The 55,701-nt window shown below is 67.9% G+C and carries 54 protein-coding genes and 1 tRNA gene (2 of these 55 running past the window's edge); 21 read left to right on the top strand and 34 right to left on the bottom strand.

Features of this window, described 5'->3' with window-relative positions:
- A protein-coding gene (locus ACQ859_RS11555) for a hypothetical protein (RefSeq protein ID WP_431265900.1) crosses the window boundary here: on the top strand, positions 1–124 show its end. It extends 416 nt beyond the left edge of the window; the window shows 124 of its 540 coding nt (coding positions 417–540); its start codon lies beyond the left edge, outside the window; its stop codon occupies positions 122–124.
- A gap of 94 nt (positions 125–218) precedes the next feature.
- Here the strand turns inward: ACQ859_RS11555 and ACQ859_RS11550 are convergent, their stop codons facing one another.
- Positions 219–737: a hypothetical protein gene (locus ACQ859_RS11550; RefSeq protein ID WP_431265899.1), complete on the bottom strand. Its 519-nt coding sequence runs from the start codon at positions 735–737 to the stop codon at positions 219–221.
- 110 nt (positions 738–847) lie between these two features.
- Positions 848–2,089 (bottom strand): MFS transporter, encoded by a 1,242-nt coding sequence (locus tag ACQ859_RS11545; protein ID WP_431265898.1) that lies wholly within the window; start codon positions 2,087–2,089, stop codon positions 848–850.
- A gap of 91 nt (positions 2,090–2,180) precedes the next feature.
- Here ACQ859_RS11545 and ACQ859_RS11540 point away from each other — a divergent pair, with 91 nt between their 5' ends.
- Entirely contained in the window at positions 2,181–2,627 is a 447-nt protein-coding gene (locus tag ACQ859_RS11540) for a winged helix-turn-helix transcriptional regulator (protein ID WP_431265897.1), read from the top strand.
- A gap of 83 nt (positions 2,628–2,710) precedes the next feature.
- Here ACQ859_RS11540 and ACQ859_RS11535 read toward each other — a convergent pair whose 3' ends face one another.
- Complete coding sequence (locus ACQ859_RS11535; protein ID WP_431265896.1) at positions 2,711–3,349, bottom strand: nitroreductase family protein; 639 nt, start codon at positions 3,347–3,349, stop codon at positions 2,711–2,713.
- 20 nt (positions 3,350–3,369) lie between these two features.
- Between ACQ859_RS11535 and ACQ859_RS11530 the strand changes: the two genes are divergently transcribed.
- Positions 3,370–3,810, top strand: a complete 441-nt coding sequence (locus ACQ859_RS11530; protein WP_431265895.1) for a MerR family transcriptional regulator — start codon at positions 3,370–3,372, stop codon at positions 3,808–3,810.
- Between the two features lie 6 nt (positions 3,811–3,816).
- Here ACQ859_RS11530 and ACQ859_RS11525 read toward each other — a convergent pair whose 3' ends face one another.
- The 3 genes from ACQ859_RS11525 to ACQ859_RS11515 form a co-directional block, all read right to left on the bottom strand.
- Complete coding sequence (locus ACQ859_RS11525) at positions 3,817–4,668, bottom strand: helix-turn-helix transcriptional regulator (RefSeq protein ID WP_431265894.1); 852 nt, start codon at positions 4,666–4,668, stop codon at positions 3,817–3,819.
- 34 nt (positions 4,669–4,702) lie between these two features.
- Entirely contained in the window at positions 4,703–5,764 is a 1,062-nt protein-coding gene (locus ACQ859_RS11520) for a YbhB/YbcL family Raf kinase inhibitor-like protein (protein WP_431265893.1), read from the bottom strand.
- A 306-nt stretch (positions 5,765–6,070) separates the two neighbouring features.
- Positions 6,071–9,436, bottom strand: coding sequence for a di-heme oxidoredictase family protein (locus tag ACQ859_RS11515; protein ID WP_431265892.1), 3,366 nt, complete (start codon positions 9,434–9,436; stop codon positions 6,071–6,073).
- A 341-nt stretch (positions 9,437–9,777) separates the two neighbouring features.
- Here ACQ859_RS11515 and ACQ859_RS11510 point away from each other — a divergent pair, with 341 nt between their 5' ends.
- The 4 genes from ACQ859_RS11510 to ACQ859_RS11495 all read left to right on the top strand — a co-directional run bounded on the left by ACQ859_RS11510 (position 9,778) and on the right by ACQ859_RS11495 (position 12,988).
- Positions 9,778–10,515 (top strand): TetR/AcrR family transcriptional regulator, encoded by a 738-nt coding sequence (locus ACQ859_RS11510; protein WP_431265891.1) that lies wholly within the window; start codon positions 9,778–9,780, stop codon positions 10,513–10,515.
- Between the two features lie 92 nt (positions 10,516–10,607).
- On the top strand, positions 10,608–12,038 hold the full coding sequence (locus tag ACQ859_RS11505) for a TolB family protein (protein ID WP_431265890.1): 1,431 nt from the start codon (positions 10,608–10,610) through the stop codon (positions 12,036–12,038).
- 87 nt (positions 12,039–12,125) lie between these two features.
- Positions 12,126–12,539 (top strand): ester cyclase, encoded by a 414-nt coding sequence (locus ACQ859_RS11500; RefSeq protein ID WP_431265889.1) that lies wholly within the window; start codon positions 12,126–12,128, stop codon positions 12,537–12,539.
- Complete coding sequence (locus ACQ859_RS11495; RefSeq protein WP_431265888.1) at positions 12,536–12,988, top strand: MarR family winged helix-turn-helix transcriptional regulator; 453 nt, start codon at positions 12,536–12,538, stop codon at positions 12,986–12,988. The genes ACQ859_RS11500 and ACQ859_RS11495 overlap by 4 nt, the downstream gene beginning before the upstream one ends.
- Before the next feature lie 175 nt (positions 12,989–13,163).
- On the opposite strand, the gene ACQ859_RS11490 is transcribed toward ACQ859_RS11495, so the two are convergent.
- The 4 genes from ACQ859_RS11490 to ACQ859_RS11475 all read right to left on the bottom strand — a co-directional run bounded on the left by ACQ859_RS11490 (position 13,164) and on the right by ACQ859_RS11475 (position 17,037).
- Complete coding sequence (locus ACQ859_RS11490; RefSeq protein WP_431265887.1) at positions 13,164–13,631, bottom strand: hypothetical protein; 468 nt, start codon at positions 13,629–13,631, stop codon at positions 13,164–13,166.
- A 3-nt stretch (positions 13,632–13,634) separates the two neighbouring features.
- Positions 13,635–14,054: an acyl-CoA thioesterase gene (locus ACQ859_RS11485; protein WP_431265886.1), complete on the bottom strand. Its 420-nt coding sequence runs from the start codon at positions 14,052–14,054 to the stop codon at positions 13,635–13,637.
- Between the two features lie 5 nt (positions 14,055–14,059).
- Positions 14,060–15,229 carry an epoxide hydrolase family protein gene (locus tag ACQ859_RS11480; RefSeq protein WP_431265885.1) on the bottom strand — a complete coding sequence of 390 codons (1,170 nt, stop codon included), beginning with the start codon at positions 15,227–15,229 and terminating at the stop codon, positions 14,060–14,062.
- Between the two features lie 74 nt (positions 15,230–15,303).
- Entirely contained in the window at positions 15,304–17,037 is a 1,734-nt protein-coding gene (locus ACQ859_RS11475) for a cellulase family glycosylhydrolase (protein WP_431265884.1), read from the bottom strand.
- 141 nt (positions 17,038–17,178) lie between these two features.
- Between ACQ859_RS11475 and ACQ859_RS11470 the strand changes: the two genes are divergently transcribed.
- The 6 genes from ACQ859_RS11470 to ACQ859_RS11445 all read left to right on the top strand — a co-directional run bounded on the left by ACQ859_RS11470 (position 17,179) and on the right by ACQ859_RS11445 (position 23,627).
- Positions 17,179–18,594 carry a M20/M25/M40 family metallo-hydrolase gene (locus ACQ859_RS11470; protein ID WP_431265883.1) on the top strand — a complete coding sequence of 472 codons (1,416 nt, stop codon included), beginning with the start codon at positions 17,179–17,181 and terminating at the stop codon, positions 18,592–18,594.
- The gene (locus ACQ859_RS11465) at positions 18,591–19,526 is read left to right on the top strand and encodes a LysR family transcriptional regulator (protein ID WP_431265882.1); all 936 of its coding nucleotides are present in this window, start codon (positions 18,591–18,593) and stop codon (positions 19,524–19,526) included. The genes ACQ859_RS11470 and ACQ859_RS11465 overlap by 4 nt, the downstream gene beginning before the upstream one ends.
- 69 nt (positions 19,527–19,595) lie before the next feature.
- On the top strand, positions 19,596–20,585 hold the full coding sequence (locus ACQ859_RS11460; RefSeq protein ID WP_431265881.1) for a Bug family tripartite tricarboxylate transporter substrate binding protein: 990 nt from the start codon (positions 19,596–19,598) through the stop codon (positions 20,583–20,585).
- A gap of 11 nt (positions 20,586–20,596) precedes the next feature.
- The gene (locus ACQ859_RS11455; RefSeq protein WP_431265880.1) at positions 20,597–21,862 is read left to right on the top strand and encodes a CaiB/BaiF CoA transferase family protein; all 1,266 of its coding nucleotides are present in this window, start codon (positions 20,597–20,599) and stop codon (positions 21,860–21,862) included.
- Positions 21,859–22,683: an enoyl-CoA hydratase/isomerase family protein gene (locus ACQ859_RS11450; protein ID WP_431265879.1), complete on the top strand. Its 825-nt coding sequence runs from the start codon at positions 21,859–21,861 to the stop codon at positions 22,681–22,683. Before ACQ859_RS11455 ends, ACQ859_RS11450 begins: the two co-directional genes overlap by 4 nt.
- A 170-nt stretch (positions 22,684–22,853) precedes the next feature.
- Entirely contained in the window at positions 22,854–23,627 is a 774-nt protein-coding gene (locus tag ACQ859_RS11445; RefSeq protein WP_431265878.1) for an SDR family NAD(P)-dependent oxidoreductase, read from the top strand.
- A gap of 19 nt (positions 23,628–23,646) precedes the next feature.
- Here ACQ859_RS11445 and ACQ859_RS11440 read toward each other — a convergent pair whose 3' ends face one another.
- The 3 genes from ACQ859_RS11440 to ACQ859_RS11430 form a co-directional block, all read right to left on the bottom strand.
- Positions 23,647–24,300 carry a YceH family protein gene (locus ACQ859_RS11440; protein ID WP_431265877.1) on the bottom strand — a complete coding sequence of 218 codons (654 nt, stop codon included), beginning with the start codon at positions 24,298–24,300 and terminating at the stop codon, positions 23,647–23,649.
- Between the two features lie 16 nt (positions 24,301–24,316).
- Positions 24,317–25,099: an SDR family oxidoreductase gene (locus ACQ859_RS11435; RefSeq protein ID WP_431258445.1), complete on the bottom strand. Its 783-nt coding sequence runs from the start codon at positions 25,097–25,099 to the stop codon at positions 24,317–24,319.
- 108 nt (positions 25,100–25,207) lie between these two features.
- Positions 25,208–25,609, bottom strand: a complete 402-nt coding sequence (locus ACQ859_RS11430) for an OsmC family protein (RefSeq protein ID WP_431265876.1) — start codon at positions 25,607–25,609, stop codon at positions 25,208–25,210.
- Between the two features lie 278 nt (positions 25,610–25,887).
- On the opposite strand from ACQ859_RS11430, the gene ACQ859_RS11425 reads away from it, so the two are divergent.
- Positions 25,888–27,573: an electron transfer flavoprotein-ubiquinone oxidoreductase gene (locus ACQ859_RS11425; protein ID WP_431258447.1), complete on the top strand. Its 1,686-nt coding sequence runs from the start codon at positions 25,888–25,890 to the stop codon at positions 27,571–27,573.
- 495 nt (positions 27,574–28,068) lie between these two features.
- On the opposite strand, the gene ACQ859_RS11420 is transcribed toward ACQ859_RS11425, so the two are convergent.
- The 8 genes from ACQ859_RS11420 to cysS all read right to left on the bottom strand — a co-directional run bounded on the left by ACQ859_RS11420 (position 28,069) and on the right by cysS (position 34,846).
- A complete protein-coding gene (locus ACQ859_RS11420) occupies positions 28,069–28,710 on the bottom strand; it encodes an FMN-binding negative transcriptional regulator (RefSeq protein ID WP_431265875.1) in 642 nt (213 codons plus the stop codon).
- A 131-nt stretch (positions 28,711–28,841) separates the two neighbouring features.
- Positions 28,842–28,934, bottom strand: a tRNA-Ser gene (locus tag ACQ859_RS11415).
- Positions 28,935–29,043: 109 nt separating this feature from the next.
- Positions 29,044–30,315 carry an aspartate kinase gene (locus tag ACQ859_RS11410; RefSeq protein WP_431265874.1) on the bottom strand — a complete coding sequence of 424 codons (1,272 nt, stop codon included), beginning with the start codon at positions 30,313–30,315 and terminating at the stop codon, positions 29,044–29,046.
- A 39-nt stretch (positions 30,316–30,354) separates the two neighbouring features.
- Positions 30,355–30,627 (bottom strand): TilS substrate C-terminal domain-containing protein, encoded by a 273-nt coding sequence (locus ACQ859_RS11405; protein WP_431265873.1) that lies wholly within the window; start codon positions 30,625–30,627, stop codon positions 30,355–30,357.
- Complete coding sequence (gene tilS, locus ACQ859_RS11400) at positions 30,510–31,754, bottom strand: tRNA lysidine(34) synthetase TilS (RefSeq protein ID WP_431265872.1); 1,245 nt, start codon at positions 31,752–31,754, stop codon at positions 30,510–30,512. Before tilS ends, ACQ859_RS11405 begins: the two co-directional genes overlap by 118 nt.
- Positions 31,755–31,818: 64 nt before the next feature.
- Positions 31,819–32,790: an acetyl-CoA carboxylase carboxyltransferase subunit alpha gene (locus tag ACQ859_RS11395; protein ID WP_431265871.1), complete on the bottom strand. Its 972-nt coding sequence runs from the start codon at positions 32,788–32,790 to the stop codon at positions 31,819–31,821.
- A 2-nt stretch (positions 32,791–32,792) separates the two neighbouring features.
- Positions 32,793–33,446 (bottom strand): DNA-3-methyladenine glycosylase family protein, encoded by a 654-nt coding sequence (locus ACQ859_RS11390; protein WP_431258452.1) that lies wholly within the window; start codon positions 33,444–33,446, stop codon positions 32,793–32,795.
- On the bottom strand, positions 33,446–34,846 hold the full coding sequence (cysS, locus tag ACQ859_RS11385) for a cysteine--tRNA ligase (protein WP_431265870.1): 1,401 nt from the start codon (positions 34,844–34,846) through the stop codon (positions 33,446–33,448). Before cysS ends, ACQ859_RS11390 begins: the two co-directional genes overlap by 1 nt.
- A 144-nt stretch (positions 34,847–34,990) precedes the next feature.
- Here cysS and ACQ859_RS11380 point away from each other — a divergent pair, with 144 nt between their 5' ends.
- From ACQ859_RS11380 to ACQ859_RS11360, 5 genes are all read left to right on the top strand, one after another.
- Positions 34,991–35,533, top strand: coding sequence for a tetratricopeptide repeat protein (locus ACQ859_RS11380; RefSeq protein WP_431265869.1), 543 nt, complete (start codon positions 34,991–34,993; stop codon positions 35,531–35,533).
- 93 nt (positions 35,534–35,626) lie between these two features.
- Positions 35,627–36,202 (top strand): peptidylprolyl isomerase, encoded by a 576-nt coding sequence (locus tag ACQ859_RS11375; protein WP_431265868.1) that lies wholly within the window; start codon positions 35,627–35,629, stop codon positions 36,200–36,202.
- Positions 36,203–36,214: 12 nt separating this feature from the next.
- A complete protein-coding gene (locus tag ACQ859_RS11370) occupies positions 36,215–36,718 on the top strand; it encodes a peptidylprolyl isomerase (RefSeq protein ID WP_431265867.1) in 504 nt (167 codons plus the stop codon).
- Positions 36,715–37,545 carry a UDP-2,3-diacylglucosamine diphosphatase gene (locus ACQ859_RS11365; protein WP_431265866.1) on the top strand — a complete coding sequence of 277 codons (831 nt, stop codon included), beginning with the start codon at positions 36,715–36,717 and terminating at the stop codon, positions 37,543–37,545. The genes ACQ859_RS11370 and ACQ859_RS11365 overlap by 4 nt, the downstream gene beginning before the upstream one ends.
- Entirely contained in the window at positions 37,542–38,333 is a 792-nt protein-coding gene (locus ACQ859_RS11360) for a zinc-dependent peptidase (protein ID WP_431265865.1), read from the top strand. Before ACQ859_RS11365 ends, ACQ859_RS11360 begins: the two co-directional genes overlap by 4 nt.
- Positions 38,334–38,351: 18 nt before the next feature.
- Here ACQ859_RS11360 and ACQ859_RS11355 read toward each other — a convergent pair whose 3' ends face one another.
- From ACQ859_RS11355 to clpS, 5 genes are all read right to left on the bottom strand, one after another.
- Positions 38,352–39,878, bottom strand: coding sequence for a CapA family protein (locus ACQ859_RS11355; protein ID WP_431265864.1), 1,527 nt, complete (start codon positions 39,876–39,878; stop codon positions 38,352–38,354).
- Positions 39,875–40,756, bottom strand: a complete 882-nt coding sequence (locus ACQ859_RS11350; RefSeq protein WP_431266515.1) for a DUF3160 domain-containing protein — start codon at positions 40,754–40,756, stop codon at positions 39,875–39,877. Before ACQ859_RS11350 ends, ACQ859_RS11355 begins: the two co-directional genes overlap by 4 nt.
- A complete protein-coding gene (locus ACQ859_RS11345; protein ID WP_431265863.1) occupies positions 40,723–42,792 on the bottom strand; it encodes a hypothetical protein in 2,070 nt (689 codons plus the stop codon). The genes ACQ859_RS11350 and ACQ859_RS11345 overlap by 34 nt, the downstream gene beginning before the upstream one ends.
- A 125-nt stretch (positions 42,793–42,917) precedes the next feature.
- Positions 42,918–45,242 (bottom strand): ATP-dependent Clp protease ATP-binding subunit ClpA, encoded by a 2,325-nt coding sequence (gene clpA / locus ACQ859_RS11340; RefSeq protein WP_431265862.1) that lies wholly within the window; start codon positions 45,240–45,242, stop codon positions 42,918–42,920.
- Positions 45,239–45,607 carry an ATP-dependent Clp protease adapter ClpS gene (gene clpS / locus ACQ859_RS11335; protein WP_088405224.1) on the bottom strand — a complete coding sequence of 123 codons (369 nt, stop codon included), beginning with the start codon at positions 45,605–45,607 and terminating at the stop codon, positions 45,239–45,241. The genes clpA and clpS overlap by 4 nt, the downstream gene beginning before the upstream one ends.
- A gap of 165 nt (positions 45,608–45,772) precedes the next feature.
- On the opposite strand from clpS, the gene ACQ859_RS11330 reads away from it, so the two are divergent.
- Positions 45,773–46,090: a cold-shock protein gene (locus ACQ859_RS11330; protein WP_431265861.1), complete on the top strand. Its 318-nt coding sequence runs from the start codon at positions 45,773–45,775 to the stop codon at positions 46,088–46,090.
- 227 nt (positions 46,091–46,317) lie between these two features.
- Here ACQ859_RS11330 and ACQ859_RS11325 read toward each other — a convergent pair whose 3' ends face one another.
- Positions 46,318–47,166 carry an OmpA family protein gene (locus ACQ859_RS11325; RefSeq protein ID WP_431265860.1) on the bottom strand — a complete coding sequence of 283 codons (849 nt, stop codon included), beginning with the start codon at positions 47,164–47,166 and terminating at the stop codon, positions 46,318–46,320.
- A gap of 32 nt (positions 47,167–47,198) precedes the next feature.
- Positions 47,199–47,597 carry a hypothetical protein gene (locus ACQ859_RS11320; protein WP_431265859.1) on the bottom strand — a complete coding sequence of 133 codons (399 nt, stop codon included), beginning with the start codon at positions 47,595–47,597 and terminating at the stop codon, positions 47,199–47,201.
- Between the two features lie 223 nt (positions 47,598–47,820).
- Here ACQ859_RS11320 and ACQ859_RS11315 point away from each other — a divergent pair, with 223 nt between their 5' ends.
- Complete coding sequence (locus tag ACQ859_RS11315; protein WP_431265858.1) at positions 47,821–49,422, top strand: carbohydrate-binding protein; 1,602 nt, start codon at positions 47,821–47,823, stop codon at positions 49,420–49,422.
- A 58-nt stretch (positions 49,423–49,480) separates the two neighbouring features.
- Here ACQ859_RS11315 and ACQ859_RS11310 read toward each other — a convergent pair whose 3' ends face one another.
- The 6 genes from ACQ859_RS11310 to hemN form a co-directional block, all read right to left on the bottom strand.
- Positions 49,481–51,436: an Ig-like domain-containing protein gene (locus tag ACQ859_RS11310; RefSeq protein ID WP_431265857.1), complete on the bottom strand. Its 1,956-nt coding sequence runs from the start codon at positions 51,434–51,436 to the stop codon at positions 49,481–49,483.
- 102 nt (positions 51,437–51,538) lie between these two features.
- Positions 51,539–52,528: a hypothetical protein gene (locus ACQ859_RS11305; protein WP_431265856.1), complete on the bottom strand. Its 990-nt coding sequence runs from the start codon at positions 52,526–52,528 to the stop codon at positions 51,539–51,541.
- A 171-nt stretch (positions 52,529–52,699) separates the two neighbouring features.
- On the bottom strand, positions 52,700–53,953 hold the full coding sequence (gene icd / locus ACQ859_RS11300; protein WP_431265855.1) for an NADP-dependent isocitrate dehydrogenase: 1,254 nt from the start codon (positions 53,951–53,953) through the stop codon (positions 52,700–52,702).
- Positions 53,954–54,063: 110 nt separating this feature from the next.
- On the bottom strand, positions 54,064–54,273 hold the full coding sequence (locus tag ACQ859_RS11295) for a hypothetical protein (protein ID WP_431265854.1): 210 nt from the start codon (positions 54,271–54,273) through the stop codon (positions 54,064–54,066).
- Positions 54,273–54,785, bottom strand: coding sequence for a sulfite exporter TauE/SafE family protein (locus ACQ859_RS11290; protein ID WP_431265853.1), 513 nt, complete (start codon positions 54,783–54,785; stop codon positions 54,273–54,275). The genes ACQ859_RS11295 and ACQ859_RS11290 overlap by 1 nt, the downstream gene beginning before the upstream one ends.
- A gap of 19 nt (positions 54,786–54,804) precedes the next feature.
- Positions 54,805–55,701, bottom strand: partial view of an oxygen-independent coproporphyrinogen III oxidase gene (hemN, locus tag ACQ859_RS11285; RefSeq protein ID WP_431265852.1) — the 3' portion only. Its footprint extends 591 nt past the window's final position; 897 of the gene's 1,488 nt are visible here — the last part of the coding sequence; its start codon lies off the right edge, out of view — the gene reads right to left on this strand; the stop codon is at positions 54,805–54,807.

Below are 55,701 nucleotides of genomic sequence, written 5' to 3'. Positions count from 1 at the left end.
GCCGCATTACCGGCGTGTCGCGGAACGCTACCCCGAAGAGCGCGACTATGTGCTTATCAACCTGGACCACCGACTCAAAGAGTTGGGCCTCTCGCGTGCAGCGTTGCTTTGGGCTCAGGCCTAGGCGAGCCGCTCAAAACGCATGGGTTTCTCGACCGCCTGTCATCTCCCCACCAGCTTGAAGTCGAAGTCGATCGACAGCTTGTTGTCACCCGCCTTCACGGCGTCGATCTTGAGCGCCTGCACTTCCCCTGCAGGCGACTCCCTGATCCCTTGAGCATCTCCTCGACCGCCTTCTTCACATCGAACTCGACGGCACCGGGCAACGCCGGCGCAAGGCCGAGGTTCAGGAGGTTGCGCGTGTTGGGATCCTCCACCTCGTCCACGCGGATCTCGGTCAAGCGCACGACGTGACCCTGCGCGACCGGAGCCGCTGACACGGTCGCCCAGCTCGCCAACGCGACACCAAGGCAGTCCCGTCCCGAGGGAACACCCAGCTTGCTGCTGAGATGGACCCGGATGACCACGCGCCCGTTCTGGAGCGACACCTTGGGATCCTCGAGATAGGCGTAGCAGGCGCCCTTCTGCAGATAGAGCTTCCCCTCCTCCTTGAACAGTCCTTCGATCAGCAGCGACTGGACCGCGGACTGCTCAAGGACGATCTCCGCGCACCGACCCATGCCGGGCAAGCCGAGCAAGGTGGCAGCGAGAGTCCCACAGATGACGAGGTTCTTCATGGTCTCCACCATCGGATGGCCAGCGACGATGGCCGGCGGAATCGGGCGCGGATGACGGCGCCCGGCTCGGATCTGCCATGGGAGGCAGGAATGGCTCCCGCTGCGGACTGTCAGGTCGTCGCAGTCGTTGATGCGGCATTTGCAGTCGGACAGTCGCCGCGCCTGCTGGGTTCTGTCGCGGCCCAGAACGCGAGAGCCAGCAAGCTGATCCCGGCACCGAGCAAGCACACCGCCATCCATCCACTCCACGCGTAGACCATCGTCGACGCCATCGCCCCTGCCCCACTGCCGACCGCATAGAACAGCATATAACCAGCGATGAGTCGACCGTGCGATTCGGCGGGTCCTCGCAGGATCAGCGACTGGTTGGTGACGTGCAATGTCTGGCAGCCCAGGTCGAGCACGACGACGCCGACGATCAGCCACCACAGCGACAACTGCATGCCGGCCAGCAGCACCCACGCGAGCACCATCAGCAACAGCGCGGCAGCGCTCGCCTGCCGGCTCCAGCCGCGATCGACCCAGCGCCCTGCCCTTCCTGCGGCCAATGCGCCTACCGCGCCCAGCAATCCGAACGCCCCCACCGCCGAATGCGAGAGCGAGTACGGCACCGCCGTCAGGGGCAACGACAGCGCACTCCAGAAGACATTGAACACGGCGAAGAGCAGCAGGCCAAGGAGGCCTCGGCGCAGGAGCACGCGGTCGGTGCGCAGCAGCGCCAATGTGGAGACGACCAACTTCGGATAGCTCAAGCTCGACCGCATCGTGGGCAACACGGGGAACCGCCGCCAAGCCACGACACCGACAACCGTCACCACGACCGCGGATGCGAGATACACGCCTCGCCATCCCAGCAGGTCCGCAACACCACCAGCCCAGACGCGCGCCAGCAGGAGTCCGATGACCACGCCGCCTTGCGTGGCCCCCACGACGCGCCCGCGCTCGCGGGCCGCCGCAGCGTTGGCCGCATACGCCAGGATGCCTTGCGTCATCGCCGTGCCGAGCGCACCGACCAGCACCATTGCGCCCATCAGCAGGAGGTAGTGGTAGTTCCCGGCCATCGCAACCGCGAGAAGCGCCAACAGGAGGCCGATCAACTGCACCTGCATCAGACGGCCTCTCGCAAACCGGTCGCCCAGCGGCACGATCAGCAACAGCGCCAGCACCGACCCGACCTGCGTCGCCGTCACGATCGAGCCGATCGCAGCGGGCCGCACGTTGAAGTCGGCGGCCAGGCTGTCGAGCAATGGCTGGGCGAGATAGACATTGGCGACGCAGACGGCGCCCATGACAGCAAACAGCAAGAGCTGAGAAGCGGGCATCGACGAGCCCGGTGATGAAGATTCCGGCATGGCGCGACTGGTTTTGTTTTGAAACCATCTCAGCATATCAGGTAGTTTTAAAATGCAACCCGATGGCACGAACGCCGATGGGGAGATCGAGATGGCTGAGCGCAAGCGCATGAACGACGCGACGTGCCCCGTGGCCCGGGCAGTGGACATCGTGGGCGATCGCTGGTCCCTGCTCATCGTGCGGGACGCCTTCGACGGCATCACTCGTTTCGGCGACTTCCAGAGCAACCTGGGCGTCGCGAAGAACATCCTCGCGACCCGGTTGAAGGCGCTGGTCGCTGAAGGCCTGCTGGAGGTGCAGCCCGCGACGGATGGCTCGGCCTATCAACAGTACGTGCTGACGGCCAAGGGAGAGACGCTGTTCCCGATCGTCGTGGCCCTGCGCCAATGGGGCGAAGACCATCTGTTCCGCCGAGGCGAACGTCATTCGCGCCTGGTGGAGAAGCAGACGGGACAACCGGTCGGCAGGCTGACGGTCACGAACAAGCGCGGCGACGCGGCGGGCTTCGACGACTTCGAGGTCGTGGGCAAGACCTGACCCGCCGCCGACATCCTATCGCCCGTCCTGAACGGAAAAGACCGTGGCATTGCGCCACGGCCCTCGCGCCGACGAGACGGTGCCTATGCGATCTCGCTGATCAGGGCATCGCGGCTGCGTCTGACCTTCTTGAGACCCACCAGCCAGTCGCCCGCTTCGTCGCGGTATCCCACCGGCAGGATCACGACGCTGCGCAGGCCGCGTTGTCGCAGTTGGAGGATCTCGTCCAACGCCTCGGGATCGAAGCCTTCCATCGGCGTGGCATCGACTTCTTCTGCCGCCGCGGCGACGAGCGCCACGCCGAGCGCGATGTAGGCCTGGCGGGCGGCGAACTGGAAGTTGACCTCATCGCCCCGCGCCGCCACGATGTCGAGCAGCATCTGACGATAGTTCTCCAACCCTTCGTGGGCCGTCTGCCGGATGTCCTTGGCCAGGTCGAACATCATGTTGATGCGCTCCGGCGTGGTCTGGTCCCACGCGGCGAAGACGAGCAGATGGGAGCAGTCGACGATCTGCTGCTGCTGATACCCGATCGCCTTGATCTTCTCCCGGATCTCCGGGTTCGACACGACGATGAGCTCGAAGGGTTGCAGTCCACTGGAAGTCGGCGCGAGCCGGATCGCCTCCAGGATGCGGTCGAGCTTGTCGGCGGGCACCTTCCGGGACGGGTCGTATTTCTTCGTGGCGTAGCGCCAGTTCAGTTGATCGAGAAGCGAGGTCATGAAGCGCTTTCCAGCGTGAAGTGGATGACGACGCCTACACTAAGTTTGAAGTCAACTTCAAGGTCAAGCGGAACATGCGCATCGGGGAACTCGCGGAGAAAAGCGGCTTGGCGGCATCGGCCATCCGCTACTACGAGCGGCAGGGACTGCTGCCCGCCCCGCTACGCGCCGACAACGGCTATCGCCACTACCCCTCCAGCGCGGTCGAGCGCCTGCGGCTGATCCGTCTCAGCCAGAAGCTGGGCTTCACGCTCGAGGTGATCCGGGGCCTGTTCTCCGAGACAGGCGAATGCTCGTACAGCCAGACCTACGCCGAGGTCAATGTCCGACTCGAGGAAGTGGAGCGTTTGCAAGCCACGCTCGCTGAGCAGCATCAGAACCTGCTGGATCTGCGCAAGCTGCTGAGTCATCGCATCGAGACTGGCGAAACCTTGCCCTGCACGTCGTCGCAAGCGCAGTGACCCCGGTCACGCGGGTGTACACGGATCGCGCTGGTGCACACGGATCGCGCTCGGCGTGAACCCGAAACGCTGGCGGAAGCGCGCGCTGAAGTGCGAGGGCGTCTGGAAGCCGCAGCCGAGTGCGATTTCCGTGATCGGCCTCATCGAGGACTGCAGCATGCGCAGCGCATGCGACATCTGCGTGTCCAGCAGGATGTCGCTGAACGACGTCGCTTCCTGCGCCAGTTTGCGACGCAATGTCGCCTCGCTGGTCGCGAGCTCCCGCGCGACGTCCGGCGCGCTCCAGGATCGGCCGATGTCGCGGCTCAGCGTCGTGCGCACGCGAGTGCTCATTGAGCTGAACTCACGCTCGTTGAAGCGCACGCCGCTCAGTCCCAACCAGACCAGGACCTCTTGCAGGCGAAGGCGGCAGATCTCTTGGGGAATGGTGTCGTCGCCCAGGCTTGCTCTCGCCCGGGTGAAGGCGTCGACGAGGTCAGGCTTCAGCGTCCCGATGAACTGCGCACCGCGGACCGGGGCCTGTTCGGAGTGGCGTGCCGCATGCTCGTCCAGGAGGCTTCGGTCCCACATCAGCCAGTAGGCGCAGTAGTCGACCGCGTCGGTGTGATTCGTGATGTCGACGGCCTGACCGCCTGCCACCGCCACCGCCTGCCCGGGCAGCACCCGGCATTCGCCGCCATCCCACCGCACCTGTTTCGCCCCCCGAGCCACGACGATCAGGATCGGCTGTTCGATGTACAGGCGCTTGATCTCGACACTCGAGTGCTGGCGGATGGCCGCTGTGATCCCCAGCTCCGCACGCCATGCAAGGTGTGGCTCCATGAAGGACAGGGGACTGGTGGGGGCGAGGATGGACATGCGCAAGGGGGATGGTGGCACAGCAGGCGTGAGGTCAGCGGCTGCCGGTCACGATGAGCGTGGCCTTGCCGAGGCTGTTACCCCGGATCACGAAGCCCACGAGGGCCGGGCTCGGCTGAGGGGGCAACATCTGGGCGAGGTTGTCGACCGCGATGGCGTGGACCGTCAGTTCATAGCGGTGGCTGGTGCCGCTGGGCGGGCAAATTCCACCATAGCCGGTCATGCCAGCATCGTTTCGAACCGACAACACGCCGGCAGGGGGTACGGCTGCCGCGTTGGTGGCTAGCGATTGCACGCTCGCCGGCAGATCCGCCATCACCCAGTGCCAGAAGCCCGAGCCTGTCGGCGCGTCGAGATCCAGCATCGTGATCGCATAGCTTCGGGTGCCGGCCGGCGCCCCGCTCCATGCGAGTTGCGGCGACAGGTTCCCGCCATCGCAGCCAAACCCGGCGGCCGCCGGCGCGAACTGGGCATTGCCGAATTTCCCGCCCGGCGCATCGCCGCTGGTCAGCACGAAGCCGGCGGGCTCGGGTTCGTCAGGACCGCTGCCAAGCGTGCCCTTCCCAGCCAGTGCGGTCAGCGTGGCCTGGCCCAGACTGTTGCCCGCGATGACCAAACCGACCAGCGCCGGGCTCGCGTCAGGCGGCAGCATGCTGGCCAGCTTGGGGACCCTCAGTGCATGCACCGTGATGTCGTAGCGATGGATCTGACCGTCAGGCGGGCAGGCGCCGCTGTAGCCGGCCGCGCCGGCATCGTTCCTGAACGGCGCGCCGCTGGCGGGCTGCAGCGCGCCTTCGTCCAGCCCGGTGAGCGCCGGAGGCAGGTCTGCGACAACGGCATGCCAGAAGCCCGAACCGGTCGGGGCATCCCGGTCGTGGATCGTCAAGGCCAGGCTCTGCGTGCCGGTGGGGACGTTCCGCCAGGACAGCTGCGGTGACCGGTCCTGACCGGCGCAACGTGACGAGTACTGCGCAGGCTGCATCGCACCGTCGACCAGGCTGGTGCTGCTCACCGAAAAACCCGCATCTGCCGGTGCCCCGATCGCGTCGTCATCGGAGCCGCAGGCCGAGACGAGCAGAGGCAGCAGCAAGGTCACGGCATGCAGCGGCCGACGTCTGCGACTTGGCCCCGCAGGCTGATGGGACGTGGAACGGAACAGGTCGAGAGCTGGAATCGGCATGGAAATCACCTTGTGAAGACACCGGGCGAATGCTCCGGGCGACACGGGATCGATGCCGTTGAGTGCCGATCAGAAAATGTCGGAATTCGATCAATTGCAGGCGCGGTCTCCCCCTGCCCTGGGCGGCAGGAACGGCCTCAGAACGAAAAAAGGCCGTGGCATGAGCCACGGCCTTGTGCTTGATGAACGGGCGCGCGGGGCGCCCGTTCCTTCAAGGTCTGATTACAGCGTCTTCAGCCACGCCAGCAGCGCGTCGCGGTCCGCCTTGGACAGCTGCTCGAAGCGCTGACGCGACTTCTCGCCTTCGCCGCCGTGCCACAGGATGGCTTCGGTCAGGTTGCGGGCGCGGCCGTCATGCAGGTAGCCGACCGGTTGACCCTGGGCGACCTTCTCCGTGTAGCCGATGCCCCACAGAGCCGTCGTACGCCACATCGCGCCTTGCGCCTGGCCTTCCGGCAGGTTGTCCGCCAGGGCCGGGCCCATATCGTGCAGCAGCAGGTCGGTGAACGGACGGATCGTCTGGTCGCGCAGTTCCGCGAACGGATGGTTCTTGCCCGTCTTCATCTCCGCCGTGTGGCACGCCGCGCACTTCAGCGCGTCGAACACCTTGCGGCCGTTGGCCACCAGGACCGCGTCCACGCGATGCTCGTCCGTCGGGGCCACACCCTTCGGGAATCCGCTCGGGATGCTCCGTTGGGCAGGCACCGCCAGCAGCTGCATGTACTGCGTCAGCGCGGTCAGGTCGGCTTCCTGGATGCCCTTCTGCGCCGGCGCCGTGCGGCAACCCTGCGGGTCGGTCGCGCAGCTGCGGTTCGGGTACACCGGCGAGGTCACCGACATGTCGTTCAGCAGCGCGTTGGCCACCTGGTGACGGATGCTGGCCTTGGACGCCTTCCAGCCGAAGCGGCCCAGACGCGTGGCGCCGGTTTCCGGATCGAACGTGAAGTTGGCCTTGCCCACCACGCCGTCAGCATCCGGCGTCGTGCGCGCACGGGCCAGGATGTCCGCTTCAGGCACCGCTTCCAGCAGACCGACACCCAGCAGCGGCAGGGCGGCGCGAGCCGACCACAGCTGCGGCGTGGGACCGTCGAAGGCGAACTTCGGCTTGCGCAGCTCGACCTTCGAGCCGTCCGCCAGCGTGACGCTGCTGGTCTCGAAGCCCGCGACCTTCACCGCGTTGCCCCAATCCTGCGGCGCGCCGGTGGGCGAGGTCGAGTTCATCTGGATCGCCGAGCCGTAGCGCGGGTCCGGACGGATCGAACCGTCAGCCGCCTTCACCGCAACGTGGAAGGCCATCTTGTCCAGACGCTGGTCCACCGTGAACGGCGCGGGGCTGCGACCGTTGTTGGTGTGGCACTGCACGCAGGCCGTGGCGTTGAAACGGGTGCCCGCCAGGTTCTGGATCGAGGTCATCGGATCGTTGCCCGGCTCGATGTGCTGCCCGGTCACGAAGCTGCTGTGCACCGCACGGCGGCCTTCAACGAATCGCTGCAGGTTCTGCATGCCGATGTTGTTGAACGGCTGCTGGAACATGCGCCAGCCTTCGTCCGAGTAGTTGTACGAGACGGAACCCAGACCGCCCGACAGGACGGCATCCGGCAGCGGCACGCTGTTCAGGCGCGGCTGGACGCCGTACCACGGACGCAGGCCGGTACCCATGACGTAGATGACTTCGCTGGTGTAGTAGCGGATGTCACCCTTGTCGCCGATCGCGTCCATCGCGGCGCGGCTGGAGAAGAACGAGCCCGTGAACTCGATCGCCTCGCCCAGCTGCAGCGGACGTGCCGGGATGTTGACGCCGTTGGGCACCAGCACGCCGTTCGCGTTGGCCGACAGGTCCTGGTGGCCCGGCATGTTGTCCAGCACCACGGAGCAGCCGTCGTTCGCGCCGATGATGCCCTTGTAGCCCGAGTCGGGCTTGGCCAGGGCATTCTGCGGCGGCTTCGGCACCACCGGGCAGGACGTCTTGTCGACGAACCCGTCCGTGTAGGTGGTCGGATCCAGCAGCTGGCCCGGCGACATCCAGCCGTAGCCGGTGACGCCCGGGTCGTCGATGCGGCGGAAGAACGAGTGGCCGCCGCCGCGCTGCGCCTGCGGGAAGTACTGGTTGACGATCAGACGCGGCTTGGTCACGCCAGCGACGCGGCTGTTGTCGATGAACTCCACGCCCCACGTGCGATTCTTGAAGTAGTTCGCAACGAAGTTCATGTAGTTGCCCGGACCCTTGTCCTGCGGATTGCCGTTGGCATCCACGGTGTCGTTGGGTCCGAAGCCGATCTCGTTCCAGTCCTCGCCGCGCTCGCGGCCGTGACGGCCGACGCCGCGCTGACCGAAACGCGTCACCAGCGTGCCGTCCGGCAGCGAGAACTGGATCTGCTCGATCGGGGCCTGCGGGTTGAACAGCGGACCCGCGCCCGCGCCGTTCACCGGGAAGGAGAACGGCGTCGTCGTCGTGGTCGGGATGCTGTTGTCGCTGCCGACGGTCTTGAACTCGACCTCGAACAGCGAATAGCCGTAGTTGGTTGCACGGGTCACGCCCTGGATACGGACGAAACGCGTGTTCACGCCGAGGTTGAAGTACTCCTCGGTGCCGCCCTTGCCGGCCGGCTGGTTGCGCAGACGCGTCCAGGCCTTGCCGTCGTTGGAGACCTGGATCTCGTAGGCCTTGCCGTAGGCGTTCTCCCAGACGAGCTTCATGTAGCCCAGCGGCTGCGCCGTGCCGAAGTCGTACTGGATCCAGGCGCCGTCTTCAGGCTTGGAGGCCCAGCGCGTGGCCAGGTTGCCGTCGATCGAGTTCTTCGCGGACAGGCCGTCGTTCTCCGGGGCCGACGAGATCGCCGCCACGGGCTTGATCGCCACGCCCGGCTTGCTCGTGTCACCGACAGGGGTCGTCGGCTGCGTGGGCGTCGTCGGATCGGTCGGCGTGGTCGGGTTCGTCGGGTTCGTCGGCGTCGTCGGATCCGTGGGATTCGTCGGCGTGGTCGGGTCCGTCGGGGTGGTCGGCGGGACCGCCGTGCCGGTGAAGGCCTGGATCTCGAAGATCGAGTAGCCGTACTGCGTCGAGCGGGTCACGCCCTGCACGCGCAGGTAGCGGCCCTGGCCGCCGAGGTTCTTCAGGTCCTCGACGCCGCCCGGGCTGTTCTCGACCGTCTTGATCGTCGTCCAGGTCTTGTTGTCCTCGGACGTCTGCAGCAGGTACTTCTTCGCGTGGGCGTTTTCCCAGTTGATGCGGACCCGCGTGATCGTGACGCTGCTGCCGTAGTCCAGCGTCAGCCACTCGTTGTCGGTGAACGCGGAGCCCCAGCGGCTGTTGTCGTCCTTGTCGATGGCCTTGGCGCCGTTCAGGTCGCCGCGCTCCATCGAGCTGCCGGTGGCGGAGACGGGCGTCAGCGCCGTTTCGGTGCCGTTGTCGCCGGCCATGCGCTTGGCGCGTGCCGCGGAATCGGCGCTGCCGCCGTCGTCGGATGCGATCTGGACGCCGCCGTCCTGCTGACCGTTGCCGCCGCCGCATGCGGCGAGCAGCGCACTACCCAGCAGGGCAGGGACAAATGCCCTGCCCATCAAGATGCCGAGTTGCTTGAACTCCATGGTGGTTCCCTCCCGTGCCTGTGGGTGCGATTGGTGTCGCGGGGGGTGGTGCCCGCAACCGCTTCGATGGACCTGACCTGGTCCGGTGCACGCGCCGCCCATCGACACGCAACACCACATGTCCCCCGTGAGAGGGGCAAGCGGCGCGAGTGTCCGCGTTTGTTTTGCCAGACGGCAAGTTTTAATGTGTGTCGAATTGATGCCCCTTCCGGGGCGGTTGCGGCGGTATCGATACCAACGCACCAACTAAGGAAACATGGGCGATACGCAATCGGAATACCAGGGCATCCGATACCTCCGGCGAGGTAGTTGGCATGCGTGACGAAGGCATGATGTCGGGCATGAGCACTCCGGATACTTCCACGCCCCGCCGGCGCGAGCAGCAGCGGTCGGCCGACACGAAGCAGGCGATCCTGAAGACCGCGCTGAAGGAATTCGCCGAGCGCGGCTTCGAGGCGGCGAGCATGCGTGCGATCGCGGAGCAGAGCGGGCTGACGCATCAGCTGATCACCTACCACTTCCAATCGAAGGAGGTACTGTGGCAGGCGGTGGCGACGCTGGTCTATGAGGAGCTTGCACGGGCACGCGAAGGATTGATCCGGCAAGCGAAGCCGGCGACCGCGATCGAGCAGCTGCGGCAGGAGTTCATCGCGTATTTCCAGTTCACGCTGGACCAGCCGCACCTGCACCGCTTCATGATGCAGCGGCGCGAGGGCGCGCACAGCGAGGACCGGCAGGAGTGGCTGGCGCAGCATTTCCTGCGGCCGCACTTCGACCTGGCCCGGCCGCTGATCAAGGCGGCGCAGAAGGCCGGCGACCTGCCCAAGGGCGAGCCGGTGCTGCTGTATTACGCGATGGTCTCGCTGGCCAACACGCTGTCGGTGATGGGGCCGGACATCGCGGCCACGACCGGCGTCCAGGTCACGGACGCGAAGACGGCCAAGGGCTACATGAAGGTGATGGATGCCTTGCTGTTCAGCCGGGGGCCGACGCGGGGACGCCGTGATCGGCGCCGCCTGACACGTGGGCCGGCGGCCGGCGCGCTCACGCGGCATCCCATCCGCCGCCGGCCGTCTTGAAGGCGTGTTTCGCTGGCTTCATCACATGGCGGGGGTCCGGTCCTCGCGACGCTTCTAGCATCCGCGCATCCCGGACTTCCAGCCCGATCGCCATGCTTGCACGCGCACTGACTCCCGTGGTCCTGCTTCTCCTCCAGGCCGTTCACGGGCCAGCGCTGGCGGCGACGGCGGCGCCAGCGGTCGCAACGGCCGGACTGGTCGTCGAACGGGTCGAGCTGTCCGGCGCGGATCCGCAGACGCAGACCTACAACCTGCAGGAAACCGCCACCCTGCGCGTCTTCGCGCGCTCCGCGGCCGGCTTCAAGCAATCGCAGATCTTCTGGCAGCGGCGGGATCCGAGCGGCGCCTGGCGCGCACCGGAGCCCCTGCCCTTCTCCGATCCACGCTGGCGCGACTCGGACCCGCATCTGTCCGGGGACGGCAAGACATTGACCTTCGTCTCCAGCCGGCCCGGTGAGGAGGCCGCCGCTCGAGAGGACGATCTCGATCTGTTCGAAACCAGGCTTCTGGATCTCGACACCGGGTCATGGACGCCGCCCCGGCGGCTGGCTGATGCGCTGCAGAGCACGCAACAGGAACTCGGTCCCGAGCGTTATGGCCAACAGCTCTACTTCGCGTCCACGCGCATCGGAGGACCGGGCAAGCTCTCCATCTACCGGGTGGACGACGGCGAGAACAGCCCTCCCCGCCTCCTTCCGCCTCCCATCAACGAGGGAACGGCCAACAACGATTTCACCCTCAGCCCCGACGGACGTTTTGCCGTGTGGTGGAGCAACCGTGCCGGCAGCGAAGGCGGAGCAGACCTCTATCTGGCCGAGCGCGTCGGCGAGCAGTTCGGCCCCGCGCTGCGACTGCCGGCGCCGATCAATGGCGCCGGTTTCGAGTTCACGCCGTCGATCGCCGTCGACGGGCGGTGGTTGCTGTTTGCGTCAACGCGTCCGGTGCCGGGTTTTGCGCCTGGTCTCTCGCAGGTGTATCGCGTGAGCTGGCCGGCGCTGCTCGACGCGCTCGGCCCCGAGGCGCAGGCATTCAGTCGCTCTGCGCTGGAGGCGCAGGTCACCGCGCTGTGGCAGTCCTTCAGCCATGCGGCGGGACAACCCGCGGACGCGGCACGCCTGAGCGCGTTGATGCATCCGCAAGCGCGGGTCTGGGGCCAGCAGCTCGATGCCCAGGTCAGCCAGCTGCAAGTGCGCAGTTGGTCTGCCGAGGCCTTCGTCGCCGCCGTCGGCAAGCCGACTGCACGGGCACTGCATGAATGTGAGATCCACCGGGAACTGCGCCGCTATGCGGGGCATGCCGAGGTCTACAGCGTGGTCGAGTCACGCCGCGATCCCGCGCAGGCAGCGCCGGACTATGTGGGCGTGAACAGCACGCAGTGGCAATTGGGGCCGCAGGGGTGGCAGCTGCTGTCGCTGCACTATGCGATCGAGTTGCCAGGAGCGCCGCTGCCGGAGCACGACGGACGGAGTGGGAACTGCGCGGGTAGCGACAGCGAGTCGCTCCAGCGCGCGCAAGAAGTGTGAAGCTCCGGCCTCGATGCTTTTATACAGCTTGACTGTATATACTGAAGATGTTCGGCGCCTTCGCCGACAAGCTTCATCGGAGTAGACATGGACAGCACATCCCGCAAACAGGTCGTGCAGCGCTTCAATCGCGAAGTGATCGAACAAGGCCGTCGCGACGCATTCGAGGAACTGATGGCTCCGGATTTCGTCAACTGGTCGGCACCGGCCGGCGCTCCGCGCGATGCGAGTGGCATGTGGAATACCTTTGAGCATCTGCTTCGTCCGGCCTTGAGCGACTTGCGCGTCGACATCCATGAGCAGCTGTGCGAAGGCGAGAAGGTCACTACCCGGAAGACCTTGAGCGGTGTGCACACCGGGCCGCTAATGAGCGTCGCGGCGACGGGGCGCGCGGTGCGCATTGACGTCATCGACATCGTCGCTGTGCGCGATGGACGCTACGCCGAGCATTGGGGCGTCAATACGCTGGGGGCCGTCCTGGCGCAGTTGAGGTCGGCATGACGGGCGAGACCCGGACGGCACCGGTCGCTGCCCCCTCAGAGGCGCTGGCGGAATCCCTGCGGGGCGCCGTCGGACGTTTCGTCCGCGCCGTCAGGAGCCAGAGCGGCACGCCGCGCGACGCACAAGCCGATGCCTTGGCCGAACTCGCCCATGCCGGCCCGATGAGCATCGCAGGCCTGGCCGAGAGCCGCGGCGTGACCCATCAGTCGATGCGGCTGGTCGTCATGCGCCTCGAGACGGTAGGACTGCTGAAGCGCCAACCGGATCCTGCGGATGGCAGAGGCTGGTTGATGAGTCTGACGGCCGCGGGTCGCCGCACCGTCGAGAAGGATCGTCAGGTCCGCGCCAACTGGCTGGCGCAAGCGATCGACGAGAAGCTGTCCCCTCTTGAACGGGAGGAATTGAGCCGGGCCGTTCCGCTGCTGCTACGGCTGATCGACGCCGAGTGAGGGCATGAAAAGCCGGTCTTTGCAAGCCGACGCTAGAGAGTGACGAAGTCTTCCGAAGGGTGGTCGAAGTCCATCTGATACTCATCGCCCCCTCAACGCAGCCGCGGCCTGAAGCGATCGGCGGTGGGCACGTCTGAACTTCGCGCCATCGTGACCCTGCGACAACGACGCAGCGCTACGACCGGTCGTCGATCAGCGCTATGCGCGTCTCCGCCGTCAGGACGGTCCGCAGTTGATTGGACACAAGGACTACCTGCTGGTCGAGACTCTCTCGACTCAGCAACCTCCGCCAAAAAAATGACGTCCAGGCAGGGACATCGGTCCCCACGTAGCAAGTCCAATCGACATCGCGCCCGTCTGGCGCGACGGAATTCGTGCCCTCGTGCCTCGCGTCGTCGTAGAACACCGAGCGATCATTGCCGCATCCGATCCAAAGCATGAACGGGTCACGACTGAGCATCACGCACCAGCCCCAGTCTTCCGCAATGATTGGCTCGACTCGATACCCGAGCTCAACAAACCTCGCGCGGATCCACTTCGCCAGCGAGCGCCCGTAGCAGAACGGGTTGGTCTCCTCATCTTCCTGAGGGTCGATCTCAAAGAGATCGCTGCGAAATCTGAAGATCGTTGATCTGGTGCCCATCGTTCAATCCAGATGCTGCCGCAGCCACTCCGGCAACGGCACCGACTTCTTGATCGTCGCGTCCTGCCACACCGTCGTGGCACCACCCGACGCGTAGATGACACCCGGCTCGTCGAGCCGCTCCAGCGTGATCCACGTGTCGAAGCTCGATCGTCCCGGATTCGACACGTAGTGCCTCGCCAGGATCTCGCCCGGATACGCGAGCTGCTTGTGGAAGTTGCAGAACGCGTTGACGATCACCGGGCCCTGTCCATCGGGACTGGGTGGATGGCCGAGGCTGTCCAGCCACTCCACGCGAACGATCTCGAGATATCTGAAGTAGACCGTGTTGTTGACGTGGCCCATCGCGTCCATGTCCCCCCAGCGGATCTGGATGCGGGTTTCGTGGACGAGCTTCTTGTCCTCGGGCAATTCGAATCGCATGCCGATCATCCCCGCTTCAGTTGCGCGCGCAGCGGACGGAAGAACTCGCGGATCTCAGTCGCGAGCAACTCGGGTTGCTCCAGCGCCGCGAAGTGCCCACCGCGCGGCATCACTTCCCATCGCTGCACGTCGTAGGCGCGCGCCACCCATGAGCGCGGCGGCGTCGGCAGCTCCTTGGGGAACAGCGCCATGCCCATCGGCGGCGTCACGCGCTCGCCGGGCTCGAAGACATGCGGTCGCGCGCGGTTCTCCTTGTAGAGCCGCAGCGAGGCCGTGATGCTGTCGTTGAACCAGTACAGCGAGATGTCGGTGAGCAGCTCGTCCATCGAGACCACGCGCTCGATGTCACCACCGCAATCGCTCCAAGAGCGGAACTTCTCTGCGATCCACGCCGCCAGCCCCACCGGCGAGTCCGCCAGCGAATAGGCCAGCGTCTGCGGCTTGGTGCCTTGCAGCGCGGCGTAGGCGCCCTCCTCCGCATACCAGCCGGCGGCCAGGGTCTGGAAGGCACGTTCCTCGTCGGTGACGGGCGCGTGCTGCTCGTCGACATGCGGCTTGAAGCCGCCCGGGATGTAGTTCAAGTGGATGCCGACGACGTACTGCGGAAAGCGCCGCGCGAGCCACGTCGAGACGCCTGCCCCGATGTCGCCGCCCTGCGCGCCGAAACGGTCGTAGCCCAGGCCTTGCATCAGGCCGTGCCACAGGCCCGCGATCTCGCGCGCGCCCACGCCCGTCGTCTTCGGCGCGGGAGAGAAGCCATAGCCCGGCAGCGACGGCACGACCACGTCGAACGCATCGTCGGGATCGCCGCCGTGCGCGGCCGGATCGGTGAGCAGATCGATGATGTGCGTCATCTCGACGACCGAGCCCGGCCAGCCGTGCGTGAGCACCAGCGGGAACGCGTGCGGCGACGCGCTCTTCTGATGGATGAAGTGCACGTCCGCGCCGTCGACGGTCGCCATGAAATGGCTGAAGGCGTTCAGCCTCGCCTCATGCTGCCGCCAGTCGAAGCGGTCCCGCCAATGCACCACGAGGCGTTGCATGAACGCCAGCGAGGTGCCGTCCGCCCAACCGGCCTCGTCCAGCGACGCGGGCCAACGGACGCGCGACAAGCGCTCACGCAGGTCGGTCAGCCGCTCTTCGGGCACATGGATCTTGAAGGGGACGACGCGCATGGGATCTCCGGGCCGTCACACCGACAGCCTCGGACCATTGTGGCGTCAAGCCTTGACCCTTGCGCCTGCCTCGACTACTTGCAGACGTTGGCGTCGACCGCCGAGCCGTCCCACAGGCGCTTGAGGTTGTTGTACTTGTCCTGCGACACGCTCTGCCAGTCATCCAGCAGGATGCCGCCGGTGTCGCCCGAGTTGGGATTCCAGGACCAGTAGAAGAAGTTGCGCACGCCCTTGCACTTCAGCCAGTCCACGAACTTGACCTGCCACTGACGGTCCTTGTCCGTGAAGCGGCCGCCGAACTCGCCGAGCACCACAGCGTTCTTCCCCATGAAGCGGCCGAGCTGGTTCTGCCAGATGGCCGGCATGTTGTTCGGGAAGCCCGTGCCGTCGTTGAAGTAGGGCTGCGCACTCACCGACGGGCCGTAGATGTGCGGCGACAGCACCAGACGGTTGCGCGGGATCTTGGTCTCGTCGATCGGATAGCAGGCCACCGGCTCGATGTTGCCGCCCCACCAGTGCGGGTCGGGATTCTCGCAACGGCCCTGGTTGTCGGACACGCCTTCGACGAACACCAGCAGCTTGCTGTTGCTGCCCAGCACCGCGCTGCCGGCACGTTCGGCGGCGAGCTTCCAGTCGTTGCTGATGTTGCCCGTGCCCCAGAAGGCGCCCGTGCCGCCGGTGCTGTGCGGCTCGTTCTTCAGGTCGATCGCGAAGACGTTGGGCACGTTGCGGTAGCGGTCGGCCACGAACTGCAGATCGGCCACCCACTGGTCCAGCGTGTAGCCGGGGATCTGTGGCGTCGTGGAAATCGCGTTGCAATCCGGCCGGTGGTGGTCGAGCAGGACGTAGAAGCCGCGTGTCGCGAACTCGGCCACGATGCGGTCCAGCACCTGCAGCGGCGTCTTGTTGGCCAGGTCGGGATTCACGCTGGTGTTCAGCGCGCCGCTCGGACGGCCCGTGGAACGCAGCGTCGCCGGGCAGAAGGGCAGCCGCACGGCGTTGAATCCCAGATCCTTCATCTGGGCAATCATGTCCTTGTAGTTGCGCTGCCAGAGGCCGTGCGCCACCAGGTCCGGCGTCTCGAAGCCGAACCAGTTGACGCCGCGGATCGAGACCGCCGTCCCTTGGCTGTCCAGGATGCGGCCATCCGTCGCGACGCTGAACGGCAGCTTGAATTGCCCCGTCGCAGGAACGGAGAGATCGCCAGCCGGCGACGGTGCAGGTGCAGGTGCAGGTGCTGGCGACGGTGCAGGGGCTGGCGACGGCGCAGGGGCTGGCGACGGTGCGGGCGCTGGCGACGGTGCGGGCGCGGGTGAAGGTGCGGGCGCACCAGCCTCGGCGATGCGGAAGGAGGTCGGGCTGGGCGCCGTGCCGGTGCCGCAGAAGCCGACTTCGAAGCTCTGTCCCGGGGCCGTCGGCGAGTTCCAGCTGGTGCCGGTGACGGCCACCGTGGTGGCCGATTCGTTCTTGAACTGGCCGTTCCAGGTGCCGTTCAGTTGTCCCTGGGGCAGCTCGAAGCGCAAGGTCCACGCGCCGCTGGCCGCGCTGCCCGGATTGCGGATGGTGGCCCGCGAGCAGAAGCCCCCGACCAGACGTCCTGGGCGATCGTCAGGCTGAGTGCCGCGTGGGCGGGCGCGATCGCGCCGCAGGCCAGGGCAACGAGACTGGCACGTTGGACGAATCGGCGTGGAATCGGATGCATGGCGGCTCGCGAAGGAAAGTGGGGAGACGCGAGCAGTGTCGAAGCTCTTCGGCGCGAGCCTCGTGAGAATGGGTAACCCCACGACACAGTCCTGCGACACCGTCATGCGACCGGCGGGCGCGCGGCTCGATGCGTCCCACGTCCAAGGCTCAGGGTTTGCCGCTAGCGCCCCGCCCTCGCATTCGTAGGAGCATCCTTCCGCGCCGCGCTCGGCCAGCGCAGGCGCCTGTTCCAAAGGGAGGCCGCCATGACCCGTGCCTGGTCGACGCTTGCCGTCGCGCTTTCGATCCTGAGTCCTCACGCGTCGACGCACGCCGCCGACGCCACGCCGCCGCGCGAGTTGCGCCGCTTCCACGAGATCTTCAAGGAGCTCGTCGAGACCAACACGACGAACTCCTCCGGCAGTTGCACCGTCGCGGCCGAGGCGATGGCGAAGCGCCTCAGGCAGGCCGGCTACGCGGCCGGCGACATGCAGGTCATCGTCCCGCCCGACGCGCCGACGAAGGGCAACCTCGTCGTGCGCCTGAAGGGCAGCGGCGAGAAGCGACCGCTGCTGCTGGTCGCGCACCTCGACGTCGTCGAGGCCAAGCGCGAGGACTGGACCCGCGACCCGTTCAAGCTCATCGAGGAGAACGGCGTCTACTACGGCCGCGGCACCTCCGACGACAAGTCGCAGGTCGCCACGCATGTGAGCAACCTGATCCGCTACAAGGAAGAGAAGCTCGTCCCGAAGCGCGACATCATCATGGCGCTCACCTGCGACGAGGAGATCATCCCGTCCCAGTGGGACGGCCTGGACTACCTGCTCAAGCACCACCGCCCGCTGATCGACGCCGAGCTCGCGCTCAACGAGGGCGGCGGCGGGACGCTCGACAAGGACGAACGGCCGGTCTCTTACAGCCTGCAGATCGGCGAGAAGGTCTTCGTCGGCTACGAGCTCGAGGTGACCAACCCCGGCGGCCACAGCGCCGTGCCCGTCCGGGACAACGCCATCTACCGGCTCGCCGAAGGCCTCGCGCGGCTCTCGAAGTTCGACTTCCCGATCCAGTTCAACGACACGACGCGCGCCTACTTCGACAGCGTCGCCAGGCTCGACGGCAACAAGGACATCGCGGCGGACCTGCGCGCCCTGCTCGCGAAGCCGACGGACACCGCCGCGCTCGAACGTCTGTGGGCGAAGTCGCCGGTCTACAACTCGAGCGTGCGCACGACCTGCGTGGCCACGATGGTCGAGGCGGGCCACGCGACCAACGCGCTGCCGCAGCGCGCCCGCGCGACGGTGAACTGCCGCATCCTGCCGGGCCAGCCGGCCGACGAGGTTCAGAAGACGCTCGTGAAGGTGATGGCCGACGAACGCATCACCGTCCGCGCGACCAACGAGGCGCTGGCCTCGCCCCAGCCGCCGATGTCACCGCTGGTGATCCAGGCGGTCGAAAGCACCGCGGCCGAGTTCTGGCCCGGCGTGCCGGTGATCCCGACGATGCTGGTCGCCACCACCGACGGCCGCTTCCTCAACAATGCGGGCATCTGGACCTACGGCGTCGGCACCTTCTCCGGCGTCGAGCCGAGCGGCGTGCACGGGCTCAACGAGCACATCCGGGTGAAATCGCTGAACGACTTCCAGGAATTCATGTACCGATTGGGGAAGAAACTCGCCTCATGACGCTGAAGCTCCCCGCCCGCCCGCACTTCGACCTCACGACGGTGCACCTGTTCATCGCCACCGCCGAGCTCGGCAGCGTCACGCGCGCGGCGGAGCGCCTGCACATCGCACCGGCCGCGGCCTCGCGGCGCATCGCCGAACTCGAAGCGCAATTCGGGCTCCCGCTCTTCCTGCGACGCCCGCACGGCATGGCGCTGACCGACGCGGGCCGCGCCATGCTGGCCCACGCGCGCAACATCACCCACACCGTGCTGCGCATGCAGGACGACGCCGCGTCCTTCGTCGGCGGCGCGCAGGGCGTGGTGCGGCTCGCGGCGCCGAAGTCGGCCGTGCTGCAGTTCGTCCCCGCCGACATCGAGCGCTGCGCCGCTGCCTGCCCCGGCGTGAGCATCGACCTGCAGGAGATGAACAGCCTCAACGTCCAGCAGGCGCTCACGCGTGGCACCGCGGACATCGGCATCTTCGAAGCCTCGCTCGGTGCCGTCGACCTGCCGACGATGCCGTATCGCGGCGACGAACTCGTGCTGGTCGCGCCGCGCGGTCATGCGCTGTTCTCGCACGCGCCCGCGACGCTCGACAACATCCTCGCCTGCGACGTCATCGGACTCGGCGAGGGCTCCGCCATCTCGGCCCTGCTGGAGAAGCTGGCCAACGAGTCCGGCCGCCTGCTGCGCATGCGGATGCGGGTCGGCGGCTTCGACAGCATCGCGGCGCTGATCGCGCAGGGGCTCGGTGTCGGCGTGATGCCCAAGGCCGTCGCGAAGACGGTCGCGGGCGGCGCGCGCTTCCTGCGCGTGGAGATCCCCGAGCCCTGGGCACAGCGCCAGTTCGTCCTGTGCAGCCGGCCCGCGGCCAGCCTGTCGCCGGCGGCCGTCAGCGTCGCCGAGGTCTTCGCGCGTACGAATTTCGCGAAACCTGCTCCGCCGAATTAGCGATGGCCGACGGCCCCCTCGTTGCTCAATAGTCGCCCCCACAGACCAACGACAACGACGGAGACAACGATGCGCCGCAGAACCTTCACCAGTGCCGGCCTAGGCGCCCTCGCCCTGCCCGGGCTGACACTCGCGCCCAGCCTGCTGCGCGCGGCCACGCAGCCCACCTCGCCCGTGCGGATCATCGTCGGCTTCGCCGCCGGCGGCGGCACCGACGTGCTGGCGCGCGTGCTCGCGCAGAAGCTCAGCGTCATGTGGGGCACGCAGGTGCTCGTCGAGAACAAGCCCGGCGCCACCGGCGTCATCGCCGCCGACTACGTCGCCAAGCAGCCCGCCGACGGCACCACCTTGCTGATGGCCCACGTCAACAGCAATGCGATCGCGCCGGCGCTGATGCCCAACGTCAAGTACGACCCGCGCCGCGATTTCTCCCCCATCGTCATGGTCGGCGTCACGCCCAACGTGCTCACCTGCGTGGACACGCAGAAGGTGCGCACCGTGCCGGAGATCATCGAGCTCTGCCGCAGCAAGCCCGGACAGGTGTCGTTCGGGTCGTCGGGCATCGGCTCGGCGCAACATCTGGCGCTGGAGATGTTCATGCTCGCCACCAAGGTCAAGGCCACGCATGTGCCCTACAAGGGCTCGTCCGCGCTGCTGGTCGACCTGATGGGCGGCCAGATCGACTTCGCCTTCGACACCATGACCGCGGCCACGCCCTTCATCAAGCAGGGCAAGGTCACCGCGATCGCGCAGACCCGCGTCAAGCGCGCGAAGAGCTATCCCAATGTGCCGACGCTGGCGGAGTCCGGCTGCCCCGGCCTGGACGCCGCGTCGTGGTACGGACTCGTCGGACCGAAGGGAATGCCCGCCGAGATGGTCCAGCGCATGAACCAGGACGTGAACAAGGTGCTCGCCCTGCCCGAGATCGCCGCGAAGCTCGATGAATTCGGCGCGGAAGACGCCGGCGGCTCGAGCGAGAAGTTCGGCGCCTACATCCAGGCCGAATGCACCAAGTGGGCGAAGGTCGTGAAAGACGCGAACGTCCGCGTCGAAGCCTGAAGGGAGTACCGATGACCGCATTCGCTGAATCGACCGCATCGACTGGATCGACTGGATCCACCCGTCCGCTGCCGCTCAAGGGCGTACGCGTCCTCGACATCACCCAGGTCATGGCCGGCCCCTACGCTTGCATGCTGCTGGCCGACCTCGGCGCCGACGTCGTGAAGATCGAGCCGCCCGAAGGCGACCAGACCCGCGGCGCGATGGGATTCAAGATGAAGGGACCCGACAGCATGGGCTTCCTGAACATGAACCGCAACAAGCGCAGCGTGACGCTGGACCTGAAGTCCGAGGCCGGCAAGGAGGTGCTGCGCCGCATGGTCAAGGACGCCGACATCCTGCTGGAGAACTACCGCCCCGGCGCGATGAAGCGGCTGGGCATGGACTACGAGACGCTCAGCGCGATCAATCCCGCGCTGGTGTACGTGAGCATCTCCGGCTTCGGGCAATCCGGGCCGTGGTCGGAACGGCCCGGCTTCGACCTGATGGCGCAGGCGATGTCCGGCGTGATGAGCGTGACCGGCTATGCCGACGGGCCGCCGGTCAAGGCGGGCGTGCCGGTGGCGGACATCGGCTGCGCGCTGTTCGCCGTCTACGGCGCGCTGTCCGCCTACATCGGCGCGAAGGCCACCGGCCGCGGGCAGTACGTGGACGCGTCGCTGTTCGACTCGGCGCTGGCGTTCTCCATCTGGGACACCTGCGAGTACTGGGGCACCGGCCGCGAGCCGACACCGCTGGGCACGTCCAACCGCATGAGCGCGCCGTACCAGGCGGTGAAGGCGTCGGACGGGTACTTCGTCATGGGTGCGACGAATCAGAAGCTGTGGACGAAGCTCTGCACCCTGCTGGAGCGGTCCGACCTGCTGGCGGAGGAACGTTTCGGCTCCGTGGCGTTGCGGCTCGCGAATCGCGAGGAGTTGATCGAGTCGCTGGAACGCAGCTTCGCAGCGGACACCACCGAGCATTGGATCGACCGGATGCTGGCCGCCGGCATTCCGGCGGGGCCGATCCTGACCTATCCGCAGGCCTTCAACAGCGAGCATGGCCAGCATCGCAAGATGCGCATCGAGATCGAGCACCCGATCGAAGGCAGCGTGCCCAACATCGGCTTCGCGGTGAAGCTGCTGGGCACGCCGCAGGAGGTGCGGCATCCGCCGCCGCTGCTGGGGCAGCACATCGACGAGGTGATGGCGGAGTACGGCATCGGCGCGACGGAGCTGCGCGCGCTGGCAGAGGCCGGCGCGTTCGGCGAGAAGCGCGCAAAGGCGAACGCATGAGCGAGGGTTCGAAACAATCGCCTGGCGAAAGCGCCAGTCAAGGCACCACCCGTCTGAGCCGCGAGGGCGCGATCGCGACGATCACCTTCGATCGGCCCGAAGCCCGCAACGCGATGACCTGGGAGATGTACGGGCAACTCGCCGCGCACTGCGAGGCGCTCGCGCGCGATCGCGAGATCCGCGTCGTGGTGTTCCGCGGCGCGGGTGGCCAGGCGTTCGTCGCGGGCACGGACATCGCGCAGTTCCTCGCCTTCCGGGACGGCGAGCTCGGCGGCGACGACGGCGTCGCCTACGAGCGGCGCATCGACCACGGCATCCAGCTCATCGAGCAACTGCCGATGCCCACGATCGCGGTGATCGAAGGCTGGGCGGTCGGCGGCGGGCTGGCGATCGCCACGGCCTGCGACTTCCGCATCGCGACGACGGATGCGAAGTTCGCCGTGCCCATCGCGCGCACGCTGGGCAACACCTTGTCGGCAGCCAACATCGCGCGACTGCAGGCCGCGTGGGGAACCCAGCGCGTGCGGCGCATGCTGCTGCTGGCCGAGTCGATGCTCGCGGATGAGGCGCTCGCGTGCGGCTATCTGCATGCGGTCTGCGCCGCCGCGGATCTGGACGCCGCGAGGGACGCGCTCTGCGAGCGCTTGAGCCCGCTCGCACCGGTGACGCAGGCCGTCAGCAAGGAGATCCTGCGACGCCTCACGTCGAGCAACCTGCCCGATGTCGACGACCTGATCCGGCAGTGCTATGGCAGCGCCGACTTCCGCGAAGGCGTCGCGGCGTTCACGGAACGCAGGAAGCCGACGTGGCGGGGACACTAGCGCTCCAGCCGTTCGCCGCGTCGGCATAGTTTTTCTATCTCACCAGGACACATTAACTGATTTGTCGCTCATGCCCTGTCTCTGAAGAATCCGTCTCCGGCGCAGACAGGAAAGGTTTTCTCTCCGTCTGCATTCCTCACATGAGCCCGCGACGCGGGCGGAGAGACTTCATGAGCCAAGCATTCAAGGGCAGGACGCTGCTGGTCGTCGGCGGCACGAGCGGCATGGGACTGGAGACGGCGCGCCTCGTGCTCGTCGGCGGCGGCAGCGCCGTGATCGTGGGCCATCGGCCCGACAAGACGGAGGCCGCGCGCCAGGACCTCGCCGCCGTGGGCCCGGTCACCGCGCTGACCGCCGACCTGAGCAGCGACGACGGCCGCGCCGCGCTGATCGCGGCGCTCGACGCCCGGCATCGCGACATCGACCTGCTCGTCAACGCCGCGGGCGTGTTCTTCCCCAAGCCCTTCCTCGAGCACGGTGACGCCGACTACGAGCAGTACATGGCGCTGAACAAGGCTTTCTTCTTCATCACGCAGAAGGTCGCCGCCAACATGATCGCCGCCGGCCGTTCAGGTGCGATCGTCAACATCGGCTCGATGTGGGCGAAGCAGGCCATCGCGGCGACGCCGTCGTCGGCGTACTCGATGGCCAAGGCGGGCCTGCATGCGCTCACGCAGCATCTGGCGATGGAACTCGCGCCCAAGGGCATCCGGGTCAATGCGGTGTCTCCGGCCGTCGTGCAGACGCCGATCTATGAAGGCTTCATCCCGAAGGACGAGGTCCACGGCGCGCTGCAGGGCTTCAACGGCTTCCACCCGATCGGACGCATCGGAACACCGCAGGATGTGGCCGAGACCGTCGCGTTCCTGCTGTCCGACAAGGCCAGCTGGGTCACCGGCGCGGTGTGGGATGTGGACGGTGGGGTGATGGCGGGGAGGAACTGAGGGCCAGCCCAATCGGCAGTCAGTCGGAAATTCCGAGCTCGGACTGGATGCGGGCGACGATCGCCTTCAACTGATCGAGCTCGGCGCGCAGCGCCGCGATCTCTTCGTCGCGCGCGCTGTTCGATGACGAGCTGGCGCTCGACGACGAAGCCGCCGACGCCACGTACACCGGCACCGCCGGCTCGCCGCTCAGCAGATGCGCCCATCGCGCCTCGCGCGCGCCGGGCGCCTTCGCCAGCTTCACCGCCAGCGCAGGCTCACGCGCCGCGAGTTCGTCGAGGAATCCCTCCACCGACGACACATCCGCGAAACGGTGGATACGCTCGCAGTTCAGCCGCAACTCCGCCGAGGTCTGCGGGCCGCGCAGGATCAGCACCGTCAGCAGCGCTTCCGCCTGCCCCGGCACGCCCAGCACCCGCTTCATGTTGTGCTCGAACCGCGCCACGCGGCTGCCGCTCACGCTGTTGACCAGGCTCATCGCCTTCAACTCGTCCAGCACCGCGGCCACGTCGGACTCGCTCGCGTTCATCACCGGATCGCGCGCGGTCTTCTGGTTCACGCCCAGCGTCAGGCTGTTCAGCGACATCGGGTAGCTGTCCGGCACCGTGGACTCCTTCTCCACCAGCACCGCCAGCACGCGCGCTTCCAGCGCGCTCAGTTCTCTCACAGCCATCGGCTCGCTTCTTTCCTCAAACTCCGAATCCGTCGTCCGCCTGGATGATCGCGCCGTTGATGAAGCGGCTTTCCTTCGCGCACAGCATCAGCAAGGTCGTGTCCAGGTCCTGCGGCGTGCCCACGCGCTTGCGCGGCAGCAGCTCCACCAGCTTGCGGCCCTGGTCGGTCTGCCAGTGGTGGTGGTTGATCTCCGTGTCGATGTAGCCCGGGCAGATGGCGTTGACGTTGATGTCGAACTTGCCCCACTCCAGCGCCATCGCCTTGGTCATGTGCACGACCGCCGCCTTGCTCATCGCATAGACGCCGATCTGCGACAGCACCCGCAGCCCCGCCATCGACGCGATGTTGACGATGCGGCCGCCCGTGTACGTGCCCGGCGCCGCGCCGCGGGCCCGCGCCAGCATGCGCTTGCCGACTTCCTGCGCGACGAAGAACGCGCCGCGCACGTTCGTGTCCATCACGTAGTCGAAGTCCTCCGGCGACACGTCGACCAGCCGCTGCGTCGTGCTGACGCCGGAGTTGTTGATCAGGATGTCCAGCGTGCCGACTTCCGTCTCCGCCCGCGCCACCGCCGCGGCGATGCTCTCCAGGTCGGTGACGTCCATCTGCACCACGTGCGCGTCGCCGCCGCCGGCCTCGATCTCCGCGCGCAGGTCCTTCAGGCGGTCCACGCGTCTGGCCGCCAGCACCACGCAGGCGCCCGACTTCGCCAGGGTCCTGGCGAACTGCGCGCCCAATCCGCTGGACGCGCCCGTGACGAGGGCCACGCGGCCCTCCAGATCGATGCTGTAGCTCATGGCAAGGTCTCTCGCAAAACTTCTCGTGTGACCGGACAGGTGCCGGTCACGATAGCACGCAAGACCCGCCCCACGATGACGCCGGCCTCAGTCGGCGTCATCCGGTGATCAGCCGGCCATCACCGTCTCGATCTCCGTCTTCACCTGCGTCATCAGCTTGTGCACCGGGCACTTGTCGGCCACGGCCAGCAGTTGCTGGCGCTCCTCGTCGCTCAGGTTGCCGACGAAGGTCAAGGACGCCTTCAGCTTGTACAGCCCCTGCCGCTCCTGCGAGCCGTCGCGCTCGACGTCCACCAGCACGTCCTCCAGCGCCATGCCCTTGCGCCGCGCGTACCAGAGCACCGTCAGCGCCTTGCACGACGCCAGCGCGGCGTCGTAGAGCTCGTGCGCGTCGGGACCGGCGTCCTCGCCGCCGCCCTCGACCGACTGGTCGGCGGTCAGCACATGGTTGCGGATGCTCACCGTCTGGCGCATCGGCCCGGTCTTGTCGCGTTGAACGTGAATGCTCATGGAGGCTCCGTCAATGGATTGAATCGCGGCCCATGGTACGGCGCGTGCCCGGGACGAGGCACTCCCGTTCGGGTCACGCCGAGCGGACATCGCGCGGCGATCGGTCGGACGGCATCGCGCAGTCGACCGGCCTCTCTATTTCACAAATAGCACGACCGTTCTTTTTCTCTTCACGCGGCTAGAATGCGCCGCAAACCGCCCCAGCCAGACAGCGAGCCGGCCCCCGCCGATCCGCACGGTCAAGGCCAGGACTCCGACTAGAACGAGCAAGGATGACCATGACCTCCGAAGAACTCATCGCCCAGTACGGTCCGCGCGACAGCATGGACTACGACGTCGTGGTCGTCGGCGGCGGCCCCGCCGGTCTTGCGACCGCGATCCGGCTCAAGCAGATCGCCGCGGAGAAGGGTCAGGAGATCTCGGTGGTGGTGCTCGAGAAGGGCTCGGAGGCCGGCGCGCACATCCTGTCCGGCGCGGTCATGGATCCGCGCGCGCTCACCGAGCTGTTCCCGAACTGGAAGGAACTCGGCGCGCCGCTGGGCCAGCCGGTCACCGGCGACGAGGTGCTGTTCCTGTCCGAGACGGGCGCGAAGGCCACGCCGCAGTTCCTGATCCCGGGCTGCTTCCACAACCACGGCAACTACGTCATCTCGCTGGGCAACGTCACGAAGTGGCTGGCGCAGCAGGCCGAGGCGCTGGGCGTGGAGATCTTCGCCGGCTTCGCCGCCGCCGAGGTCGTCTACGACGAGCAGGGCCGCGTCAAGGGCGTGGCGACGGGCAACGTCGGCGTCGGCAAGGACGGCGAGCCGCACGAGGGCTTCCAGCTCGGCATGGAGTTGCACGGCAAGTACACGATCTTCGCGGAAGGCGCGCGCGGCCATCTGGGCAAGCAGCTGATCGCGAAGTACCAGCTGGACGCGGGCAAGGACCCGCAGACCTACGGCATCGGCATCAAGGAGCTGTGGGAAGTGCCGGCCGACAAGGCGCAGCCCGGCCTGGTGGTGCACACCGCCGGCTGGCCGATGGACAGCGAGACCTACGGCGGCGGCTTCCTGTACCACCTCGAAGGCAACAAGGTGACGCTGGGCTTCGTGGTCGGCCTCGACTACAAGAACCCGTGGCTGTCGCCGTTCGAGGAAATGCAGCGCTGGAAGACGCACCCCGCCATCCGCAAGCACATCGAGGGCGGCAAGCGCCTGGGCTACGGCGCCCGCGCGATCACCGCCGGCGGCCTGCTGAGCCTGCCCAAGCAGGTGTTCCCGGGCGGCGCGCTGGTCGGCGACGACGCCGGCTACCTGAACGCCGCGCGCATCAAGGGCAGCCATGCCGCGATCAAGTCCGGGATGATGTGCGCCGACGCCATCGCCGAGGCGCTGGCCGCGGGCCGTTCCTTCGACGAGCTGAGCGCCTATCCCGCCGCCTTCGAGAAGAGCTGGCTGCGCGAGGAACTGGACCAGTCGCGCAACTTCAAGACCTGGTTCAAGAAGGGCAACACGGTCGGCACGCTGATGACGGGCATCGAGCAATGGCTGCTGCCCAAGCTCGGCATCAAGAGCCCGCCGTGGACGCTGCATCGCGACAAGCCCGATCACGTCTACCTGCGCCCCGCGTCGGAGATGCCCAAGATCAGTTACCCGAAGCCCGACGGCAAGCTGACCTTCGACCGGCTCTCGTCGGTGTTCGTGTCCAACACGAACCATGAGGAGAACCAGCCGGCCCACTTGACGCTGAAGGACAACGGCGTCCCGGTGCAGGTCAACCTGGCGAAGTACGCCGGCCCCGAGGCCCGCTACTGCCCGGCCGGCGTCTACGAGTTCGTGAAGGCCGACGACAACGTCGAGCGCCTGCAGATCAACGCGCAGAACTGCGTGCACTGCAAGACCTGCGACATCAAGGACCCGACGCAGAACATCGTCTGGGTGACGCCGGAAGGCGGCGGCGGGCCGAACTACGTGAGCATGTGATCGGCGGCGGCTTCAAAGCCGCATCGCTCGACAAGGAGAAGGCCCGCTCGCAGCGGGCCTTCGTGCTCCTGGTCGACGCGTCTCGCCAGATCAGGTTCGAATCTCATGGTTTTCGCCAGCGTCCTTTCGACCGTCCGATCGTCGCTGCCGCCAAGTCACGATCAAGGCTTCCAGGACGAACACAGCGCACACGCTGCAGCTCGTTGCGACGAAGACTCTTGGAGTTCTGCCCTCAAAGAGCACCCAGGTCACGAACGCATTGGCGAAGATCACCCAGGCGCAACGCAGCGGAAGCGTCTTCCATAGTCGCTTGGGTGAACGATCCCGAACCTTGCCTGCCATGCTGTGCCTAGCCCTTGCTGATTGCGAGGTGCAAGGCTACGGCAACGTCGATTGAAGATCACTGCCCCAAACTTGCTAGGCGTGCCCGGGGAAGTCCCAGATGGCAGATCGGGCGCGATCAGGCAAGACCTGACCCCGTGAACGATCCCTCGTTCAGCGGGGCGCCAGCTCCCTCACCCATCTCGCGAGGATCTGCTCTTCCAGCGAGCCGTGATGCTCCTGATGCGCGAGGATGCGCTCGCGCTCGACGGCGCTGCGGTTCTGGCTGATCTTGGCCTTCATCGTCCAGCGCGCCACCGGCACGCGGAAGCCGACGATCGCGCCCAGCATCTTGCGCTGGAAGTCTTCCGGCAGCCCGCGCCATTGCGCGGCGTAATCGGGTTCCTGCGTGGCGATCAGACGCTTGAGCAGCGCATCCTTGTCCTGCTCCTCGTCGATGATCTGCACGCGGCCATGGACCTGGAGGGTCAGGTAGTTCCACGTCGGCACCGACAGCGGCGTGTCGTAGTGGCTCGGCGAGATGTAGGCGCCCGGGCCGTTGAACTGCACGAGCACCTCGCCCAGCGCGTCCGACTTCAGCGCGGCCACATGCGGGTTCGCGCGCGCCAGGTGGCCTTCGAGCCACCAGCCCTCGCCATCGGCGGGATCGGTCGGCGCACCCCAGATCATCGGCACCGACGTCGCCGACAGGCCGTGCGTCGGATCGATCAGCATCAGCGTGGCCAGCGGATGTTCCTGGATCATCAGCCGGGCATGCGACAGGTCCGGCAGATCGAAGTGCTTGGGCGTGTACATGCGATGACTTTAGGACACATCGCCCGACGACCGCTGAAAGTTTTCCTGACCCACCGCAGCAGTCTGGAATGCATTCGGAACCCGGAATGCAAAAACCCCGCAACTTGCGCTGCGGGGGTTTCACATCTGGTTGGCGGAGACGGAGGGATTCGAACCCTCGATGCAGGTTTTGCCCACATACTCCCTTAGCAGGGGAGCACCTTCGGCCACTCGGTCACGTCTCCAACCGGAGAAGCAGCGACTATAGCATGGCTTTTTGACCCCTCGACCAAAACTCCGGCCGAATCATCATCTCGCCGCGCGACAGGCGCGCCCCGGATTCCTCACCGAGGCTCAGGCCTCGATGTCCTGGTCCAGGTCGAACGCGCGATGCAGCGCGCGCACGGCCAGCTCCATGTACTTCTCGTCGATGACGACGGAAGTCTTGATCTCGCTGGTCGTGATCATCTGGATGTTGATGCCCTCTTCCGACAGCGAACGGAACATCTTCGACGCCACGCCCACGTGCGAGCGCATGCCGATGCCCACGATGGACACCTTGCAGATGCGCTGGTCGCCGGTCACCTTGGCGGCCTGGACGGCCGGCCCGACGACGTTCTCCAGCAGCTCCATCGCGCGCTGGTAGTCGTTGCGATGCACCGTGAAGGAGAAGTCGGTCTTCCCGTCCTGCGACACGTTCTGGATGATCACGTCGACGTCGATGTTGGCGTCGGCCACCGGGCCCAGGATCTGGAACGCGATGCCCGGCTTGTCCGGCACGCCGAGCAGCGTCACCTTGGCCTCGTCGCGGTTGAAGGCAATGCCGGAGACGACGGCTTGTTCCATTTGTTCGTCCTCTTCAAAAGTGATCAGGGTGCCGGACTTGGCTTCTTCGTCGATGTCGATGTCCCAGGGCGTGAAGCTGCTCAGCACGCGCATCGGGACGCGGTACTTGCCCGCGAATTCCACCGAGCGGATCTGCAGCACCTTGGAGCCCAGCGAGGCCATCTCCAGCATCTCCTCGAAGCTGATGGTGCTCATGCGGCGCGCCTCGGGCACGACACGCGGATCGGTCGTGTAGACGCCGTCGACGTCGGTGTAGATCAGGCATTCGTCGGCCTTGATCGCCGCGGCGATCGCCACCGCCGAGGTGTCCGAGCCGCCGCGTCCCAGCGTCGTGATGTTGCGGTCCTCGTCCACGCCCTGGAAGCCGGTGATGACGACCACGCGGCCGGCGTCGAGGTCGGCCTTGACCTTCGCGTCGTCGATGCTCTCGATGCGGGCCTTGGTGTAGGAGTTGTCGGTCGACACGCCGACCTGCCAGCCGGTGTAGCTGACGGCGTCCATGCCCTCGGCCTGCAGCGCGATCGCCAGCAGGCCGACGGAGACCTGCTCGCCGGTCGAGGCGATCATGTCGAGCTCGCGCATCAGCGACGGCGACGAGCTGCCGGGCGACAGCTCCTTGGCCAGGCCGAGCAGGCGGTTGGTCTCGCCGCTCATCGCCGAGGGGACCACCACCATCTGGTGACCCGCCCGCGCCCATTTGGCGACGCGCTTGGCCACGTTGCGGATGCGGTCGGTCGACCCCATCGAGGTGCCGCCGTACTTGTGAACGATCAATGCCATGGGAGTGTCAAAGGCCTGCTGCGGGTGGGATCGGCGATTCTAAGACGCGCCCTTGCCCGCAACGTCGCTGCCCATGCGGGATCCGCATGCATCGGACACCCATCGCAGCGCCATTTGTGCTTCGCCCGCCGGTGCGATCCACCGTGCGTCGATGCCCAGACCGGGCGCGAACAGCAGCCGTCCGTCGACGTGGATCAGCGGTCCTTCCCTCTGGACAGCGGGGATTCCGGCGGTCTGCCAGCATTTGCGGAGCGCGCGCGCCAGGCCCTTGGCGTGCGCCTGGAACTGCTCGCCGCCTTCGCGCGGGCGCAACTCGACATTGCTGAGCGCAGAAAGCGCAACGCCCCCGTGGTCACGGGTTCGACATCGAAAGCGCCGCCCCATGCGGCCACCGGGTGGCGCCCCGGCCGCGAGAGATCGATCCGGAGCGTCGCATCGGGGCCCGCCAGAGCCGCGGTGATCCCGAGCCCCAGCAACGAGGCGGGCAGCGCTTCGGCACGTGCGGGACGCCGCACCAGCGGCGGCGCCTGCACGAAGAACCGGCCGCGATAGAGATGCAGCTCGGTGTCGCCCAGCGGCCAGCGCGCCGCGGTGGCTGCGGGACCTTCCGTCATCACGCGTCGGATCAACGTCGCCGGCGCGGTGCGGCCGGTCGCGCGATACAGCCACGCGCGCAACGCGTTCGACGCGCGCGCCGCGCTGAGTGCTTCCAGCATGGCCTGCGACAAGCCGTCGCCGTCGCCGTCGCCATCGGACCAGCGGGCGAGGTCCTCCTCGGCGATCTCGCGCTGGAGTTCCGTCGCCTCCTGCGCCCACGCGGCGGCCTGCGCGAGCGCGGCCTCCGCGCCGGGGGCTTCCGCGGTCAGCGCGGGCCACGCCTCCAGGCGAAGCCGGTTGCGCGCGAAACGCGCGTCGCCGTTGCTGTCGTCTTCAATGAAGCTCAAGCCGTGTTCGGCGACGTAGGCCTCGATGGACTCGCGTCGACGATCCAGCCAGGGACGCGACCAGCACACGCCGTCGCGCCACTGCGTGCGCGGCATCGCGGACAGGCCCGCCACGCCGGCGCCGCGCAGGGCCTGCAGCAGGAAGGTCTCCGCCTGGTCGCGCCGGTGGTGCGCCAGCAGCAGCAGGTCGGCGCCGGCCGCGAGGGTCAGGCGTTGCAGGGCCTTGTGTCGTCCGGCACGGGCCCAGGCCTCGATGCTGTCGCCGGGTCCGGGTGCGCCGTCCAGCCGCTCGTGGACGAGCGTCACGGGCAGGCCTTCCGCCGCCCACCCTTCGACCTGCGCCTGCAGGTGCGCGAGCCACGCGTCGGCGTGCTCGCTCAATCCATGATGGATGTGCAACGCCACCACGTGCAGCCCGAGCGGACGGGCGGCAACGGCGGTGGCGTGGAGAAGCGCCGTCGAATCGCGGCCGCCACTGGTGGCGACCGCAATCACGCGGCGGGAGGCTTGGTCGGAGCCGGTTGCAGCACCGGCGTCGACGCCGGCGTCGGAGCGCAGATCAGCGGCTCTTGGTGTCGCTGAATCGACCATAGGCCTGGAGACGCTCATAGCGGCGATCCAGCAGTTCCTTGGTCTTCAGGTCGGAGACCTGGCGGAGCGCGTCGCCCAGCGCGCGCTTCAGGCTGGACGCCATCTGCTTCGGATCGCGGTGCGCGCCGCCGACGGGCTCGCTGACGATCTTGTCGATCAGGCCCAGCGCCTTCAGACGGTGCGCGGTGATGCCCAGCGCCTCGGCGGCTTCAGGGGCACGCGCCGCCGTCTTCCACAAGATGGACGCGCAGCCTTCCGGCGAGATCACCGAATAGGCCGAGAACTGCAGCATCAGCACCTGGTCGGCCACGCCGATGGCCAGCGCGCCGCCGGAGCCGCCCTCGCCGATCACCGTCGCGATGATGGGCACTTCCAGCTGCGCCATCTCGAAGATGTTGCGGCCGATGGCTTCGGACTGGCTGCGTTCCTCGGCGCCGATGCCGGGGTAAGCGCCCATCGTGTCGATGAAGGTGAACACCGGGAGGCCGAACTTCTCGGCCAGCTTCAGCAGGCGCAACGCCTTGCGGTAGCCCTCGGGGCGCGGCATGCCGAAGTTGCGCAGCGTGCGCTCCTTCGCGTCGGAACCGCGCTGATGGCCGATGACCATGCAGGCCTGGCCGTTGAAGCGCGCGAGACCGCCGACGATCGCGGCGTCGTCCGCGAAGTGGCGGTCGCCGTGCAGCTCTTCGAACTCGGTGAAGACTTCGCTGCAGTAGTCCAGCGTCTGCGGACGCTGCGGATGGCGCGCGACCTGATAGACCTGCCACGGCAGGACATTCGAATAGATGTCCTTTGTGAGCTGCAGGCTCTTCTTGCCGAGGCGGTCGATCTCTTCCGAGATGTCCACCGCGGACTCGCTCTGCACGTAGCGGAGCTCGTCGATCTTGGTTTCGAGCTCGGCGATCGGCTGCTCGAATTCGAGGAAGTGTTTCTTGCTCATTCTCAGTAATCCACGGGTAGCGGATCGAGGCTCCGCCAAATGTACCATGTGGCCACCGAGCGATACGGGGCCCAGCCCTCGCCCAGCTCTCGGGCCTCCGCGCGCGACACCGGCTCGTCGCTGAAGTAGTGCTGGCTGATGCCTTTCAGCAGTCCCGCGTCATCCAGCGGCAGCACGTTCGGCCGCATCAGGTGGAAGATCAGGAACATCTCCGCCGTCCAGCGGGCGATGCCGCGGATCGCGACCAGCTCGTCGATGATGGCTTCGTCTTCCATCTGCGCCCATTGGCGCACATGGACCTGACCGGTCTCGAAATGCTGCGCCAGGTCGCTGAGGTACTCGACCTTGCGCACCGACAGGCCCACGGCGCGCAGCGCCGTCTTCTCCAGGCCCAGCACCTCGGTCGGCTTGATGCGGTTGGACGGCCCCGAGGTCAGCTCGGCGAACTTGTCCCACACGCCCTGCGCCGCCTTCACCGAGATCTGCTGTCCGACGATCGAACGCGCCAGCGTGGTGAACGCGTCGCCGCGGCTCTGCAGCCGCGCTTCGCCGAATTGCGGGATCAGCTTCTTCATCACCCGGTCGCGTTTGCTCAGGTGTCTGCAGGCCTCGTCCCAATAGTCCGGGGTCACCCCGGCGGTCGCCACACGCGCCATCAGGCCTGCTCTCCCACCTTCGAGGCACGGACCCAGGTCGTGCCGGTCGGGGAATCCTTCAGCTCGATGCCCTGTTCGGCGAGCGACTTGCGGATGCGGTCGGCCTCGGCGAAATCGCGGGCCGCCTTGGCGGCGGCGCGCGCGGCGATCTGCGCCTCGATCGCGGCCTCGTCCAGGCCCGCGCCGGCTTGCAGGAAGGTCTTGGGCGTCTGTTGCAGCACGCCCAGCACGCCGCCCAGCGCCTTCAGCAGGCCGGCGTCCTGTGCGGACCGGTCGCGGTTGACCTGGTTCGCCAGTTCGAACAGCACCGCCAGCGCCCCGGGGGTGTTGAAGTCGTCGTCCATGGCGGCCTTGAAGGCCGCGGCCGGACCGTGCGTCCAGTCGATCGTCACGTCCGCCGGCGCCACCGCGTCCAGCGCCGTGTACAGCCGGCGCAGCGCGGTGCGCGCATCGTCCAGGCTGACGTCGCTGAAGTTGAACGGGCTGCGGTACTGCGTGCGCAGCATGAAGAAGCGGATAGCCTCGCCGTCGAACTTCTCCAGCACTTCCTGGATGGTGAAGAAGTTGCCCAGGCTCTTGGACATCTTCTCGCCGTCGATGTTCAGGAAGCCGTTGTGCAGCCAGTAATTGACGAAGGGATGACCCAGGGCGCCTTCGCTCTGCGCGATCTCGTTCTCGTGGTGCGGGAACTGCAGGTCCATGCCGCCGCCGTGGATGTCGAAGCGTTCGCCCAGCAGCGCGCAGCTCATCGCCGAGCACTCGATGTGCCAGCCCGGGCGGCCTTCGCCCCAGGGGCTGGCCCACTTGGCCTCGACCGGCTCGTCGGCCTTGGCCGACTTCCACAGCACGAAGTCCAGCGGGTCGCGCTTGCCGTCGTCGACCGCGACGCGCTCGCCGGCGCGCAGCTGGTCCGGCGACTTGCCGCTGAGCTTGCCGTAGCCGTCGAACTTGCGCACCGCGTAGTTCACGTCGCCGCCACCGTCGGCCTGGTAGGCCAGGCCCTGGGTCTCGAGCTTGCCGATGATGTCCAGCATCTGCGGGACGTACTCGGTGGCGCGCGGTTCATGCGTCGGCTTGGCGATGCCCAGCGCGTCGAAGTCGCGATGCATCGCGGCGATCGTGTCGCTGGTCAGCTGGCCGATCGTGATGCCGCGCTCGAGCGCGCGACGGATGATCTTGTCGTCGATGTCGGTGATGTTGCGGACGTACGTGACGTCGAAGCCGCTGGCCTTCAGCCAGCGGTAGACGACGTCGAACGCGATGTTCATGCGCGCATGGCCCATGTGGCACAGGTCGTAGACCGTGATGCCGCAGACGTACATGCGGACCTTGCCCGGCTCGATCGGTTGGAAATCCTGGAGCTGGCGGTCCAGCGTGTTGTAGATGCGCAAGGAGGACATACGGTACTCGCGCCGCACCGGCGACGGGTCGCGAGTATCGGCGCATTCGACGGTGCGGTGCGGGTGGGCCGGAGAGCCGGCCGGGCGGCGAGCGTGAGACGAAAGCTCGCTCTAGAATGCCCGGCAGTATAGCGGCCCGACCCCATGCCAAGACTTCCGTCCCTTCCCGCCCTGATCCGCCACGGCTGTGTCGCCCTGGCGCTGGCCGGCGCGTCCCTGACGCAGGCCGCGACGCTCGACGACGCGCAGGCCCAGTGGGCCGCCGGCAAACGCGACCAGGCGATCCAGACCGCCGAGGCCGGCCTGAAGGCCACGCCCGACGATCCGCGCCTGCGCTTCGCGCTCGGCACGATGCTGCTCGAGCAGCAGCAGCTCGAACGCGCCCGGGCGCTCTTCACCAGCCTGACCGAGGACTTCCCCGACCTGGCCGATCCCTACAACAACCTGGCCGTCATCCACGCCGCGCGCGGCGAGTACGAGGCGGCCCGCCAGGCGCTCACCCGCGCCCTGGACCTGCAGCCGGACCACGCGCAGGCCCAGGAGAACATGGGCGACGTGATGATGCGCCTGGCCCAGCAGTCCTACGAACGCGCGCTGAAGCAGGCGCTCGGCGACGACACCGCGCTGAAGGTCAAGTTGCAACGCGTCACCGCGTTCAACAACGCCAGGGGCAGCCAGGCGCGATGATCGCGGGCGGCGCGCCGACGGCGCGCTCCCCGGGCACCGCCCGACACCTCGCCCCGCCCTCCCCCCAACAATCTCCACACAGACACCAGGACCATGCGGACATCCAAACTCCTGCTCGCCGCCGGCGCTGCCGTGCTGGGCCTCGCGGCCTCGTTCGCCCAGGCCCAGACGGTCAAGCTGAACACCACCGCCGGCGACATCACGATCAAGCTGGACGCGGAGAAGGCACCCAAGACGGTCGCCAACTTCCTCGCCTACGTGAAGGCCGGCCACTACAACGGCGTGATCTTCCATCGCGTCATCGGCGACTTCATGATCCAGACCGGCGGCTACACGGCCGACCTGAAGCAGCGCCCGACGCGCGCGCCGATCCCGCTGGAGGCCGGCAACGGCCTGATGAACATCCGCGGCTCGATCGCGATGGCGCGCACCAACGATCCGAACTCGGCGACCTCGCAGTTCTTCATCAACACCGTCGACAACCCGGCGCTGGACCCGGGCTACGCGTCCGACGGCCGCGGCTACGCCGTGTTCGGCTACGTGTCCGAGGGCATGGACGTGGTCGACAAGATCCGCGCGGTGCCGACCGCCCCGTCGCCGAAGAACCCGGCGTTCCAGAACCTGCCCAACACCCCCGTCCTGATCAACAAGGCGACCGTCGAGAAATAAGGAGTTGACGCCATGAGCAAGAAAGTCGAACTGCACACCAACCAGGGTCTGATCACGCTGGAACTGGACGAGGCCAAGGCCCCGAAGACCGTCGAGAACTTCCTGGCCTACGTGGCCAAGGGCCACTACGACGGCACGATCTTCCACCGCGTCATCAAGGGCTTCATGGCCCAGTGCGGCGGGTTCGAGGAAGGCATGAAGCAGAAGCCGACCGACGCCCCGATCCAGAACGAGGCCAACAACGGCCTGAAGAACGACAAGTACACGATCGCGATGGCGCGCACGAACGCGCCGCATTCGGCGAGCGCCCAGTTCTTCATCAACACGGTCGACAACGACTTCCTGAACTTCAAGAGCGAAAGCCCCTCGGGCTGGGGCTATGCGGTGTTCGGCAAGGTCGTCGGCGGCCAGGACGTCGTGGACAAGATCGAGAAGGTCAAGACCAGCCGCTCGGGCTTCCATGACGATGTGCCGGTCGATCCGGTCATCATCGAGCGCGCCGTCGCGGTCGAGTGAGCCCCGGGTCCGCCGCCTTCCCGCTGCCCCGCGCGGCGGTGCCGCTGGCACCGCTGCGGGCGGTGGACGGATGGCGGCGGATCGACCTGCTGTCCGACCTGCACCTGTCGCCGGACATGCCGGCGACGCTGGCGCGATGCCGCGCCCACCTGGCGGCGACGCCCGCCGACGCGGTCTTCCTGCTCGGCGACATCTTCGAGGCCTGGATCGGCGACGACGCGCGCTGGCAGGCCGGCACCTTCGAGCAGTCCGCGCTCGAACTGCTGCGCGGGGTCTCGTCGCGCAAATTCCTCTTCTTCCTGCATGGCAACCGCGACTTCGCGCTCGGCGAGGCGATGGCGGCGGATGCCGGCATGCGGCTGCTCGACGATCCGGCGCGGCTGGATGCCTTCGGACGCGCCTGGCTGCTGAGCCATGGCGATCAGCTCTGCCTGGGCGACGTCGGTTACCTGAAGGCGCGCGCGATCGTGCGCCGGCCCGAGGTGCTGGCGGCGCTGCGCGCGATGCCGCTGTTCGCGCGACGTGCCCTCGCGCGCCGTCTGCGGGCGAAAAGCCGGATGAATCAATCCGACCCGTCCACCTGGGCGGACGTCGACGACGACGCGGCGCGCGACTGGCTGCGCGCATCGGGCTGCGACACGCTGATCCACGGCCACACGCACCGGCCGGCGGTGCACGATCTCGGCAACGGGCTCACCCGCGCCGTGCTGTCCGACTGGGACTACGACCACGGTCCTGGCCGCGGTGACGTCCTCGTGATCGACGCCGGCGGCTTGCGCCGCATCGCCCCGATGACCTCGGCGACCGAGGTCGTCATCGCCTCATGATCGGCGGTCTGCTTCAACGCTGGCGCGATCGCCGCGAGCGCAGGCTGCTCGACCAGTACGCGATCCCCGATCCGCTGTGGGAACTCACGCTCACGCAGTACCCCTTCATCGCGCGCCGCACCGAGGCCGATCGCGCCGAGCTGCGCCGGCTCTGCTCGCTCTTCCTGTCGGCGAAGGAATTCCACGGCGCCAACGGCTTCGAGGTCACCGACGAGGTCGCCGTCGCGGTCGCCGCGCAGGCCTGCCTGCCGGTGCTGCGGCTCGGGCTCGACTGGTACGACGGCTTCGTCGGCATCGTGATGCATGAGGGCGAGGTCATCGCCGCGCGCGAGACGATGGACGAGGACGGCGTCGTCCACGAATACGACGAGACGCTCGCCGGCGAGGCGATGGAAGGCGGGCCGCTGATGCTCGCCTGGAGCGAGATCGCGCCCGATGCCGTCGACCGTGTCGAGGGCCATGACTCCGTCTACAACGTCGTGATCCACGAGTTCGCGCATGTGCTCGACATGCGCGACGGTGAACCCGACGGCGTGCCGACGATCGAGGATCCGACCCTGCGCCGGCAGTGGGGCGCGACGATGGAAGCCGAGTGGCACTGGTTCTGCGACCAGGTCGATGCAGGCGTCGCGACGCTCATCGATCCCTATGGCGCGGAAGCCCCCGAGGAATTCTTCGCCGTCGCCGTCGAGGCCTTCTTCGTCGCCCCGCGCGAGCTGCTCGCCGAGCAGCCGCAGCTGTACCGGCTCTTCGCCGGCTTCTTCAGGCAAGACCCGGCACGGGAGTGAGGGCCGCCGCAGCGCGTGTCAGCGCTGCGTCGCGTCGCGATACCGCGCCGCGCAATCGTCCTGATCCGACGGTGCCGACGCGCGCGAGAAACCGAAGCCGTTCCAGCGATAGGCCAGCGTCAGCGGCGCTGACGGCGATGCGGGGTCGGTGATCACGGGACCGGCCAGGAAGGAACTGGCCTCGTGCAGCCCGCAGAGGAACTCGCCACCCGCGGGCGACGACGACGGCATCACGACCGCATCGATCAACGGATACGCGAGCGCGGAACCGCGCCACAGCGCGCGCAGCTTCCCCGGACCGCCCTGTGGCGTCGGTGGATCCACCGCGTAGACGTACGGTCGCGGCGCGACGCGCTTGTCGAGGTTGGAATAGCGGTCCTCGATCAGCAGCAGACCAGTGCCGGGATGGCCGGTCGCCTCCGCCTTGCCATGATCCAAGGACATGGGTTGCGCGCGGCGCACCCGTCCGACCACCGCTTCGAACGCCGCGCCTTGCCGCGGTTCGAAGCGCAGCGTCTGACGCACCGATCCGTTCACGACCTGCCACGCGCCGGCGGAGATCGCGGTGCCTTCGATTGTCAGACGTGCCCGCGACGGCGCGGCACACACCGGCAGGCGCCCAGCGGTGAGTTGAGGGAAGAAGCCGCCGTTCGCCATCGCCGTTCGCAGCCCGATGCAGCCCAGGCCACCCGCGTCGGTCCAGCGGCACTGCGCGAGCAGACCCGACTTCGCGTCGGCGTACTTCTGGTCGAAGACATGGTTGCCGAGCGAGAAGAACACGGGGCGTCCCTCGATGCATTCCGGCGGCTGCACGACATGCGGGTGGTGGCCGACGATCACGTCGGCGCCCAGCGCCTGCAGCCTCGCCGCGTCGTCGTACTGCGCGCGCGAGGGCCACCCCGCCAGCTCCGTTCCCCAATGGACATACACGACGACGGCATCGGCCAACTGCCTGGCGGTCGCCATCTGCTGTTCGAGCCCCACGTCGAAGCGCTGGGGCGCCCGGTCCGCCGAGGCCAGGCGGCTCAGCGTGACGATGGCCAGCGTCCGGCCGCCGATGTCGAGAAACGCGGGACCGTCGTCGAAGCTCAGCGGCGTCATGCCGGCCTGCGCGATCGCCTCGCGCGTGCGTCGGCGGCCGTCGGGGCCGGTGTCGCCGGCATGGTTGTTCTCGTGGCCGAGCAGGTCGAACCCGGCGGCGCGTGCCGTCGCCAGCCAGGCCGCCTCGGTGGCGAAACAGAGCGTCTGTCCGGGCGGGCAATCGCCGGGATCGCCGATGGCGCCTTCGAAGTTGCCGACCAGGACGCCCAGTTCCTCCTTCGGCGCGAGCGGCTGCCACGGCGTCGGGCCGCTCGCCGCGCGGCGCAGCGCACCGCCGACGAGACGCGACAGCATCACATCGCCCGCGAAGGTGATGCGGCTCGTTGTCACTCGATCCGCGTCACTCGCCATCGCGGATCCCAGCAGACCGGCGACCAGGGCCGCAGCGGCCACCGCGCGCCGCCGCACCGGGCCGATGCGAGGCGGCGTCGGACGCCGCCTCATCGCCCGAGCTTCGGCACCGACGCGGTCGTGCCCGCAGGCGCCGTGTAGGCCCGCAGCCATTCCGGCACCGGCAGCTTGGGCTCGAGCGTGCGCCATTGCTGGTCGTCGATCGGCGCGGGCTGCACGGTTTCGCGGTAGCTGTAGATGGCGCCCTTGGACAACTGCCGGAGTCCGTTGAACGGCATCACCTGCTGCCAGCCGCCGACCGCGCCCACGCCGACCAGCAGCGTCTGCCCGGTCACGCTGTTGTCGGCGACGTCCGCCACCTTGGCCACCGGTTCCGGATCGGACAGGCCGTAGGGATCCTTCTCCGAGGCGCGCTTCGACTGCGCGCTCTTGAAGACCAGATAGGGATGCTCCATCGCACCGCCGACAGCCTGGATCTTGATCGCCTCCTCGTCGCTCAGCGGCGCGCCGTCGCGCACCGCCCGCGCCATGCGGGCGAAGTCGCGGACCAGATCGCGCGACTCGACCAGCGTGCCGCGCACGCCATCCCGCAACGCCTGCGCCGGACGCGACCGCCAGTCCACGGACACCGTCTCCAGCACGCCCTGCGCGCGCTCGAACAGGCCGGCGATCGCAAGGAAGGTGTCCGGGTCGGGCTCGACCGAGCCGCGCGGCGGTCGACGCACGAGGTACTCGAAGGTCGGACCGCCCTCGCCGCCCTCGGCTCCGGACTTGTCGTTGACCAGCAGCGTCGCGTGCCGCAGCGTCGCCCACGACGCGAGGCCCGTCTGCAGGCGTTTGGCATCCCACAACGCGGCGCCGCGCGTGCCGGGAATCGGCGCGCGCGAGGTCCACTGCACCGCCAGACCTTGCAGCCACGCGTTGTAGAGCCCGTCGCTCAGCGCCGGCGAGCGCCGCTCGGCCTGGAACAGCGCCGCCAGCTCGTCGATCTGCGCCTGGTAGTTGTCGACCTTCGAGAAGTCCCCGCCAGCACCGACCGCGCGAGCGCGTTGCCGAACACGGTCGCGATGTCGAGGCCGCTCGGCAACTGCCGCTGCACCCGCTCGCGTCCCTCCCGTTCACGGTGGAGCACGACGCGGTCGAAGATCTCGTTGTCCAGGCCCCAGCTCAGCGGGAACAGGCGCTTCTTCGTCAGCGGATGCTTCGCGTACGGCGGCACCGACGCGCCCACCGGGAAGAAGGTGTCGCTGCGCGTGCCGGCGATGAATGGCAGATAGCAGCCGACCCAGCGCCGCAGCGGCGCGCGCACCGTCTCCGGCATCCTGGCCCATTCGGCCGCCTCGCTCGCTTCCGGATCGCTCACCTCGTCGGCCGTCGATCCGGGCCGGCGCTTGGCGAAGGTCAGCATCCGCATCGCGGTGAAGTAGCGCGACGCCAGCGGCGAGCGCTGGTAGCTGCCGCGCGGTTGGTACTCGGGATCGGCCATCGCCGCCCGCACCGCGTCGCTGCGGTCGTCGGGATCCATCAGCGCCGCGGCCAGCAGGATCTTCTCCGCCAAGGGCCCCGACGGCATCGTGCCGTCGGCGACGCGCGCCCGCAGCAGGCGCACCGCCTCCGTGAAGGCGGGGATCGCGGTTTCGTCCTCCGACACGGTGAACAGGTTCTCGTAGGCCGCCGAGAACAGCTCCCAGAACAGGTCGGTCGTCACCAGGTAGGGATAAGCGGGGTCGTCGGAGAGCGCGCTCACCGCGTAGTTCTCGATGTCGTAGAACAGGTGCATCTGCTCGTACGGCTCGCGGGTCAGCAGGCCGTCATGACGCGCCGCCAGCCGCAGCTCGGCATCGGTGGTCAGCAGGCCGGCATTGACGACGTCCGCCAATGCGATGGAGACCGGTCGCGCGCGCAGGGTCAGGGCTTGCGCCCCGCCGGCGACGGTGATCGTCCCGGGCGCGGCCACGGCAGCGGGCGTGGCCGCCGTCACGCCGACGAGCACCGCGCCGTCGGCCGTGAGCCGCGGCGCGCTGGTGAATCGCAGGTCGCCGGCGAGCCGCGCCGTCGCTTCGCCGATCGACAGCGTCACGCCGGGCTCACTCGGCCGCCAGTGGATCCAGCCGAGCCCGTTGGGCAGGAATTCGCCTTCGCCGGGCCCGCAGGCGAGCGACTTCGGGAAGGCCTGCCGCAGGCGCGACGGCGGCGATGTCGATCCCTTGGCATCGAGCGCCTGCCAGTTGTCGGCCACGTGCGCCAACTCGATCCAGCAGCCCTTGGCATCCTGGAACACCATGCGCGTGCCCTGCGGATGCAGCGACACCGGCCGCGACGCGACCGGATCGCTGAACGGCAAAGATCGCTCTTCCTCTTCGGTGAACTCGGTCGCCTTCGACCGCGCCGCGACCGGCAGCGGCTTCGTGCCGTTGAACTGGTAGTACTGCTCGCCCGTCGTGGCCACCGAGCCGGTGGCCGGGGCGGCGCCAGCCTGCGAGACGGAGAAGTACAGGCGATGCGCGTTCCCCTGCTTGACCGTGAACGGCAGCGGCGAAACCCGCAGGTCGTTGAACGGCAGCGCCGACCGCGCGACGGCCGATACCGTCCAGCGCCAGGTCTTGAGGTCGAGCTCCTTGAGCTGCCACTGGTCCTTCACCTTCACCGAGGCGTAGAGCAGCGGCTTCGTCGGATGGAAGGCGACCGCGGAGATGGCGCCGTCGGGGCCGGGATCGGGCAGGGTCAGGGGCGCGAGCCGGTCCGGCTGCCGCAGATCCCACAGCGCGAGCCGCGAGCGCCCGCCCACCGACAGCGCCAGCGCCGCCACCGGCTCCAGCCGGGACACGGCCAGGGACAGCACGGTCTCCCCGGGCGCGAGCGCCAGCGCCACGTCGCGGACCGGCGTGCGCTGCACGACGGGCTCGGGATTCTTGCGATACCAGTCCAGGTCGCCCATGGACTGCGCCAACGCAGGACCCGCCGCCATCCATGCGACGGCCAGCGCAGCGATCGATCTCTTCGTCATGTCTCTCCCTCCATCGCCCGGCGCCATCCGGACGAAACAAAGGCCGCTGAGGCGGTTGCCGCAGCGGCCTTCGGAGGCCGGGCGCGCCTTGCGGGCACGCCGGGGATCTTATGTCAGCGCCGGACTCAGTCGGCCGTCGCCGGCTCGGCCTTGGGCTTGTTGTCCTTCTTGTTGGGCGTGATGTCCAGCTGGACCTCGCCCTTGTCGTCGACGTCCACGCTGAGGCGGCCGCCGTCGATCAGGCGGCCGAACAGCAGTTCGTCGGCCAGCGCGCGACGGATGGTGTCCTGGATGAGGCGCTGCATCGGCCGCGCGCCCATCTGCGGATCGAAGCCCTTGGCGGCGAGGTGCTTGCGCAGCGCGTCGCTGAAGGTGACCTCGACCTTCTTCTCGGCCAGCTGGCTTTCGAGCTGCAGCAGGAACTTGTCCACCACCCGCAGGATGATGTCCTCGTTGAGCGCGCCGAAGTTGACGATCGCGTCCAGGCGGTTGCGGAACTCCGGCGTGAACAGCCGCTTGATGTCGGCCATCTCGTCGCCCTGCTCGCGCTTGGTCGTGAAGCCGATCGTGGACTTGTTCATCGCCTCCGCGCCCGCATTCGTGGTCATGATGATGATCACGTTGCGGAAGTCGGCCTTGCGTCCGTTGTTGTCGGTCAGCGTGCCGTGGTCCATGACCTGCAGCAGCACGTTGAAGACGTCCGGATGCGCCTTCTCGATCTCGTCGAGCAGCAGCACCGCGTGCGGCTTCTTGGTGATCGCCTCGGTCAGCAGACCGCCCTGGTCGAAGCCCACGTAGCCCGGAGGCGCGCCGATCAGGCGGCTGACGGCGTGACGCTCCATGTACTCGGACATGTCGAAGCGGATCAGCTCGATGCCCAGGATGTAGGCCAGCTGCTTGGCGACTTCCGTCTTGCCCACGCCCGTCGGGCCGCTGAACAGGAAGGAGCCGATCGGCTTGTCCGGCTTGCCCAGGCCCGAGCGCGCCATCTTGATGGCCGCGGCCAGCGCATCGATGGACGGATCCTGGCCGAAGACCACGCTCTTCAGGTCGCGGTCCAGGCTCTTGAGCTTGCCGCGATCGTCCGACGACACCGAGGCCGGCGGGATGCGCGCGATCTTGGCGACGATGTCCTCGACCTCCGCGCGGGTGATCGTCTTCTTCTGCTTGCTCTTGGGCAGCACGCGTTGCGCGGCACCGGCCTCGTCGATGACGTCGATCGCCTTGTCGGGCAGGTGACGGTCATTGATGTACTTGGCCGAGAGCTCCGCCGCCGCCTGCAGCGCGGTCAGCGCGTACTTGACGCTGTGGTGCTCCTCGAAGCGCGACTTCAGGCCCTTGAGGATCTCGACGGTCTGGTCGACCGTCGGTTCGACCACGTCGACCTTCTGGAAGCGCCGCGACAGGGCCGCGTCCTTCTCGAAGATGCCGCGGTACTCGCTGAAGGTGGTCGCGCCGATGCACTTGAGCTGACCCGAGGACAGCGCGGGCTTGAGCAGGTTGCTCGCGTCCAGCGTGCCGCCCGACGCCGCGCCGGCGCCGATCAGGGTGTGGATCTCGTCGATGAACAGGATCGCGCCGGGCTGGTCCTTCAGCTGCTTGATCACCGCCTTGAGGCGCTGCTCGAAGTCGCCGCGGTACTTGGTGCCCGCCAGCAGCGCGCCCATGTCCAGCGAATAGACCACCGCCTCGGCCAGCACGTCGGGCACCTGGCCTTCGGTGATGCGCCAGGCCAGGCCCTCGGCGATGGCGGTCTTGCCCACGCCGGCCTCGCCGACCAGCAGCGGGTTGTTCTTGCGGCGGCGGCACAGGATCTGCACCACGCGCTCGACCTCGAGCTCGCGGCCGATCAGCGGATCGATCTTGCCGTCGCGGGCCATCTGGTTGAGGTTCTGGGTGAACTGCTCGAGCGGGCTGCCCTTGCCGCCGCCCTGCCCCTGCCCGCCCTCGCCCTCCTCGCGCTCGGACTCGGCACCATTGCCTTCCGGGCCCTTCGGGGGCTCGGGCGGCTCGCTCTTCTTGATGCCGTGGGCGATGAAGTTGACGACGTCCAGCCGCGTCACGCCCTGCTGGTGCAGGTAGTAGACGGCGTGGGAGTCCTTCTCGCCGAAGATCGCGACCAGCACGTTGGCGCCGGTCACTTCCTTCTTGCCGTTGCCGGTCGACTGGACGTGCATGATCGCGCGCTGGATCACGCGCTGGAAACCGAGCGTGGGCTGGGTGTCCACCTCGTCGGTGCCCCCCACGGTCGGCGTGTTCTCCTTGATGAACTGCGCAAGCGACTTGCGCAGGTCCTCGATGTTCGCTGCGCATGCGCGCAGCACCTCCGCCGCGGACGGGTTGTCCAGCAGCGCCATCAGCAGATGCTCCACGGTGATGAACTCGTGGCGCTGCTGGCGCGCTTCGACAAACGCCATGTGCAGGCTGACTTCAAGCTCTTGCGCAATCATGCGGCCTCCATAATGCACTGCAGGGGGTGACCGGCGCGCCGTGCGGCCGCCAGCACCATTTCGACCTTGGTGGCCGCGACGTCCTTGGTGAATACACCGCAGACGCCACGACCGTCGTGATGGATCTTCAACATGATCTGGGTGGCCGTATCCAGGTCATGGCGGAAGTATTCCTGCAAGACCATCACCACAAACTCCATCGGTGTGAAGTCATCGTTGAGCATCAGCACCTGGTACAGGCGCGGCGGCTCCGTCTTCTGAGCGACACGCTCCAGCGTGGTGGAATTCCCACCGTCCTCCGGACCCGGCGGCTGAGGGCCGGGCGGTGGTCCCGCGGGTGGGGGCTGTTGGGCAAACAATGGCATGAACCGATTCTATAAACAGCGGGAGCACCCTACATGGGGACGGGCTTGTGCCTGTCAATGCCCCGAGTTTGTCACCTTCGCGCCTTCCTACCCCGGGGAGTTCCTCAATTGACACTGACTTGACACGGATTTGAGAATCCGCCCCGGTGCGAGAAAGACACCGGGATGGAGAAGAACATGGCAACAGGCACGGTCAAGTGGTTCAACGATGCCAAAGGGTTTGGCTTCATTGAGCCCGAACAAGGCGGGGGCGACGTTTTCGCGCACTTCTCAGCCATTCAGATGGACGGCTTCCGGACGCTGAAACAAGGCGGCAAGGTGAGCTACGAGTTGGTGCAGGGCCCCAAGGGCCAACTGGCGCAGAACATCCGTCCCCTGGACGGTGGTGACGGTGGCGACGCCTCGGACGTCCCCCTGGACGCCCCGATCGGGATTCCGCTGATGGCGGACGCCCACGCGGGGCAGCAGGCGGCAGCGGCTTGAACGATCCCCGCTGATCTCGCTCGCACGCAGGAAAGCCCGCGCAAGCGGGCTTTCTGCTTTCTGCTTTCCGGGGCCGCAGCGCCATGGCTCGGCGGCGGGCCCGGCGACCGGCACCACGGTCGGGGGGCCTCTGTGGTCAGAAGGAAACATCGACCAAGGATCGGTCAAGGAATCGCTTCAGAAACCGGGCGCCGGGACGCCCGATTCCTCTTTCCGACCTACCGATTTCAACGTGCCCCGGGGAACGCGCCGCGTTCGTCGGAGAACACGATCTCCACGCGCCGGTTCTGCTGACGCCCCGCGGCGTTGTCGTTGGAGGCCACGGGACGCGCCTCCCCATTGCCGCGGACATCGATCCGACCGGCGTCGACGCCACGCTTCACCAGCGCGTCCCTGACCGACTCCGCGCGGGCGCGGGACAGGTCGAGGTTAAGCTGCGCGCCGCCGGTGCTGTCGGTGAAGCCTTCGATCAGGATGCGGCGCTCCGGATGGTTGCGCAGCGCCGAGGACAGCGTGTCCAGGCGGCTGAAGGCGCCCTCCTTCAACGTCGCCTTGCCGGTGTCGAACAGCACGTCCTGCAGCATGACGACCAGGCCTTGCGGGGTCGGCTTGGCCTGGATCTCCGCCAGCTCGCGCTGCAGGCGGTTGGCACGCTCGGAAGCCGCGATGGCCGAGGCCTCCGCGGTAGCGGCCTGTCCCTGCGCCACCTGGGCCTGACGGGTACGGACCTCCGCGCGCATGCGCTCGCGCTCAAGCCCGGCCTGCTCGACCTTCGCGTCGGCGGCCCGCGCGGCGCCCAGGTTGATCGCGGTCTGGGCCCGTTGGGAAGCGACCGTCGCGGCGCTGTCCACTTCGGACGGATCCTTGCGTTCCCGCCAGGCGAAGTCGGCGCGGTCCAGCGATTCCTTGGCCTTCGAGAGTTCAGCGGAGGCGTAGCGGCTGGTGTTCGGATCGCTGGTGGCCTGCGCGTAGTCGCGCTTCGCGGCATCCAGGCCGGCGTTCGGAAGGGGGACCGACGAGCAGGCGGCCAGCGCCAGGGCCGTGAGTCCGCCGGCGATGTTCCAGTATCGATTCATGGTGTCTCCTCAGAGTGGCAGTCGCTGACGGATCAACGGGCGGGCGCAGCCGGGGCCGGGCCTCGGTTGAGCTCCTCGCGCAGGGTCGAGAGGCTGCGGTCGAGCTCGGCGGACGCCTTCTCCGAGCGATCGCGCGCGGCCTTGGACCGGGCCAGTGCAGCGGCCGCCTCGGCCTCGTCCGCCTTGCGGCGTGCGAGCGCGTGGTCGCCCTTCTTCTGGGCTTCCTGCGCTTCAGCCAGGCGCGCGCGGGCCACGACCAGGTCGGGCGAATCGCCGGTGCCGATGCTGGTCTGCGCGGCTTCGAGGGCGCCGCGGCTTTCGCCGAGCTGGGAGGCGGTCTCGACCTTGTTGGTCGAACAGCCGGTCATCGCGGCGACAGCGAGGACGCCTGCCACGACGAGGGCGCTCCGGGGGAAGAGTTGGTGTCGCATGAACACTCCTTCTCAATGGATGGATGCCCTGGGTTGGCAAGCGCGATACCCGCCCCGCCCACGGGGTGCCCCGCAGCCGCCGGTCCGAGCGGGGCCATCCGGCTTCGGATGCCCGCCGATGTCTTCGCCCGTCCCCGTGTCCGGGGGCCAGGCGGCTCCTAGGGTCCCGCCCGACTCGCGTCGAGGCGTCGACGCCGGGCACCCACTCTCCGCGGAGACCGACATGGCGAATGTTTCTTTCAGGATGCTGGGCCCGTGGACGGCCGCAGCATCCCTGGCCTTGGCACTGGGCCTGGCCCCGATGCCGTCCTGGGCGGGCGGCGGCGGCCCGGGCCGCCCGGGGGCGCTGACCCTGGGGGCGGAAAACGTCAACGACTCGCCGCTCAAGGCGTCGAACTACCGGCAGCTGCTGCGCTTCGTGCCCCGGGCGGACCTGCAGATCGACCGGGTCTATTTCGGTTTCAAGCTGAAGGGCGCGAAGTGCTGGGACACCGGTGACGGCTACGGCGCTGGCGACGGCGGCACGATGCTGGTCCGCCTGGTCGACATCGATGCGGCCACCGGCCTGCCCGCGGGCCAGATCGCCTCGGAGACGGTCAACGGCTGCACCCGGCACAACCAGGCGAAGGCGGAGGTCCGGAACGAGACCCCGGTCCTCGCCTGGGCGACCCTGCGCGCGTCGCTGAAGGCGGGGAAGATGTACGGCCTGGTCATCAGCAATGAACACCCGGACCCGGCGCGCAACTTCTTCTCCTTCAACGCGCCCATCGGCGACGCGACCCTGGCGGGTCCCCACGGTCGCAACGAGCTGAACAAGGACGCCACCGACGCCCTGTTGTCGCTGGATCCGCGGGAGCACGTGGCGTGGTCGGAGGACAGCGGCAAGACCTGGCGCTACGGCAAGGCGAACGGCCAGTACGCCTCCTACATGAACGACCGGGACCAGGCGCATCCGGCGACCCGCCTGCCGCAATACGGCTTCCGCCTGACCAGCGGCATCAACCTGCCCGCGCAGCCCTACTACGCCTACACGCTCGACTGCGCGAACTGCACGGTGGCCTACGGCAATCTGCGGGTCGCGCGCTCCCTCACCGAGGCCGGCGGCTTCACGGCCGGCGGCGCCGGCATCGGCACCCTGACGGTGAAGAACCTCAGCACGGGACAGGAATCCAGCTGCACGCCGTACCAGGGCTACGGCTTCAACCAATGCAGCCTGGCCCGTGCCGTGCCCGTGCAGCCGGGTCAGGTCTACAGCATCACCGCGACCGGCTCGGTGGAGCTGATGAAGATGGATTACTCGATGCGCCTGCTGTTCCCGCAGGTCGGACATGACAGCCCGGACTTCCCCGCCTATCAGCCCTCCCCGCGTGCCGGGACCAATCGCGAGGACGTACCGAGCCTGTGGGCCGGACCGCTGTCGCCGCTGGTCGCCTCCGAGCCCTCGTCCAACTGGTCGCGACAGATCGAGGCGGAGAGCTTCACGGCCCAGCAAGGCGTGCAGACGGAAGCCTGCACGGAAGGCGGCCTGAACGTCGGCTGGATCGACGCCACCGACTGGATGGTCTACGGCCAGGTCAACTTCCCGGGCAGCGGCACCTACCGCGTCGACTACCGCGTCGCCAGTCCCGGCGGCGCGACGCTGTCGCTGGACCTCAACGGCGGCGCCATCCGCCTGGGAACCGTGGACATTCCAGCCACCGGCGGCTGGCAGACGTGGCGCACGGTGTCGCAGACGGTGACCATCAATGCCGGCACCTACGACGTCGGCGTCTATGCGCCGAAGGGCGGCTGGAACCTGAACTGGATCCGCTTCACGAAGCTGTGATCGGGCACGGGATCCGACCCGCGCAACCGCCGGGACCGGCTCGCATCGACGACCGGCATCAACGCCCGGTGTAGAGGACCCACTGCGGGTTCAGGATGCTGGCGCCGATGTCCTTGTCCCACAGCAGCAGCACCTCGCCGCTGGGACCGCCGGCCGCGAGGCCGCCCGTCATCGACATCTGCGCGACCGTTCCCCAGGACGCCGTGGCGCTGTCGTAGCGGGCGTTGAACAGCCGGTAGACATTGCCGCCGACGTCGCGGGTCCAGAAGACCATCGCATTGCCCGCGGCGTCGACGGTGAGCGAAGGGAAGCCACGGTAGGGCGAACCCACGGCCGCGGGCGTGATCGGGTCCAGCGCCGGCGGGCGTGTCCAGGTCGAACCCGCCGCGTCGTATCGCGCGACGTTCACGGCGAAGGCGTTGCCCGCGGACGACTGTTGCCACAGGACGAAGGTGTTGCCGCCAGCGTCCATCCGGACCTGCGGCCAATCGCCGGTCCCGGGGGCGGTGGACACCGTCTCCGGCGCGGCCCAGGTGTCGCTGCCGGCCGTGTAGCGACTGATCTGGACCGGATAGCCGCCGGCCACCGCCTCCGTCCAGACCACGGCCGCGTTGCCCTTCGCATCGAACGCCAGTTGGGGGTTGCCGCCGGCGCCGCTGCCGGACTGGAGCACGCGAGGCGCATCCCAGGCCCCGGTCGCGATCGCGAAGCGGCGCGAGGTGATCTGGACGGTCAGGAAGGTGGGGCCTTCGCTCCAGACGGCGATCGCGTTGCCTTGCGAGTCCAGTTTCACCGTCGGGTCGCGCAACAGGTGGCCGGTGCCGCTCAGCCCCACGGGCGTCGACCAGGTGTCCGACTGCGCCGCATACCGCGTCACGAAGACCTGCTGGTCGAGGCCCGTGGGCAGGTACTGCTGCCACGACACGATGGCGTTGCCCAAGGGATCCATGGCGACCTGCGGGTTGAGGCTGCTCAGGGCATTCGGCGCCGGGATCTGCTGCGGGACGCTCCAGGTGCCGGTGGCGGCGGCGTAGCGCGACACATGGATGCGGCCCGCGCCACCGACGGTGTCCCAGGCGGCCCACACCGCCACCGCATTGCCGGCGGCATCCGCGGCCACAGCGGTGGCGAAGCCCCGCCCATCGCCCCGCAGCGTCACGGGGGCGCTCCAGGTCTTGCCGGCGGCGTCATGGCGGGCGGCCAGGATGTTCCATCCGACGCCCGGCACGTTCTGCAGCCAGACCGCGAAGGCGTTGCCCCGACCGTCGAACACGGGCGCACTGACGCCGTTGGTGACCGTCGTCGTGGACAAGGCGGCGGACTCGCCCCACGTCGCCGACTTCGTCGCGAACTCGACCGACGTGGCCGGGAGTGCCTGCCGCCTGGCACTCAGCACACTCGGCGAGAGCGACAGCTTGTAGCGCGTCCCCCAGACCAGCGGGGCTTTCGGCGTCACCGAGACGGCGGCCGCGCCGCTCGCCGCCAGATCGGCGGGCACCGCGGCGACGGGGCTGCTCAGGCGCACCGAGGTCTCATTGAGGCTGCCCGGGTCCATCGCGCGGCTGAAGGTGACGGCGGGCACCACGCCGACATCCGCGTCGGAGGCTTTCGGACTCGCGGACGCCACGGTGAACGGCACCAGCGTCACCAGGATCCTGGTCGACACCGCGCTGCCATGTTCCGGCGAGGCGGTGACCGTCACCGTGGTGTCGGCGGACAGCTGGTCGAGGGCGGGAGGCTGGAAGGTCGCACCGCCGGACGTGGCGGCGGACAGCGACCCGATCGACGGACTGAGGCTCCAGGTGATGTTTCCCGATGAGGCGGAAGCCCCTGTCAGGGTCAACGGCACCGCGGATCCGCCCTCGACCACCGAGGCATTGCCGCTCAAGGACAGGGTCGCGGCGGGAGGCGTCCCGCCGTCGCTGCCACCACCGCCGCCACCACAGGCGCCCAGCGCCAGCAGCAGACAACCCGCAGCGAGTCCGCGCCATGAGGCGGCCAGCATGTTTTTCATTGCTCACTCCCCTGGATCAGATGGGAGTGTGCAGGGACCGGGGCCGTCCGCAGATTGCAGGAAACCCCAGGCGGCGCCCCGCGCCCGGGTTTCCGATCGCGATCAGAGCTCGTCGTGCGACGCCCGGCCGGCCTTGGCCGCCAGCTGCAGCGAGACCGCCTGCGCGACGTCATGGATCTCGTGCGGGCCGGCCGCCTCGAACTTCGCCTTGAAGGCCTTGGACTCCTCGGCGGAGAGGCCCGCAGGCGGCACGATGTATCGATCGTTGTCCGTCGGGGAGGCCTTCGACAGATGCCACACGTCGCCACCGTTGCGGGCCTGGGCCAACTGGTCGATCTGGGGCTTGAAGCTCTCGTCGACCGTCAGCGCGATCCAGCCTTTGGACGAGGTGACCCGGTCGAGTTCCGCGACGTGATAGGCGTGAACGGGCGCGCCTTCCATCGTCGTGAGGTTGGAGAAGCCCTTCGCGAGGGGGACGAAGCCCTCGGCCGAGGCCTTGCCGGGCGACGGCCACTCGCCGATGCGCACGAGGTTGGGGATGGGGCCGCCGTTGACGTCGCGCCCGGGTCCGGACTCGCCCGGCGCGGTCTGCAGCTTCATCGGCCCGGAGGAGATCGTCGACTGCGCGTTGACATTGATCGCATGCAGATTGCCGCTCTTCATGCCATCGGGCGCCGTCTTCTGGCCTTCTCCGCCGATGTCGACCATCGCGAAATCGTGCGGCTTCAGGCCGAGTGCCTCGCGGGAGGCGAGGACGCTGCCCATCGGAGCGCCCTGCAGGCGCTGTGCGAAATCGCGCTGGAACGCCGCGGCGGCGCGACCGCCGGCCGCGGTGTTGAAGGTCTCCGACGAGGAGGCGGCGGCTTGCGCCGGCCGGTTCGCTGCCGCGGCGCCAGGCTGGCCGAGTGGCGGCAGGCTCACGCGACCCGGCTGAGTGCCTCCGGACATGGAGACGCGACTGTTGGACGGAAACGCGCCGTTGGCGCTGTTCGGCGACACCTGGTTGGACGGGCGCTGCTGGCCTGCGGAGACTTCCGGAGGCAGCAGGGCTGCGGCGCCGAGCGCCGTGGTGAGCATCTTGTCGACGCGCATGGGGGTACTTCCTGGAAAGCTTGCAAGCCGCCCATTTTGTGAACCCGTCGTCGGACGACGGCGGACGACACGAAAGCACCGCGTGGCGCGCGAAGAATGAAAAAACCCCAGGGCGCTGTCGCGCACTGGGGTTCTTGATCGCCGCCCGGGTCAAGCCCGGGCTGGCAACGATCACATGTTCTCGATCATCACCTGACCGAAGCCCGAGCACGACACTTGGGTCGCGCCGTCCAGCAGGCGGGCGAAGTCGTACGTGACCTTCTTCGACAGGATCGACTTCTCGATCGACGAGATGATCAGGTCGGCCGCTTCGGTCCAGCCCATGTGACGCAGCATCATTTCAGCCGACAGGATCTCGGAACCGGGGTTCACGTAGTCCTTGCCCGCGTACTTCGGCGCCGTGCCGTGGGTGGCTTCGAACATCGCGACGGAGTCGCTCAGGTTCGCGCCCGGGGCGATGCCGATGCCGCCGACCTGCGCCGCCAGCGCGTCGGAGATGTAGTCGCCGTTCAGGTTCAGCGTCGCCACGACCGAGTACTCGGCCGGACGCAGCAGGATCTGCTGCAGGAACGCGTCGGCGATGCTGTCCTTGACCACGATGTCCTTGCCGGTCTTCGGGTTCTTGAACTTGCACCACGGGCCGCCGTCGATCAGCTCGGCGCCGAATTCCTTCTGGGCCAGGGCGTACGCCCAGTCACGGAAGCCACCTTCGGTGAACTTCATGATGTTGCCCTTGTGGACGATCGTGACGCTCGGCTTGTCGTTGTCGATCGCGTACTGGATCGCCTTGCGGACCAGACGCTCCGTGCCTTCGCGCGAGACCGGCTTGACGCCGATGCCCGACGTGTCCGGGAAGCGGATCTTCTTGACGCCGAATTCCTCTTGCAGGATCTTGATCAGCTTCTTGGCCTTCTCGCTCTCGGCTTCGAATTCGATGCCGGCGTAGATGTCTTCCGAGTTCTCACGGAAGATGACCATGTCCGTCTTGTGCGGTTCCTTGACCGGCGACGGCACGCCTTCGAACCAGCGCACCGGGCGCAGGCAGACGTACAGGTCCAGTTCCTGGCGCAGCGCGACGTTCAGCGAGCGGATGCCGCCGCCGACCGGCGTCGTCAGCGGGCCCTTGATCGAGACCACGTAGTCCTTCAGGACCGTCAGCGTCTCTTCGGGCAGCCACACGTCGGGGCCGTAGACCTTCGTCGACTTCTCGCCGGCGTAGATCTCCATCCAGTGGATCTTCTTGGCGCCGCCGTAAGCCTTCGCCACGGCCGCGTCCACCACCTTGATCATCACCGGGGTGATGTCGAAGCCGGTGCCGTCACCCTCGATGTAAGGAATGATCGGGTTGTTCGGAACGTTGAGCGAGAAGTCGGTGTTGACCGTGATCTTCTGGCCGCCCTCGGGCACCTTGATGTGCTGGTACATGGAGTCGTCTCCGCGAGTCGCGTGGGTGGTTTGGGGTAAACCGGAAGCGTTGATTCTATGACAGCGAAACTTTCAATCGGCTGATGCCCGGGCCATGACCCTGGGACGTCTCAACCGCAGAACGCGCGGATCTGCGCCCAGAGACCGTGACCGAGCGCCCAGAGCGACCCCGCCGCCAGCATCGCCCCGGACAGACGGGTTGCGATTCGCACACCCGAGCCGCCCGCCAGCCCGCTCCCGCCGCCTGCCCGGCCCAGGCGCGCGAGCAGCCAGGGTCCCGCGAGCAATCCCGGCGACGAACCGAGCGCGAAGGCCGCCATCACCGCGCCCCCTGCCAGGGACCCTCCGCGAGCGCCGCGACCGTCAGCGCGGACTGCAGCAGGCCGCAGGGCCAGGCCAGCCACGCCAGTCCGGCCAGACCGGCGCCGGCCGTGCGGGCGGGAGACAGCGCGAGGCCACCGCCACCGAGCGAGGCGACCGGAATCCCGACCGCCGCCGGCACGCGGGTCGTCCACAGGCGCAGGACCCAGCGCGGCGGCGACGCGCGCCACAGGAGGAAGACACCGAGCGCCAGCGCCGCGAGATGCACTGTCAGCCACAGCGGCCGCAGCGCGCCGGACGTCGCCTCCCAGCGCAGCAGACCACCGACGCTGGCCGCGACGACCGCCCCGCCCGTCGCGTAGCCCAGCAGCCGTCCGGCCTGGAAGGCGGCGATGCCGCCTCGTCGTCCGGCCGTCACCGCCGCGCAGGGCGCGACACACATCGCCGCGCAGTGCAGACTCCCGGCCGCGCCCATCACGAACGCGGTGCCGGCGAGCGCGAGCGACAGCATCCCTGCCCTTCCGTCGCGTTCAGAGGATGCGCGAGAAGCGCACCGGCGCCTCGTCGGGCGCGCCCCCGGCCCCGTCGGGGGACGTCGTCATCGATGAATTCGCCGATGTCGCGAGCGAGGTGTCCGCGACGCCTCCCGGTTTCAGGTAGCGGTCGAACACCATGGCCACCGCACGCACGAAGAACCAGCCCATCGAGGTGACCTGCACCGCGCGCGGCTCGACCGTGACGAGCCCGTCCGCCGCCATCGCGCGCAGGCGCTCCAACTCCTTGGCGAAGTAGTCGGCGGCGACGATGCCGTGCGAGCGCTCGATCGGCTCGAAATCGAGCCGCCCCTGGCACATCAGCGCCATGATCGCATCGCGCCGCACGAGATCGTCCTGGTCCAGCACCAGACCGCGCTCGACCGGCAGCCGGCCTTCGCGCAAGGCCGCGTAGTACTCGGGCAGCGTCTTCACGTTCTGCGCGAACGAGGCGCCGACCTTCGAGATCGCCGAGACGCCCAGCGCCACCAGGTCGCAGTCCGGCTGCGTGCTGTAGCCCTGGAAGTTGCGATGCAGCCGCCCTTCCCGCTTCGCGACGGCCAGCGGATCGTCGGCGAGCGCGAAGTGGTCCATGCCGATGTAGCGGTAGCCGCGCGCGATGAAACCGGCGATCGCACCGGACAGCATGCGCAGCTTGTCGCCGGTGGGCGGCAGGGCGGCGGGCTCGATGCGGCGTTGCGGCTTGAAGCGGTGCGGCAGGTGCGCGTAGCCGTAGAGCGCGATGCGATCCGGCCGCAAGGCGGCCACCTGCTCGACGGTCCGCGCGAACGAGGTCGGCGTCTGCAGCGGCAGACCGTAGATGAGGTCGACGTTGATCGAGCGGAAACCCAGATCGCGCGAGGCGCCGATCAACGCGGCGACGCTCTCCAGGCT

Source organism: Roseateles chitinivorans (assembly GCF_050632235.1).
Classification (GTDB): Bacteria; Pseudomonadota; Gammaproteobacteria; order Burkholderiales; family Burkholderiaceae_C; genus Roseateles; species Roseateles chitinivorans_A.
This window is presented reverse-complemented; position numbering and strand designations above follow the sequence as displayed.

Coding starts and splice junctions, on each gene's coding strand:
- ACQ859_RS11440 (WP_431265877.1), bottom strand. CDS start 24,300: ATGGCTGTGAGAGAACTGAGCGCGCTGGAAGCGCGCGTGCTGGCGGTG.
- ACQ859_RS11475 (WP_431265884.1), bottom strand. CDS start 17,037: ATGACGGTGTCGCAGGACTGTGTCGTGGGGTTACCCATTCTCACGAGG.
- ACQ859_RS11470 (WP_431265883.1), top strand. CDS start 17,179: ATGACCCGTGCCTGGTCGACGCTTGCCGTCGCGCTTTCGATCCTGAGT.
- ACQ859_RS11550 (WP_431265899.1), bottom strand. CDS start 737: ATGAAGAACCTCGTCATCTGTGGGACTCTCGCTGCCACCTTGCTCGGC.
- ACQ859_RS11445 (WP_431265878.1), top strand. CDS start 22,854: ATGAGCCAAGCATTCAAGGGCAGGACGCTGCTGGTCGTCGGCGGCACG.
- ACQ859_RS11310 (WP_431265857.1), bottom strand. CDS start 51,436: ATGAAAAACATGCTGGCCGCCTCATGGCGCGGACTCGCTGCGGGTTGT.
- ACQ859_RS11465 (WP_431265882.1), top strand. CDS start 18,591: ATGACGCTGAAGCTCCCCGCCCGCCCGCACTTCGACCTCACGACGGTG.
- ACQ859_RS11420 (WP_431265875.1), bottom strand. CDS start 28,710: ATGTACACGCCCAAGCACTTCGATCTGCCGGACCTGTCGCATGCCCGG.
- ACQ859_RS11495 (WP_431265888.1), top strand. CDS start 12,536: ATGACGGGCGAGACCCGGACGGCACCGGTCGCTGCCCCCTCAGAGGCG.
- ACQ859_RS11305 (WP_431265856.1), bottom strand. CDS start 52,528: ATGCGCGTCGACAAGATGCTCACCACGGCGCTCGGCGCCGCAGCCCTG.
- ACQ859_RS11510 (WP_431265891.1), top strand. CDS start 9,778: ATGAGCACTCCGGATACTTCCACGCCCCGCCGGCGCGAGCAGCAGCGG.
- ACQ859_RS11435 (WP_431258445.1), bottom strand. CDS start 25,099: ATGAGCTACAGCATCGATCTGGAGGGCCGCGTGGCCCTCGTCACGGGC.
- clpS (WP_088405224.1), bottom strand. CDS start 45,607: ATGCCATTGTTTGCCCAACAGCCCCCACCCGCGGGACCACCGCCCGGC.
- ACQ859_RS11290 (WP_431265853.1), bottom strand. CDS start 54,785: ATGCTGTCGCTCGCGCTCGCCGGCACCGCGTTCGTGATGGGCGCGGCC.
- ACQ859_RS11425 (WP_431258447.1), top strand. CDS start 25,888: ATGACCTCCGAAGAACTCATCGCCCAGTACGGTCCGCGCGACAGCATG.
- ACQ859_RS11485 (WP_431265886.1), bottom strand. CDS start 14,054: ATGCGATTCGAATTGCCCGAGGACAAGAAGCTCGTCCACGAAACCCGC.
- ACQ859_RS11535 (WP_431265896.1), bottom strand. CDS start 3,349: ATGACCTCGCTTCTCGATCAACTGAACTGGCGCTACGCCACGAAGAAA.
- ACQ859_RS11500 (WP_431265889.1), top strand. CDS start 12,126: ATGGACAGCACATCCCGCAAACAGGTCGTGCAGCGCTTCAATCGCGAA.
- ACQ859_RS11480 (WP_431265885.1), bottom strand. CDS start 15,229: ATGCGCGTCGTCCCCTTCAAGATCCATGTGCCCGAAGAGCGGCTGACC.
- ACQ859_RS11345 (WP_431265863.1), bottom strand. CDS start 42,792: ATGACGAAGAGATCGATCGCTGCGCTGGCCGTCGCATGGATGGCGGCG.
- ACQ859_RS11505 (WP_431265890.1), top strand. CDS start 10,608: ATGCTTGCACGCGCACTGACTCCCGTGGTCCTGCTTCTCCTCCAGGCC.
- ACQ859_RS11455 (WP_431265880.1), top strand. CDS start 20,597: ATGACCGCATTCGCTGAATCGACCGCATCGACTGGATCGACTGGATCC.
- clpA (WP_431265862.1), bottom strand. CDS start 45,242: ATGATTGCGCAAGAGCTTGAAGTCAGCCTGCACATGGCGTTTGTCGAA.
- ACQ859_RS11330 (WP_431265861.1), top strand. CDS start 45,773: ATGGAGAAGAACATGGCAACAGGCACGGTCAAGTGGTTCAACGATGCC.
- ACQ859_RS11375 (WP_431265868.1), top strand. CDS start 35,627: ATGCGGACATCCAAACTCCTGCTCGCCGCCGGCGCTGCCGTGCTGGGC.
- ACQ859_RS11370 (WP_431265867.1), top strand. CDS start 36,215: ATGAGCAAGAAAGTCGAACTGCACACCAACCAGGGTCTGATCACGCTG.
- ACQ859_RS11515 (WP_431265892.1), bottom strand. CDS start 9,436: ATGGAGTTCAAGCAACTCGGCATCTTGATGGGCAGGGCATTTGTCCCT.
- ACQ859_RS11325 (WP_431265860.1), bottom strand. CDS start 47,166: ATGAATCGATACTGGAACATCGCCGGCGGACTCACGGCCCTGGCGCTG.
- icd (WP_431265855.1), bottom strand. CDS start 53,953: ATGTACCAGCACATCAAGGTGCCCGAGGGCGGCCAGAAGATCACGGTC.
- ACQ859_RS11355 (WP_431265864.1), bottom strand. CDS start 39,878: ATGAGGCGGCGTCCGACGCCGCCTCGCATCGGCCCGGTGCGGCGGCGC.
- ACQ859_RS11380 (WP_431265869.1), top strand. CDS start 34,991: ATGCCAAGACTTCCGTCCCTTCCCGCCCTGATCCGCCACGGCTGTGTC.
- ACQ859_RS11545 (WP_431265898.1), bottom strand. CDS start 2,089: ATGCCGGAATCTTCATCACCGGGCTCGTCGATGCCCGCTTCTCAGCTC.
- ACQ859_RS11430 (WP_431265876.1), bottom strand. CDS start 25,609: ATGAGCATTCACGTTCAACGCGACAAGACCGGGCCGATGCGCCAGACG.
- cysS (WP_431265870.1), bottom strand. CDS start 34,846: ATGTCCTCCTTGCGCATCTACAACACGCTGGACCGCCAGCTCCAGGAT.
- ACQ859_RS11320 (WP_431265859.1), bottom strand. CDS start 47,597: ATGCGACACCAACTCTTCCCCCGGAGCGCCCTCGTCGTGGCAGGCGTC.
- ACQ859_RS11540 (WP_431265897.1), top strand. CDS start 2,181: ATGGCTGAGCGCAAGCGCATGAACGACGCGACGTGCCCCGTGGCCCGG.
- ACQ859_RS11525 (WP_431265894.1), bottom strand. CDS start 4,668: ATGTCCATCCTCGCCCCCACCAGTCCCCTGTCCTTCATGGAGCCACAC.
- ACQ859_RS11295 (WP_431265854.1), bottom strand. CDS start 54,273: ATGGCGGCCTTCGCGCTCGGTTCGTCGCCGGGATTGCTCGCGGGACCC.
- ACQ859_RS11460 (WP_431265881.1), top strand. CDS start 19,596: ATGCGCCGCAGAACCTTCACCAGTGCCGGCCTAGGCGCCCTCGCCCTG.
- ACQ859_RS11390 (WP_431258452.1), bottom strand. CDS start 33,446: ATGGCGCGTGTGGCGACCGCCGGGGTGACCCCGGACTATTGGGACGAG.
- ACQ859_RS11360 (WP_431265865.1), top strand. CDS start 37,542: ATGATCGGCGGTCTGCTTCAACGCTGGCGCGATCGCCGCGAGCGCAGG.
- ACQ859_RS11315 (WP_431265858.1), top strand. CDS start 47,821: ATGGCGAATGTTTCTTTCAGGATGCTGGGCCCGTGGACGGCCGCAGCA.
- ACQ859_RS11450 (WP_431265879.1), top strand. CDS start 21,859: ATGAGCGAGGGTTCGAAACAATCGCCTGGCGAAAGCGCCAGTCAAGGC.
- ACQ859_RS11490 (WP_431265887.1), bottom strand. CDS start 13,631: ATGGGCACCAGATCAACGATCTTCAGATTTCGCAGCGATCTCTTTGAG.
- ACQ859_RS11410 (WP_431265874.1), bottom strand. CDS start 30,315: ATGGCATTGATCGTTCACAAGTACGGCGGCACCTCGATGGGGTCGACC.
- ACQ859_RS11395 (WP_431265871.1), bottom strand. CDS start 32,790: ATGAGCAAGAAACACTTCCTCGAATTCGAGCAGCCGATCGCCGAGCTC.